General features: G+C 63.7%; 57 protein-coding genes, 1 tRNA gene and 1 pseudogene (2 of these 59 only partly in view). 11 read left to right on the top strand and 48 right to left on the bottom strand.

Translation table 11 applies throughout. The features are described from left to right. The 9 genes from HYPGJ_RS05980 to HYPGJ_RS05940 all read left to right on the top strand — a co-directional run. Positions 1–929, top strand: partial view of a DUF2232 domain-containing protein gene (locus HYPGJ_RS05980; protein WP_046846312.1) — the 3' portion only. The gene continues 25 nt to the left of window position 1, outside the view; the window shows 929 of its 954 coding nt (coding positions 26–954); the start codon falls outside the window, past its left edge; the stop codon is at positions 927–929. 47 nt (positions 930–976) lie between these two features. Then, entirely contained in the window at positions 977–1,561 is a 585-nt protein-coding gene (rplI, locus tag HYPGJ_RS05975; protein ID WP_046846311.1) for a 50S ribosomal protein L9, read from the top strand. A 164-nt stretch (positions 1,562–1,725) separates the two neighbouring features. Continuing rightward, on the top strand, positions 1,726–3,237 hold the full coding sequence (locus tag HYPGJ_RS05970) for a replicative DNA helicase (protein ID WP_046846310.1): 1,512 nt from the start codon (positions 1,726–1,728) through the stop codon (positions 3,235–3,237). Between the two features lie 21 nt (positions 3,238–3,258). Next, the gene (gene alr / locus HYPGJ_RS05965; protein WP_046846309.1) at positions 3,259–4,401 is read left to right on the top strand and encodes an alanine racemase; all 1,143 of its coding nucleotides are present in this window, start codon (positions 3,259–3,261) and stop codon (positions 4,399–4,401) included. Beyond that, entirely contained in the window at positions 4,401–5,777 is a 1,377-nt protein-coding gene (gene radA, locus HYPGJ_RS05960; RefSeq protein ID WP_046846308.1) for a DNA repair protein RadA, read from the top strand. The genes alr and radA overlap by 1 nt, the downstream gene beginning before the upstream one ends. Before the next feature lie 55 nt (positions 5,778–5,832). Beyond that, positions 5,833–6,465 carry a CvpA family protein gene (locus tag HYPGJ_RS05955; protein WP_046846307.1) on the top strand — a complete coding sequence of 211 codons (633 nt, stop codon included), beginning with the start codon at positions 5,833–5,835 and terminating at the stop codon, positions 6,463–6,465. 89 nt (positions 6,466–6,554) lie between these two features. Beyond that, positions 6,555–8,036, top strand: a complete 1,482-nt coding sequence (gene purF, locus HYPGJ_RS05950) for an amidophosphoribosyltransferase (protein ID WP_046846740.1) — start codon at positions 6,555–6,557, stop codon at positions 8,034–8,036. 39 nt (positions 8,037–8,075) lie between these two features. Then, the gene (locus HYPGJ_RS05945) at positions 8,076–8,861 is read left to right on the top strand and encodes an SDR family NAD(P)-dependent oxidoreductase (RefSeq protein ID WP_046846306.1); all 786 of its coding nucleotides are present in this window, start codon (positions 8,076–8,078) and stop codon (positions 8,859–8,861) included. A gap of 189 nt (positions 8,862–9,050) precedes the next feature. Then, the gene (locus tag HYPGJ_RS05940; protein WP_046846305.1) at positions 9,051–9,455 is read left to right on the top strand and encodes a DUF930 domain-containing protein; all 405 of its coding nucleotides are present in this window, start codon (positions 9,051–9,053) and stop codon (positions 9,453–9,455) included. A 39-nt stretch (positions 9,456–9,494) separates the two neighbouring features. Here the strand turns inward: HYPGJ_RS05940 and HYPGJ_RS05935 are convergent, their stop codons facing one another. The 7 genes from HYPGJ_RS05935 to HYPGJ_RS05905 form a co-directional block, all read right to left on the bottom strand. After that, positions 9,495–10,292 (bottom strand): MBL fold metallo-hydrolase, encoded by a 798-nt coding sequence (locus HYPGJ_RS05935; RefSeq protein WP_046846304.1) that lies wholly within the window; start codon positions 10,290–10,292, stop codon positions 9,495–9,497. Further along, on the bottom strand, positions 10,289–11,098 hold the full coding sequence (locus tag HYPGJ_RS05930; protein WP_046846303.1) for a TatD family hydrolase: 810 nt from the start codon (positions 11,096–11,098) through the stop codon (positions 10,289–10,291). Before HYPGJ_RS05930 ends, HYPGJ_RS05935 begins: the two co-directional genes overlap by 4 nt. Beyond that, entirely contained in the window at positions 11,098–12,660 is a 1,563-nt protein-coding gene (gene metG / locus HYPGJ_RS05925; protein WP_046846739.1) for a methionine--tRNA ligase, read from the bottom strand. The genes HYPGJ_RS05930 and metG overlap by 1 nt, the downstream gene beginning before the upstream one ends. A gap of 49 nt (positions 12,661–12,709) precedes the next feature. After that, the gene (locus tag HYPGJ_RS05920; RefSeq protein WP_046846302.1) at positions 12,710–13,831 is read right to left on the bottom strand and encodes a DNA polymerase III subunit delta'; all 1,122 of its coding nucleotides are present in this window, start codon (positions 13,829–13,831) and stop codon (positions 12,710–12,712) included. After that, a complete protein-coding gene (gene tmk, locus HYPGJ_RS05915; protein WP_046846301.1) occupies positions 13,831–14,460 on the bottom strand; it encodes a dTMP kinase in 630 nt (209 codons plus the stop codon). The genes HYPGJ_RS05920 and tmk overlap by 1 nt, the downstream gene beginning before the upstream one ends. Positions 14,461–14,489: 29 nt before the next feature. Continuing rightward, a complete protein-coding gene (locus HYPGJ_RS05910; RefSeq protein ID WP_046846300.1) occupies positions 14,490–15,683 on the bottom strand; it encodes a D-alanyl-D-alanine carboxypeptidase family protein in 1,194 nt (397 codons plus the stop codon). Positions 15,684–15,791: 108 nt separating this feature from the next. Further along, positions 15,792–16,928: a septal ring lytic transglycosylase RlpA family protein gene (locus HYPGJ_RS05905; RefSeq protein ID WP_046846299.1), complete on the bottom strand. Its 1,137-nt coding sequence runs from the start codon at positions 16,926–16,928 to the stop codon at positions 15,792–15,794. A 234-nt stretch (positions 16,929–17,162) separates the two neighbouring features. Here HYPGJ_RS05905 and HYPGJ_RS05900 point away from each other — a divergent pair. Next, a tRNA-Ser gene (locus HYPGJ_RS05900) sits at positions 17,163–17,252 on the top strand. A gap of 57 nt (positions 17,253–17,309) precedes the next feature. Here HYPGJ_RS05900 and HYPGJ_RS18530 read toward each other — a convergent pair. From HYPGJ_RS18530 to HYPGJ_RS05735, 33 genes and pseudogenes are all read right to left on the bottom strand, one after another. Next, positions 17,310–18,887: pseudogene (locus HYPGJ_RS18530) on the bottom strand (recombinase family protein); the annotation flags it as partial. Then, entirely contained in the window at positions 18,884–19,282 is a 399-nt protein-coding gene (locus tag HYPGJ_RS05890; RefSeq protein ID WP_046846297.1) for a winged helix DNA-binding protein, read from the bottom strand. The gene HYPGJ_RS05890 and the pseudogene HYPGJ_RS18530, both read right to left, overlap by 4 nt. Further along, positions 19,279–19,632 carry a DUF6516 family protein gene (locus tag HYPGJ_RS05885; RefSeq protein WP_046846296.1) on the bottom strand — a complete coding sequence of 118 codons (354 nt, stop codon included), beginning with the start codon at positions 19,630–19,632 and terminating at the stop codon, positions 19,279–19,281. The genes HYPGJ_RS05890 and HYPGJ_RS05885 overlap by 4 nt, the downstream gene beginning before the upstream one ends. Beyond that, positions 19,629–19,943 carry a hypothetical protein gene (locus HYPGJ_RS05880; protein WP_046846295.1) on the bottom strand — a complete coding sequence of 105 codons (315 nt, stop codon included), beginning with the start codon at positions 19,941–19,943 and terminating at the stop codon, positions 19,629–19,631. Before HYPGJ_RS05880 ends, HYPGJ_RS05885 begins: the two co-directional genes overlap by 4 nt. 147 nt (positions 19,944–20,090) lie before the next feature. Beyond that, a complete protein-coding gene (locus HYPGJ_RS05875) occupies positions 20,091–20,309 on the bottom strand; it encodes a DUF2274 domain-containing protein (protein WP_046846294.1) in 219 nt (72 codons plus the stop codon). A 2-nt stretch (positions 20,310–20,311) separates the two neighbouring features. Beyond that, positions 20,312–21,475, bottom strand: a complete 1,164-nt coding sequence (locus HYPGJ_RS05870; RefSeq protein WP_030540343.1) for a TrbI/VirB10 family protein — start codon at positions 21,473–21,475, stop codon at positions 20,312–20,314. After that, positions 21,472–22,428 (bottom strand): P-type conjugative transfer protein TrbG, encoded by a 957-nt coding sequence (gene trbG, locus HYPGJ_RS05865; protein WP_046846293.1) that lies wholly within the window; start codon positions 22,426–22,428, stop codon positions 21,472–21,474. Before trbG ends, HYPGJ_RS05870 begins: the two co-directional genes overlap by 4 nt. Continuing rightward, positions 22,425–23,114: a conjugal transfer protein TrbF gene (gene trbF, locus HYPGJ_RS05860; RefSeq protein ID WP_046846292.1), complete on the bottom strand. Its 690-nt coding sequence runs from the start codon at positions 23,112–23,114 to the stop codon at positions 22,425–22,427. Before trbF ends, trbG begins: the two co-directional genes overlap by 4 nt. Further along, positions 23,111–24,424 (bottom strand): P-type conjugative transfer protein TrbL, encoded by a 1,314-nt coding sequence (gene trbL, locus HYPGJ_RS05855; protein WP_046846291.1) that lies wholly within the window; start codon positions 24,422–24,424, stop codon positions 23,111–23,113. Before trbL ends, trbF begins: the two co-directional genes overlap by 4 nt. 3 nt (positions 24,425–24,427) lie before the next feature. Further along, positions 24,428–24,703: a putative entry exclusion protein TrbK-alt gene (gene trbK-alt / locus HYPGJ_RS05850; RefSeq protein WP_003052351.1), complete on the bottom strand. Its 276-nt coding sequence runs from the start codon at positions 24,701–24,703 to the stop codon at positions 24,428–24,430. A gap of 10 nt (positions 24,704–24,713) precedes the next feature. Next, entirely contained in the window at positions 24,714–25,487 is a 774-nt protein-coding gene (gene trbJ / locus HYPGJ_RS05845) for a P-type conjugative transfer protein TrbJ (protein ID WP_046846290.1), read from the bottom strand. After that, positions 25,484–27,940 carry a conjugal transfer protein TrbE gene (gene trbE, locus HYPGJ_RS05840; RefSeq protein ID WP_046846289.1) on the bottom strand — a complete coding sequence of 819 codons (2,457 nt, stop codon included), beginning with the start codon at positions 27,938–27,940 and terminating at the stop codon, positions 25,484–25,486. The genes trbJ and trbE overlap by 4 nt, the downstream gene beginning before the upstream one ends. Positions 27,941–27,950: 10 nt before the next feature. Further along, positions 27,951–28,232: a VirB3 family type IV secretion system protein gene (locus tag HYPGJ_RS05835; protein ID WP_003052343.1), complete on the bottom strand. Its 282-nt coding sequence runs from the start codon at positions 28,230–28,232 to the stop codon at positions 27,951–27,953. After that, the gene (locus HYPGJ_RS05830; RefSeq protein ID WP_046846288.1) at positions 28,232–28,564 is read right to left on the bottom strand and encodes a TrbC/VirB2 family protein; all 333 of its coding nucleotides are present in this window, start codon (positions 28,562–28,564) and stop codon (positions 28,232–28,234) included. The genes HYPGJ_RS05835 and HYPGJ_RS05830 overlap by 1 nt, the downstream gene beginning before the upstream one ends. Then, complete coding sequence (gene trbB / locus HYPGJ_RS05825; RefSeq protein WP_003052336.1) at positions 28,561–29,544, bottom strand: P-type conjugative transfer ATPase TrbB; 984 nt, start codon at positions 29,542–29,544, stop codon at positions 28,561–28,563. Before trbB ends, HYPGJ_RS05830 begins: the two co-directional genes overlap by 4 nt. Positions 29,545–29,689: 145 nt before the next feature. Then, complete coding sequence (locus HYPGJ_RS05820; RefSeq protein WP_003052333.1) at positions 29,690–30,151, bottom strand: CopG family transcriptional regulator; 462 nt, start codon at positions 30,149–30,151, stop codon at positions 29,690–29,692. A gap of 10 nt (positions 30,152–30,161) precedes the next feature. Further along, positions 30,162–32,150 (bottom strand): conjugal transfer protein TraG, encoded by a 1,989-nt coding sequence (locus HYPGJ_RS05815; protein ID WP_046846287.1) that lies wholly within the window; start codon positions 32,148–32,150, stop codon positions 30,162–30,164. A 185-nt stretch (positions 32,151–32,335) separates the two neighbouring features. Further along, on the bottom strand, positions 32,336–33,277 hold the full coding sequence (locus tag HYPGJ_RS05810) for a LysR family transcriptional regulator (protein WP_046846286.1): 942 nt from the start codon (positions 33,275–33,277) through the stop codon (positions 32,336–32,338). Between the two features lie 117 nt (positions 33,278–33,394). After that, on the bottom strand, positions 33,395–34,804 hold the full coding sequence (locus tag HYPGJ_RS05805) for an efflux transporter outer membrane subunit (protein WP_046846285.1): 1,410 nt from the start codon (positions 34,802–34,804) through the stop codon (positions 33,395–33,397). A gap of 3 nt (positions 34,805–34,807) precedes the next feature. Beyond that, the gene (locus tag HYPGJ_RS05800) at positions 34,808–35,932 is read right to left on the bottom strand and encodes an ABC transporter permease (protein ID WP_046846284.1); all 1,125 of its coding nucleotides are present in this window, start codon (positions 35,930–35,932) and stop codon (positions 34,808–34,810) included. Continuing rightward, on the bottom strand, positions 35,929–37,056 hold the full coding sequence (locus HYPGJ_RS05795; RefSeq protein ID WP_046846283.1) for an ABC transporter permease: 1,128 nt from the start codon (positions 37,054–37,056) through the stop codon (positions 35,929–35,931). The genes HYPGJ_RS05800 and HYPGJ_RS05795 overlap by 4 nt, the downstream gene beginning before the upstream one ends. Beyond that, entirely contained in the window at positions 37,053–38,783 is a 1,731-nt protein-coding gene (locus HYPGJ_RS05790) for an ATP-binding cassette domain-containing protein (RefSeq protein ID WP_046846282.1), read from the bottom strand. Before HYPGJ_RS05790 ends, HYPGJ_RS05795 begins: the two co-directional genes overlap by 4 nt. A 1-nt stretch (position 38,784) precedes the next feature. Next, entirely contained in the window at positions 38,785–39,792 is a 1,008-nt protein-coding gene (hlyD, locus tag HYPGJ_RS05785; protein ID WP_046846281.1) for a secretion protein HlyD, read from the bottom strand. Further along, complete coding sequence (locus HYPGJ_RS05780) at positions 39,792–40,478, bottom strand: CerR family C-terminal domain-containing protein (protein ID WP_046846738.1); 687 nt, start codon at positions 40,476–40,478, stop codon at positions 39,792–39,794. The genes hlyD and HYPGJ_RS05780 overlap by 1 nt, the downstream gene beginning before the upstream one ends. A 159-nt stretch (positions 40,479–40,637) precedes the next feature. Next, positions 40,638–41,540 (bottom strand): alpha/beta fold hydrolase, encoded by a 903-nt coding sequence (locus tag HYPGJ_RS05775; protein ID WP_159108284.1) that lies wholly within the window; start codon positions 41,538–41,540, stop codon positions 40,638–40,640. A 382-nt stretch (positions 41,541–41,922) separates the two neighbouring features. Next, entirely contained in the window at positions 41,923–43,155 is a 1,233-nt protein-coding gene (locus tag HYPGJ_RS19315; protein WP_200185695.1) for a DUF3363 domain-containing protein, read from the bottom strand. Between the two features lie 815 nt (positions 43,156–43,970). Then, positions 43,971–44,291 (bottom strand): hypothetical protein, encoded by a 321-nt coding sequence (locus HYPGJ_RS05765; RefSeq protein WP_046846278.1) that lies wholly within the window; start codon positions 44,289–44,291, stop codon positions 43,971–43,973. Continuing rightward, entirely contained in the window at positions 44,288–45,190 is a 903-nt protein-coding gene (locus tag HYPGJ_RS05760; protein WP_238335907.1) for a lytic transglycosylase domain-containing protein, read from the bottom strand. The genes HYPGJ_RS05765 and HYPGJ_RS05760 overlap by 4 nt, the downstream gene beginning before the upstream one ends. Positions 45,191–45,193: 3 nt before the next feature. Continuing rightward, positions 45,194–45,526, bottom strand: coding sequence for a DUF736 domain-containing protein (locus HYPGJ_RS05755; protein ID WP_046846276.1), 333 nt, complete (start codon positions 45,524–45,526; stop codon positions 45,194–45,196). 37 nt (positions 45,527–45,563) lie between these two features. Then, positions 45,564–46,109, bottom strand: a complete 546-nt coding sequence (locus tag HYPGJ_RS05750; RefSeq protein WP_046846275.1) for a S26 family signal peptidase — start codon at positions 46,107–46,109, stop codon at positions 45,564–45,566. Then, the gene (locus HYPGJ_RS05745) at positions 46,106–46,624 is read right to left on the bottom strand and encodes a DUF2840 domain-containing protein (protein ID WP_046846274.1); all 519 of its coding nucleotides are present in this window, start codon (positions 46,622–46,624) and stop codon (positions 46,106–46,108) included. The genes HYPGJ_RS05750 and HYPGJ_RS05745 overlap by 4 nt, the downstream gene beginning before the upstream one ends. A 58-nt stretch (positions 46,625–46,682) precedes the next feature. After that, the gene (locus HYPGJ_RS05740) at positions 46,683–47,762 is read right to left on the bottom strand and encodes a replication initiator protein A (protein ID WP_046846273.1); all 1,080 of its coding nucleotides are present in this window, start codon (positions 47,760–47,762) and stop codon (positions 46,683–46,685) included. Then, the gene (locus tag HYPGJ_RS05735; protein WP_003052294.1) at positions 47,763–48,035 is read right to left on the bottom strand and encodes a helix-turn-helix domain-containing protein; all 273 of its coding nucleotides are present in this window, start codon (positions 48,033–48,035) and stop codon (positions 47,763–47,765) included. 469 nt (positions 48,036–48,504) lie between these two features. Here HYPGJ_RS05735 and HYPGJ_RS05730 point away from each other — a divergent pair, with 469 nt between their 5' ends. After that, positions 48,505–48,792: a DUF2285 domain-containing protein gene (locus tag HYPGJ_RS05730; RefSeq protein ID WP_046846272.1), complete on the top strand. Its 288-nt coding sequence runs from the start codon at positions 48,505–48,507 to the stop codon at positions 48,790–48,792. A 13-nt stretch (positions 48,793–48,805) separates the two neighbouring features. On the opposite strand, the gene HYPGJ_RS05725 is transcribed toward HYPGJ_RS05730, so the two are convergent. The 8 genes from HYPGJ_RS05725 to HYPGJ_RS05695 form a co-directional block, all read right to left on the bottom strand. Then, the gene (locus HYPGJ_RS05725; protein ID WP_202877086.1) at positions 48,806–49,282 is read right to left on the bottom strand and encodes a DUF2285 domain-containing protein; all 477 of its coding nucleotides are present in this window, start codon (positions 49,280–49,282) and stop codon (positions 48,806–48,808) included. A 91-nt stretch (positions 49,283–49,373) separates the two neighbouring features. After that, entirely contained in the window at positions 49,374–49,589 is a 216-nt protein-coding gene (locus tag HYPGJ_RS19450; protein WP_081856739.1) for a DUF6499 domain-containing protein, read from the bottom strand. A 217-nt stretch (positions 49,590–49,806) separates the two neighbouring features. Further along, complete coding sequence (locus HYPGJ_RS05720) at positions 49,807–50,334, bottom strand: antirestriction protein ArdA (protein ID WP_046846271.1); 528 nt, start codon at positions 50,332–50,334, stop codon at positions 49,807–49,809. 414 nt (positions 50,335–50,748) lie between these two features. Continuing rightward, a complete protein-coding gene (locus HYPGJ_RS05715) occupies positions 50,749–51,174 on the bottom strand; it encodes a hypothetical protein (protein ID WP_003043905.1) in 426 nt (141 codons plus the stop codon). Between the two features lie 490 nt (positions 51,175–51,664). Continuing rightward, entirely contained in the window at positions 51,665–52,282 is a 618-nt protein-coding gene (locus tag HYPGJ_RS05710) for a nucleotidyltransferase family protein (RefSeq protein ID WP_052750806.1), read from the bottom strand. Then, a complete protein-coding gene (locus HYPGJ_RS05705) occupies positions 52,279–53,268 on the bottom strand; it encodes an XdhC family protein (protein ID WP_052750805.1) in 990 nt (329 codons plus the stop codon). Before HYPGJ_RS05705 ends, HYPGJ_RS05710 begins: the two co-directional genes overlap by 4 nt. Before the next feature lie 59 nt (positions 53,269–53,327). Next, positions 53,328–55,490, bottom strand: coding sequence for a xanthine dehydrogenase family protein molybdopterin-binding subunit (locus HYPGJ_RS05700; RefSeq protein ID WP_046846270.1), 2,163 nt, complete (start codon positions 55,488–55,490; stop codon positions 53,328–53,330). 8 nt (positions 55,491–55,498) lie between these two features. Next, positions 55,499–55,511: the final stretch of a (2Fe-2S)-binding protein gene (locus HYPGJ_RS05695; RefSeq protein WP_046846269.1), read on the bottom strand. 452 nt of this gene lie beyond the right edge of the window; the window shows 13 of its 465 coding nt (coding positions 453–465); its start codon lies beyond the right edge, outside the window; its stop codon occupies positions 55,499–55,501.

Below are 55,511 nucleotides of genomic sequence, written 5' to 3'. Positions count from 1 at the left end.
CCATTGCAGCGGGTATTGTTTCCGCGGTCGTCTTCGCTTCGGCGACGACTGGAGCGATGGTGCTGCGCGTCGTGCTGTTTCTGCTGACGCCGCTCTCCCTTTATCTCGCAGGTCTTGGACTGGGCGTGATCCCCGGCGCGATCGCCGCCATCACGGCGACGACGACGGTGATGCTGATCACCAATCCGCTGACGGCGGAAATCTATGCGATCAGCACGGCCATCCCGGCTTTCGTTTGCACGCGCTTCACGCTGATGAGCCGCGGACCGGAAGACCAGCGCGAGTGGTATCCGATCGGCCGAATCGTCGTGTTCGCGGCGCTGTTCGCAGGACTGTTCGCGATGCTGGCGCTGATCATGATGGGCGGCGGCGACATCGAAACCCTGACGAAGATGCTGCGCGGCGCCGTCCAAGCGTTTGTCAAATCCGAGCTGACGCAAATTCCCGGAGCGCCGGCGATCGGCGAGGCCGAGATCGATCAGATCACGCGTTCGACGCTCTCGACTCTGCCGTGGGCGCTGGGCCTACTGGCGATGACGACGACGTTGCTCAATCTCTGGCTCGCGGGCCGCATCACGCTCGCATCCGGACGGCTGGTGCGTCCGTGGCCGGATCTCGCGCAGTTCAAGATGCCGGCCGGGGCGACGCTCGCGCTGTTCGTTGCCATCGGCCTGACGTTCACGGGCGGACTGACGGGCTTGCTCTCGGCGGGTGTCGCGGCGCCGTTCACGCTGGCTTTCGCGCTCGTGGGACTTGGCCTCGTTCATGTGCTGACGCGCGGCTCGCCGTGGCGCAGCTTCATTCTGAGCTCGCTCTATATCGGCGCGATCCTTGTCCCACACATCGGATTGCTCCTGGCTCTCGTCGGCCTCGCCGAGACCGTTTTCAACTACCGGACCGCAGGCAAGCCGCCTCCGCCGCCAAGCTGAAATTCATCGCATTCAACAAACGCAAAAACCAAAAAGGAGTTCTTTTCATGCAAGTCATTCTGCTTCAACGCATCGGCCGTCTCGGACAGATGGGCGACGTCGTCAACGTCAAGGACGGTTACGCGCGCAACTTCCTGCTGCCGCAGAAAAAGGCGCTGCGCGCAACGGAAGACAACAAGAAGGTGTTCGAAGGCCGCCGCGCGCAGCTCGAAGCCGAAAACCTCGCTCACAAGGCGGAAGCCGAAGCGGTCTCGGCGAAGCTCGAGGGGCAGACCTTCATCATCATCCGCGCCGCCGGCGACACGGGCCAGCTCTACGGCTCCGTCTCAACGCGCGACATCGCCGAAACGATCAGCGCGGGCGGCTTCACCGTCAACCGCAACCAGATCGTTCTCGACAAGCCGATCAAGGCGCTCGGTCTCAACCCGGCGAAGGTTCAGTTGCATCCGGAAGTCGTCAGCACCGTTTCGCTGAATATCGCACGCTCGCAGGATGAAGCCGACAAGCAGGCACGCGGCGAAGACGTCGCGGTCGTCAAGGACGAAGCACTCGAACTCGAGACGTTCAATCCGGACGCCGTTTTCGAGGAAGGCCACACGACCGAAGATTCGGAAGACGCCGACAAAGCCTGATCCCTTCGCGATCAGGTTGCTCCGACAGGCTTGGCTGTTGCTCGATTCGCAACGGCCAAGCCTTTCCGATTTTTTCCGCCTCGTGGTGTTAATAACGGGGACGGAAGCGGGAAGCGTCACCGCGGGTGGCGAGGCGGGATACGGAATCTGCTAGCGTCCCGCGCATGGCAGATCCCGCAGTCCTCGCAACCGAGAAGCTCAAGCAAGCTGGCTCGGCAAATGAACCGCTGACCTTTCGTCAGCCTCCGCATAACCTGGAAGCCGAGCAGGCGCTTTTGGGCGCGATCCTCGTCAACAACGAGGCGCTCGATCGCGTTTCAGGCTTCCTGTCTCCCGATCATTTCTTCGATCCGCTGCATGGGCGCATCTACGAGACGCTCGCGGCGCTGATCCATGCCGGCAAGACCGCGACGCCGATCACGGTCAAGACGTTCTTCGAGAATGTCGAGCCGATCGATGCGACGATGACGGTGCCGCAATATCTCGGCCGTCTTGCCGCCAACGCGACGACGATCATCAACGCCGCCGAGTACGGCCGCACGATCTATGACCTCGCAACGCGCCGTTCGCTGATCCTGATCGGCGAGGACATGGTCAACACGGCATACGATGCCGCCGTCGACAACGCGCCGCGCACGCAAATCGAAGAAGCCGAAGGGCGTCTCTACTCGCTCGCCGAGCAGAACAAGTACGGCAAGGGTTTCGAGACGTTCAAGTCGGCGCTGACGACCGCGATCGAGATGGCGAACAGCGCCTTCCAGCGCTCGGGGCATCTTTCCGGCGCATCGACGGGGCTTTCGGATCTCGACAACAAGCTCGGCGGTCTGCAGCGTTCGGACCTCATCATTCTCGCGGGCCGTCCGTCGATGGGCAAAACGGCGCTCGCGACGAACATCGCCTACAACGTCGCCAAGGCTTATCGCGCCGGACAGCGTTCGGACGGGACGGCGGAAACGCTCGACGGCGGCATCGTCGGCTTCTTCTCGCTCGAAATGTCCTCGGAGCAGCTCGCGACGCGTATTCTCGCCGAGCAGGCGGAAATCAGCTCGGAGAAAATCCGGCGCGGCATGATCAACGAGGAAGAGTTCCGCAAGCTCGCCGACGTCGCCAACGAGATGTCGCGCATTCCGCTTTACATCGACCAGACGGGCGGCATCACGATCGCGCAGCTTTCGGCGCGGGCACGTAAGCTGAAGCGCCAGCACGGGCTCGATCTGCTCGTCGTCGACTACCTGCAGTTGCTCGCAGGATCGAAAGCGAGCAGCAGCGCCAACCGCGTGCAGGAAATCACGGAAATCACCACGGGCCTCAAGGCGCTCGCCAAGGAACTGGCGGTACCGATCATCGCGCTGTCGCAGCTTTCGCGTCAGGTGGAACAGCGCGAAGACAAGCGTCCGCAGCTTTCCGACCTTCGTGAATCGGGTTCGATCGAGCAGGACGCCGACGTCGTCATGTTCGTGTTCCGCGAGGAATATTACATCGAGCGCACGAAGCCCGCCGAAGGAACGCCCGAATTTGCCGATTGGATGACGAAGATGAGCGCGGCTTCGGGCAAGGCCGAGGTCATCATCGGCAAGCAGCGTCACGGTCCGGTGGGCACGGTCGAATTGTCGTTCGAAGGCCAGTTCACGCGCTTTGGCAATCTGGCGCGGGACTATATGTTGCCCTCGCATTAGGCTTGGGCTGGGAAGGATCGAATGACGGTGAACGCACGCATGTCGGGCTCGCTGGCGGGCGCCACGGGCACGATCACCGTCGATCTCGCGCAGATCGCCGCCAACTGGCAAGCGCTGGCTGCTAAAGTCGCGCCGGCGCAGTGCGCGGCCGTCGTCAAAGCCGACGCCTACGGTCTTGGCGCGGAACGCGTGATCGCAGCACTGAGCCACGCCGGTTGCACGACGTTCTTCATCGCGACGCCAGAGGAAGCGGAGACAGCGCGAAAGCTCGCGCCCGAGGCTCACATTTTTGCGCTCGATGGATTGGTCGGCGGCGCCGCGACAGCCTTCGCAAATCAAGGCGTGACGCCGGTGCTTTCGACACTTGACGATATTGCCGCCTGGGCGGCGCTGGCTCGGATGCGCGGCGAAGCGCTTCCCGCTGCGCTTCACATCGATACGGGCCTCAACCGGCTCGGTCTGCCGGTGCGCGACGTTCGCCGCCTCGCCGCCGATCCGAGCGTGCTGTCCGGCCTTCGCCTCGAACTGGTGATGAGCCATCTCGCCTCGGCCGACAATCCGCGCGATCCGAAAAACCGCGATCAGCTGCTGGCATTCGAAACGCTGACGGCGCTGTTTCCCGGCGTGCCGAGAAGTCTCGCGGCATCGGACGGGCTGATGCTCGGTCCGGCGTATCACTTCAATCTCGTCAGGCCGGGATATGCGATTTACGGCGGACAGGCTTCGCAGCTTGCGCCTGCACCGGTGAAGCCTGCGGTGCGCGTCGCGGCGCGCATTCTCGCCGTTGCCGACGTCGCGCCGGGAGAAACGGTCGGATATTCGGCGACATGGCGCGCCAAGCGTCCGAGCCGCATCGCGACGATTGCAGCAGGTTACGCCGACGGCGTGCCGCGGAATTCCAGTGCGCCCGATGGGCGGCCCGGTGGACACGTCCTGATCGACGGACATCTGGCTCCCCTCGTCGGCCGTGTGTCGATGGATCTCATTACGGTCGACGTCACCGATCTTCCCGACGGCGCCGTGAAGCCGCACGATTTCGCGACGTTGATCGGCGAAGGGCTGACAATCGAGGATGCGGGCATTGCGGCAGGAACGATCGGATACGAAATCCTGACGCGTCTCGGCCCGCGCTTCACGCGCCTTTACGTCGAGGACGCCGCCTGATGGCGAAGGCCGCGAAATCGCTTTACGTCTGTCAGGCCTGCGGGGCCACAGCAACGCGCTGGGCGGGAAAATGCTCCACCTGCGGAGAGTGGAACACGCTCGTCGAAGAGACCGACGCGGGCCCGCCTCCGGGCTCCGGCATCACGCGACAATCGAAAGGCCGTGTGATCAAGCTCGAGACGCTCATCGGATCGGCCGAGGAAGCGCCGCGCTTTTCGACCGGCATCATGGAACTCGACCGGGTGACCGGCGGCGGCGTCGTGCCCGGCTCAGCCATTCTGATCGGCGGCGAGCCCGGCATCGGGAAGTCGACGCTGCTGCTGCAGGTCGCGGCGCATCTCGCGCGGCGCGGCGGGCGTTCGATTTATTTTTCTGGCGAAGAAGCCATCGCGCAGGTCCGGTTGCGCGCCGGAAGGCTGGGGCTTGCGGACGCGCAGGTCGGCCTCGCGTCGGAGACCAATCTCTCGAACATTCTGGCGACGCTCAGCGACGACCGGCCGCCGGACCTCGTCATCATCGATTCCATCCAGACGCTCTGGGCCGACACGCTCGACGCGGCTCCCGGCACCGTCAGCCAAGTACGCGCCGCCGCGCTGGCTCTGATCCGCTACGCCAAGATGGCAGGCGCCGCCCTGCTCCTCGTCGGGCACGTCACCAAGGATGGCCAGATCGCCGGGCCGAAGGTCATCGAGCACATGGTCGATACTGTGTTGTACTTCGAAGGCGACCGGGGGCTCCCCTATCGCATCCTGCGGGCGGTCAAGAACCGCTTCGGGCCGAGCGACGAAATCGGCGTGTTCGAGATGGTGACCGGGGGGCTGAAGGAAGTCGCCAACCCGTCGGAGTTGTTCCTGGGAGATCGCGACAGCCAAAGCCCTGGCGCAGCCGTCTTCGCCGGGATCGAAGGTACGCGCCCCTTGCTCGTCGAAATCCAGGCGCTGGTGGCGCCGTCGGGACTCGGGACGCCCCGCCGGGCCGTCGTCGGCTGGGACAACAATCGGCTGGCGATGCTACTCGCGGTGCTCGACGCCCGCTGCGGCGTCTCCTTCGCGGGCCACGATGTCTATCTGAACGTCGCCGGCGGCCTCAAAATCGCGGAGCCCGCGGCCGATCTCGCGGCTGCCGCGGCCCTGCTCTCAGCCATGACCGGCGTACCCCTGCCCCACGACGCCGTGTTTTTCGGGGAGGTGTCGCTTTCGGGTGCCGTCCGCGCCGCCGCCATGATGACGCCGCGCCTCAAAGAAGCCTCCAAGCTCGGGTTTTCACAAGCTTTTCTGCCCGAGAGCGGCGAGGTCGACACGGCGGGACTGAAAGTCTCGCTGTCCCGTATCGCACATCTCAAGTCACTTGCAGCGGCGGCGGCGCCATGCAACTGAACGTGCGGGCGAATCTCGGCCCTGGGGGGTGCTGGATCATAGAGGGATTTCGGCCATGGTTGGTCCGTTGACATACTTGGACCTCGCATTGATCGCGGTCGCGTTCATATCAGGGCTTCTGGCCATGTATCGCGGCTTTGCGCGCGAGCTGCTCTCGATCCTGTCGTGGATCGCAGCCGCCGGTGTCGGGTACTGGATTTTCTCGACCAAAAAAGACATGACCGCGGAAATCGCCGCTCAGACGAGCCTGCCGCCGCAGATCGCCACCGTCGCCGTGGCTCTGGTCGTGGCGCTGATCGTCCTCATCATCGTTCACCTTATTACGGCACGCATTTCGGACGCCATTCTCGATAGCCAGGTCGGGATGGTCGATCGTGTCCTGGGTTTCGTCTTTGGCGTCCTGCGCGGGTTTCTGCTGTTCGTCATCCCCTACATGGCCTACGAGGCGTTCATCTCGCCCGATAAGGAAAAGCAGCATCCGCTCGTCCGCGACGCCTACTTTCGCGACTATGTGAAGTCGACGGGCGAAGCGATCCGTACGGTGCTTCTGGAGATCATTCCCCAGCCGTCGGCCAATCCGCCGCCGCCCACCGAGCAGCCCGGCGGGCAGCAGGGCTTTCTTGACCAAAAAGGGCGTTCCGTCGCGCTGGTCATCGACGGCAAGCGGTACTATATGACGGTCGCGTGACGCGGCGGGCGTCAAGCCGCCACGGCGCGCTCGTTTGGAACTACCCGGCGTAATCGGACATTGCGGCGGTTCAAACGCGGGAGATGCTCATGGCACAGCAGGGCGGCGTGACTGTCGACGGTTTGACGATCACGCGATACGACGACGACCGGCTGCGCGAAGAGTGCGGCGTCTTCGGTATTTTCGATCACCCCGACGCTGCGGCCATGACCGCGCTGGGTCTTCACGCACTCCAGCACCGCGGCCAAGAAGCATCCGGAATATGCTCCTACGACGGCCGCAACTTCCATTCCGAACGCCGCATGGGTCTGGTCGGCGACAGCTTCTCGAAAGCCGACGTCCTCACCCGCCTCAAAGGCCGTATGGCCATCGGACATGATCGCTACTCGACGACCGGCGATCCGCTCATCCGAAACGTCCAGCCACTCTTCGCAGATATCGATACCGGCGGCTTCGCCGTTGCGCACAATGGCAATCTCACGAACGCGTTGACGCTCCGCCGCGAGCTCATCTCGTCCGGCGCCATCTGCCAGTCCACCTCCGACACCGAAGTCATCCTGCATCTGCTGTCGCGCTCCAAGAAGCGCCGCATCGTCGAGCGCTTCATCGACGCGATCCGACAGATCGAAGGTTCATATGCGCTCGTCTGCCTGACCAACGACATGATGATCGGTGCGCGCGATCCCATCGGCATTCGTCCGCTCGTCATCGGACGCCTCGGCACGTCCTATGTTCTCGCATCTGAAACCTGCGCACTCGATATCGTCGGCGCCGAGTTCCTGCGCGAAGTCGAGAACGGCGAGGTCGTCGTCATCACCGACGAGGGTCTCGAAAGCCATCGTCCCTTCCCGATGCGACCGGCTCGTCCGTGCATCTTCGAGTACATTTATTTCGCCCGTCCGGATTCGATCGTCGGCGGGCAGACGGTCTATGACATCCGCAAGCGCATGGGCGTCGAGCTTGCGCGCGAGGCGCCGGTCAACGCCGATGTCGTCGTGCCGATCCCTGACTCCGGTGTTCCGGCGGCGATCGGTTTCAGTCAGCAGAGCGCGGTCCCGTTCGAGCTTGGCATCATCCGCAATCACTACGTCGGCCGCACGTTCATCGAGCCGGAACAGCGCATCCGCCAGCTTGGCGTCAAGCTCAAGCACTCCGCCAATTCCGGCGTCATTCGCGGCCAGAGCGTCGTTCTGATCGACGACAGTGTGGTGCGCGGCACGACTTCGAAAAAAATCGTCCAGCTCATCCGCGACGCGGGCGCACGCGAAGTTCACATGCGCATCTCGTCGCCGCCGATCACGCATCCCGATTATTACGGCATCGATACGCCGAGCAAAAAGGATCTGCTGGCCGCGAACATGTCTCTGGAAGAGATGCGGGCTTTCATGGGGGCAGACAGCCTCGCCTTCCTGTCCGTCAACGGCATCTATCGCGCCATCGGGCTCGATCAACGCGACGAGCGGGCGCCGCAGTTCACCGACCATTGCTTTACCGGCGATTATCCGACAAACCTCACCGATCACGATGGGGCCATCCCCCGCCAGCTGTCGCTTCTCGCAGAGGTCGGCTGACATCGCATCGCGGCCGAACCCGCAGCCCGAGTATTTTTCATGACGCAAAGCTTCGATGATGCGCCGCTCAAGGGACGCATCGCCCTCGTCACAGGCGCATCGCGCGGCATCGGACGAGCGGTCGCTCTCGGTCTTGCGAAAGCCGGTGCTCATGTCGTCATCACGGCGCGGTCGCTTGGCGCTCTCGAATCCCTCGACGACGATATTCGCGCGGCGGGCGGTGCGGCGACGCTTCTGCAGCTCGATCTCAGCAAGGGCGATCGCGTCGATCAGCTCGGACCGACGATTTATCAGCGCTGGCAGCATCTCGACATTCTCGTCGCCAACGCCGGAATTCTCGGCCCGCTTTCTCCTCTCGGGCACACGACGGAAGAAGGCTTCCTCGCAACGATCGACATCAATCTCAACGCCAACTGGCGTTTGATCCGCACGCTCGATCCGCTGATGAAGCGCTCCGACGCGGGGCGCGCGATCTTCGTCACGTCGGGAGCTGCGAGCGGGAAATACGCGTACTGGGGGCCTTACGCCGCCTCCAAGGCAGGCCTCGAAGCGCTTGCGAAATCGTGGGCTGCGGAACTCGTCAACACGAATGTGCGCGTGAACCTGATCAACCCCGGCGCGACGCGGACGAACATGCGCGCGAAAGCTTTCCCCGGCGAAGATCCGGCGAGCCTGCCGGCGCCCGAAGAGATCGTGCCGCTGTTTCTCGAACTCGCATCGCCGCACTGCACGCTCAACGGCGATCTCGTGAATTTCCGCGAGTGGCGGAGCTCGGCGCGTCCCGGCGTTCGCTTGGATGGCAACGTCATCGACGCCGACGTTTGAGTTAGGCGACGCAGCGACGACGGTTGCGACGGATCGAGCCGCCAACCCTCGTTTGATCTGCCATGCAGCTTAGCGAAGCGAAGCGTTCTGCCTCATTCCCGACACAACTTCGCGCGTTTTGAGGCCGTCGTCGGGGGACGGCGCGCAGAGCGATCTGCGACTGCACGGGACGTGGGGACACCGCTTGAAATGCGAATAATCAGCTATTTCTTTATGATGCTCGTCGCCGCCGGAGCTGCGATCGGCGCAACCAATGACGCATTCGCCGACGCTTCGATGGATCGCGTGCTGCAAAAACTCGATCCGGAGGAACGCGCACATCAGGCGTGCAGCCTGCGCGGCCTCGAAGCGATCCGGAAAGGCACGCATCTCAAAGCGATCGACCGTTTGAAGACCAGCAGCAGGACCTTGGCGACGTTCAAGGATAACGTCGTAATGGCCAATGGCGCAGCACTTCGCGCGGGCAAGCATTGGTACGCGCTGACGTATAAGTGCACGGTGTCCGACGACCAGATGAAAGCGAAAACTTTCGATTTCAAACTCGGCGCGGAAATTCCCGAGGACAAGTGGGAAGACTTCGGACTGTGGAAGTAGCGTCGTCGTGCGAGCGGCGGCGGAGTTCGCCGACCGTGATCAGGTGAACGTCACGACCATGCCGTCATAAGCCGGCTCGACGCCTTCCGGCAGTTCGTTCGCAAGCTTCTGATAGTCTAGTTCGCTGGTCATGTGCGTCAGGATCGTGCGCTTCGGCTTCAGGCGCGCTGCCCACGACAGCGCCTGCTTGACGCTGAAATGGCTTTCATGCGGCGTGTAGCGCAGCGCGTCGACGATCCAGACGTCGAGGCCCTGCAGCAGAGAAATCGACGCTTCCGGCAAATCGTTGATGTCCGGCGAGTAGGCCAGATTGCCGATCCGGTATCCAAGCGACGGCATCGTTCCATGTGCCTGCAGGATCGGCTGCGCCGTGATCATGCCGCCGCCGCCGCGGATCGGAATAGGCGACACGCCGTCGATCTCGTGTCCGTTGAGGATGGGCATATAGGCCGATCCGGCAGGCGTTTCGAAGCAATAGCCAAATCGCGATTTGAGGCTCGCGCCGGTCGCGGCGTCGAAATAGACGTCGATGCGCTTCTTCATTGAAAAAGCGATCATGCGGAGGTCGTCGATGCCGTGCGTGTGATCGGCGTGATCGTGCGTATAGAGAACGGCGTCGAGGCCGGTCAGGCGCGTCGCCAGGATCTGTGCGCGAAAATCCGGCGACGTGTCGATCAGCACCGCCGTCTGTCCGCCGGGGCCTTTACGTTCGACGAGCGCGGAGCATCGCAGCCGGTTGTTTTTCGGGTTTTGCGGATCGCACGCGCCCCAGTTCATGCCGACGCGGGGGACACCGCCGGAAGAGCCGCATCCGAGGATCGTGAACCTGTAAGTCATGCGGCAGCCGATCCGCGCGATCCGGCGGAGGGACGCTTGGCCTTTTGATAAAGGCGGAAGAAGTTGTCCGTCGTCGCGTCCGCGAGTTCTCCGTTCGAGATGCCTTTGACGGACGCCAGCGTCGCGGCGGTGCGCACGACGTAGGAAGGTTCGTTGCGTTTTCCGCGGAAGGGATCGGGCGCGAGGAACGGCGCGTCCGTCTCGACGAGCAAGCGATCGAGCGGGACTTCGCGGGCGATGTCCCGCAACGCGTCGTTCTTCTTGAACGTGATGACGCCGCTGAAGGAGACGTAGAGACCAAGCTCGAGCGCGCGCATCGCAAGTTCGCGACCGCCGGTGAAGCAATGCAGCACGGCCGGAAACGCGCCCTTCGCATGCTCGTCTTCGAGAATGGCGATGGTGTCGGCATCGGCGTCGCGCGTGTGGATTTCGAGCGGCAGGCCCGTTTCGCGCGCCGCCGCGATGTGGCGGCGGAAACCCTCGGCCTGCGCTTCCGGCGTCGAATGCTTGTAATAATAGTCGAGCCCGGCCTCGCCGACCGCAACGACTTTGGGATGCGCGGTAAGCTCGATGAGCTTTTCGAGCGGGATGTCGAGTTCCTCATGCGCGTTGTGCGGATGCGTTCCGACCGAACAATAAACGTCGTCGAAGCGCTCCGCGACCGCACGCACTTTGTCGAACTGGCGGATGCGCGTCGAGATCGTCACCATCGTCCCGACGCCCGCCTCGCGGGCGCGCGCAACGACCTGATCGAGTTCGGGTGCGAACTCGGGAAAGTCGAGATGGCAATGATGGTCGACAAGCATCACGATTTCTTGCCCTTGGGCTCCTCCGGATCGACGTAGCGCGGGAACACGCCCTGCGGTTCCGGAATAGCGGTGCCGGCCTTGAGGCGTCCCGCCGATCCCAGACTTGCAAATGTGCGCGCTTCCGCCGGAACCGCAAGGAGGTCGAGCAGCTTTGCCGCGCTCTCGGGCATCACCGGCTGCGCGAGGATGGCGAACTGGCGCACACACTCGGCCGTGACGTAAAGGATCGTCGCCATGCGCGCCGGGTCGGTCTTCTTTTTCGCCCACGGCTCTTCGGCGGCGAAATAGCGGTTGGCCTCCGCGACGACGGCCCAGACGGCATCGAGATACTTCGTGATCGCCTGACGATCCATCTCGCCCCGCGCGGCCTCATAAAGCGCGTCGGTCGCATTGAGGATGGCGGCGTCTTCGGCGCTGAATGCGCCGGGCTGCGGAATGGCGCCGTCGCAGTTCTTGAAAATCATCGACAGCGAGCGCTGTGCGAGATTGCCGAGATTGTTCGCGAGATCGGCATTGATGCGGTTCGCGATCGCTTCGGCCGAATAGTTGCCGTCCTGCCCGAACATCACTTCGCGCAGGAAGAAGTAGCGCAACGCATCGCGGCCGTAGGCTTTGACGAGATCGAACGGGTCGACGACGTTGCCGACCGACTTCGACATCTTCTCTCCCTTGTTCAGCACGAACCCGTGGCTGAAGACGCGCTTCGGCAGAGGCAGCCCCGCGCTCATCAGGAAGGCCGGCCAATAGACGGCGTGAAAGCGCACGATATCCTTGCCGATGACGTGCACGTCGGCGGGCCAGTAATGCGCGCGAGGGCCCTCCGGATCGGTCAATAGCCCGGTCGCGGTCACGTAGTTGTTCAGCGCGTCGATCCAGACGTACATCACGTGTCCCGGCGCGTCGGGCACCGGAATGCCCCAGTCGAGCGTCGTGCGCGAGATCGACAGATCCTCGAGCCCCATCTTGACGAAGCTGACGACCTCGTTGCGCCGCTCCGCCGGCAGGATGAAGTCGGGATTGGCCTCGTAATGCGCGAGAAGCTTGTCCTGGTATGCCGACAGGCGGAAGAAGTAGGTTTCTTCCTCATTCCACTCGACGGGCGTTCCGGTTGCGGTCGCGAAGCGCTGGCCGTCGCGGACCTCGGTCTCGGATTCCTTGTAATAGGTTTCGTCGCGAACGGAGTACCAGCCGCCATACGGACGCTTGAAGATGTCGCCCGCCTTCTCCATGCGGCGCCAGAGTTCGGCGCAGGCATCGTAGTGGCGCTGTTCGGTCGTGCGGATGAAATCGTCGTTCGAGAGACCGAGCGTCTTCACCATTTCGATGAAGCGCGCCGAATTGCGGTCGGCGAGTTCGCGCGGCGTGACGCCTTCGCGCTCGGCCGTCTGCTTCATCTTGAGGCCGTGCTCGTCGGTGCCCGTCAGGAAGAAGACATCCTTGCCGTCGAGGCGTTCGAAGCGTGCGATGACGTCGGTTGCGATGGCCTCGTAGGCGTGGCCGATGTGCGGCACGCCGTTGGGGTAGGAAATGGCCGTCGTGATGTAGAATTTTTCGCGCAACGGGTGAGCTTCCTTGTCGATCGTCTTTGGGCGCGGCAAAGGCTTCCGCTCAGCCGCGGCTCGCGGCCTCAAGACGCGCGAAACTTCCGAGAATGAGCGATTTGCGGTCAAGGTTCAGGGCAGACGTATCCGCCTTGTCGCGGGCCGTTGTTTCCCATAGCTCGGCGAATGTGGCAAGGCGTGCGGGTCCGATCAACCGGCCTGCGAGGGCGATGTCGCGCTCCGGCCCCTTCCCCGTCGCCTGAACGGAGATGAGCCGGGCGATGGTCGCCTGGTAAAGCTCGAAGAATAGCTCGAATTTGCGCTCCTGGGCGGCTGCCTGCAGGTCGTCGCCGAGGGCGTGCACGGCTTTGGCGTCGAGCTTCGGCAGGCCGTTCAGGATGGCGTCAATGCGGGCCTGGAGCGCCAATCCGCCGCCGCCGAGCAGCGTCAGGGCGCGACCGACGCTGCCCTGGGCCAGCGGCAGCAACGGCTCCCAATCGTGGGCCTCGGGGACCGGCTTGCCGGCGCTCGTCAGAGCCTGCGCCGCGGCGCGCTTCAGATCGGCTTCCGAGAGCGGTGACAAGATCGCGATCCGGCATCTCGACCGTATCGTCGGCAGCAGCCGTCCCGGCGCCGATGTGACGACGAGAAAGATCGTGCGCGGCGGCGGCTCTTCGAGCGACTTCAGCAGCGCGTTGGCCGCGTTCGCATTCATGTCGTCGGCGCTGTCGACGATGACGACGCGCCAGCCTTGCGATTCCGCGCTCAGCGCGAGGAAGGTTTTGAGGCGGCGCACCTCGTCGACGGGGATCGTTTGCGAGAACCGCTTCGTCTTCGGATCGTAGGTGCGGCGGATGACGAGCAGTCCCGGATGCGACAGCGCGCGGATCTGCCGGTCGGTCGGCGAATTGGGCTCGATGCTCATGCCCTGTCCGAAGAGATCACGCTCCTCGGGTCGCGCCAACGCGATCTTCGCGAACTGATACGCGAGCGTCGCCTTGCCGATGCCTTTGGGCCCTGCGAGCAGCCAAGCGTGGTGCATGCGCCCGCCTGCGAGCGTATCGGTCAGCATCGACAGCGCCGCGTCATGACCGATGAGCGAAAGCGTCTCGCGCGGATGCGGAAAATCGTCGAGCCGGTCGGCCTCTGGCAGCGGTTCGGCGTCGGCGATCAATGCCGCGCGCGCCATCAGCGCGCCTCGACGAGCAGGTGCGCGGATACAGCTTGCCAGACGGCGGTCTCGACGCTCGAAACCGGCAGGCTCGCATCGATCAGCACGCAGCGCTTCGGTTCGCTGGTCGCGATTTCGAGAAAGCCCTTGCGCAGAACTTCATGCGTTTCGATGCGCTCGGCGTCATAGCGCGAGAGCGTGCCGCGGTTCTGCGCGCGCTCGACGCCCTCGGTCGCAGGCAGATCGAGGATCAGGGTCAGATCGGGGAAATCGGGCGAGACCGTGTATCGCTCGAGAAGAGCGATCAGCTCGGGCTCGAGGCCGTAGCGCTTGCCTTGATAGACACGTGTTGAATCGATGAAGCGATCGGAAATGACCCACGTGCCATCGTCGAGCGCGGGACGGATCACGGACGTGACATGCTCGGCGCGTGCTGCCGCGAACAGCAGAAGCTCGGTCATGGGATCGGTCGGGCGATCCTTCATGATGAGGTCGCGCACATCCTCGCCGACCGGCGTGCCGCCCGGCTCACGCGTTATGATGACCGGCACGCCCGCACGCTCAAGGCGTTCGGCCAAGCGCTTTGCCTGGGTGGATTTGCCGACGCCCTCGCCGCCTTCGAACGTGATGAATTTTCCGCGCTTCATGGGCCTCGCCTCACTGCCTCGCGCGTACTCTAGAACGCCAAACGGCGCAATGCCATCAGAACGAGGGAATCGAGTCCTTCGCGCACGATGCCGCCTTTTTGGACATCCTCCGTGGCATAGAGCGGCAGTTCGGTTGACGCGCTCGTCGAACTCGACAGTTTCAGCGTCGCGACCTGATCGCCCTTCTTCACCGGCGGTTTCAGCGGCGCCTTATAGACAATCTCGGCTGAGATCTTCTGATTGGCGGGGAATTTCGGCACGGTGAAAGTCACGTCGGCATTGGCCGCGAGCGGCACATACCAGACCTTGCCGCCCCAGACACGCGCCTGCCCGATGACTTCATTCGCATCGTAGAGACGCACGGTATTGAACGAATTGAAACCCCAGTTCAGAAGCTTGACGGCTTCCTCCTTGCGCTGGTCCGCTTTTTCCAAACCGCTGACGACGACGATCAGGCGCTTGCCGTCCTGTACCGCCGATCCGACGAGGCCGAAGCCCGCGGCCGCCGTGTGTCCCGTCTTCAATCCGTCGGCGCCGATGTTTTGAAACAGCAGCGGATTGCGATTGATGAAGCGGTGCTTGCGGTAGAGAAATTCCTTCTGCGCGAACACCGGATAGTAGTCCGGATACTCATCGATGATGTAACGCGCCAGGACAGCGAGATCGCGCGCGCTCATCAGCTGCTGCGGATCGGGCAATCCGCTGGCGTTCGTGAATGTCGATTTCGTCAGGCCGATGCGTTTCGCTTCGTCGTTCATCATGCGCGCAAACGCGGGTATCGAGCCCGCCATGCCTTCGGCGACGCACATGGCCGCGTCATTGCCCGACTGTATGACGATGCCCTGAATGAGCTCGTCGACCGTGACCTTGGTATTGACCGGGACCATCATCGCCGAGGTTCCGGACGGCGCGCCGCCGTTCCGCCAGGCGTTGACGCTCATCGTGAATTCGTCGGTCTTCTGAATGCGCCCTTCCTTCATCGCGCGGAACAGCACGGCAACCGTCATCAGCTTGCTCATGCTGGCGGGCGGCGCGGGCTCATCGGCGTGCTGCTGAAACAGCGTCGCGCCCGTCGCGGCATCGATCAGAATGGCGCGCGGAGCTTTCGACGTGAAAGCAGCCTCGGCGGCGAGCGCCGGATTCGCTTCTGGACCTACCGCCGTCAAGACAGAGATCGCGATGAGCGCCGAGACAAGAAGCCGGGCGCAGGCTTGGGTCAACATCGGTCTGCCAACTCGCTTTCGGCTGCTCTTCTCCAAGCAGCATTTTGCGACGAGCTTCAGTATCCAATCCGTGGACGTCCTGGTCAACGCCAGCGGCCGCTCTGCCCACTAATCCGTGACGATTGCGCTGTTCGTGACACCGTAGGCCGCAATCTGATTTTGCGTCCGGCCCGCAGCGTCCGGCGAGAACGGTCCCATGCGCACGCGATAGACCTGCATTCCGTCTGCGGTTTGCACGGGCGCGACTTCAACCGGCCCGAGCGTTCCAAGCTCACGGCGCAGACGTTCCGCATTCGAACGATCGCTGAAAAGTCCGACTTGCACGTACGTCCGTGCCGGCGCGAACGGCCGGGCGGCGGTGGGTGGTGCCATCAGCGACATGCGCTGATCTTCGAAACTCGCCGTTTCAAGCGGTCGGTTCGCATAGTCGCGCCGTGCCGGCTGCGACGGCTTTCCCGTCAGCCCGTTTCTGTAGCCAATCGGCGACCATTGCGCAGGTGCAGGCGGCGGCGAGGTGGAGGCATAAGCTGGACGAGCGTTCCCGTACTCCGGTGGCGCGTTTCTGTATGACGGAGGCGCGTCGTAACGGTTCGATGCCAGCGCGCCGGGCGGGAAAGAATTCCCGCGCCCGGATTGCTGCTCAGCGAGATATTGGCGCTCGCGGCTGTCGTTGCCATTCAGCGGCGCACGTCCGGCATACTGGACTCTGACGCGGGCGCGGCCGTGATTGAGGTAGCCTAATTCCTTCGCCGAGGCATAGGACAGATCGATAATACGGTCGTTGACGTAAGGTCCGCGATCGTTGACGCGGACTAGCACGCGTTTGCCATTGTCCAGATTGGTCACGAGCGCATAGCTCGGCAGCGGCATCGTCGGATGCGCGGCGGTCAAGGCGTGGGCGTCGAAGACTTCGCCGTTCGCCGTCTTGCGGCCGTGAAAGTCGTCGCCGTACCACGAGGCAACGCCGCTCTCGACATAATTGGGATTTTCGTGCGGCACATACCAGCGGCCGGCGACCTTGTAGGGCGAGCCAAGCTTGTATCTGCCGCCGCCTTTCGGGACGTTGCGGCTGGCGGTCACGCGAGGGCTCGAGCTGACGCCGTAGTCGTCTTCGGAAAAGACCGAGCGCGAAACGCCGCCGACGGTTCGGACCGGCGGATTGCTCGAACAGGCGGATACGAGCGCCGCCGCTGTCGTCACCAGCATGGCGCGAGCGGCCAGCCGGCCTGAGAGGCCCCTGCTCATTTACGCATACTCAACTCGATACGCTACGCCCGCCCAGCGCACCCTCGATGCCCAGGAAAGCATGCGAGGTTGGCCGAAGCTTGCCGGAATGATGACAAAAGCGGCTTAGGATCAGGTTAAGCGCCCGTGGGGCGTCACGCCGCTTGAGGCGGGAAACCGAAACGGATAGGAGGGACGTTCCGGAACGCGACACGCGCTAGATCCGCGTTCGCTGATGCGTTGTAGAGGCGCTTCGGAAGGGTGGCCGAGTGGTTTAAGGCAGCGGTCTTGAAAACCGCCGTGGGCGCAAGTCCACCGTGGGTTCGAATCCCACCCCTTCCGCCACTTTGGAACCCCTCTGGGCACGCCAGCCACCGCCGATTGCCGCACTTGGCCAGCAATAAGCGTCCTTAGCAGCTCCGTCTTCGATCCCATGATGCGAATTGCGTCGTCGGCGACCTCGACACGCTGCGCCAGTGAGCGCAGATGATCCCGCCGATAGCCGCCCTCGCTGCCCCGGATGCGCTCGCGTGCGCGACGCGCAAATCCCCGGATCATGGTCGGGGTGATGGCGCTGTGGCCGGGGCTGTCGAGCAAGGCTTGCGCCCGGTCGGCGTCGGCCCTGGCCTGATCGCGGATGACCTTGAGGCCGGCGATGCGCTCCTTGAGCGCCGGGTCGTCAAGATCGGCGACGCCCGCCTCGATGGCGTCGTAGAGGCGCTTGAGGCGCAATTCCGATTCGGTCGAGCGCCGCTCCAGTTCGGCGATGTGCTGCCGGCGACGCTCGGCCTGATCGTCGCGACGGCCGAGCACGGTGCCAAGCAAGTCCTCCAGCCGGTCGGCATCAAGCAAGCGTTCCTCGATATGCCCGACCACCATGCGGTCGAGCTTATCCATCGGGATCGCGCGGCCCTTGCAGCCGGTTTCGCCCTGCCGGGCCTTGATCGAGCACGCATAGTAGCGATAGCGCCCGCCCTTGCCGGTGCGGATCGTCATAGCGCCTCCGCAATTGCCGCAATAGCAGATGCCCGTTAGCAGCGTCGGCCCGATCACGACGCGCGCGGGCAGCTCGGTCTTGGGATTGCGGGCCTGCAATAGCTTCTGCACCGCGTCGAACGTCTCCCGCTCGATAAGCGCCGGCACCTGAACGGTGATAACCTCATCCTCGAGCTTCACCTCTCCCTTGTTGGAACGGCGATTGAACCGATGCTCGCCGATATAGGTGCGCCGGGTCAGGATGCGGTGAACCTGACCGATGCCCCAACGCCCGCCGTCGCGCGTGAAAATGCCCTTGCCATTGAGATACTTGACGATGGCCTTCACGCCCATCTGGCCGGATGAACCTTCACCCTCCAGCGCAAGGCGATAGATGAGCCGGATCGTCTCGGCGTGCAGCGGGTCGATTTCCAGCTTCTTCTTGACCTTCGCGCCGCGCTGCTCGGCCGCGACGACGCGGTAGCCGATGGGCGGCAGCGAGCCGTTCCAGAAGCCTTGCCGGGCGTTTTCCTTCAAGGCGCGCAGGACGTGCTTGGCGTTCTCCTTGGACTGGTATTCGTCGAATAGCGACATGATCCGTCGCATCATGTCGTGGATCGGATCATCGCCAAGCTCCTGCGTGATCGAAACCAGCTTCACACCGTTCTTCGCCAGCTTGCGGTAATAGAACTCCATTTCAAATTCGTCGCGGAAGAAGCGTGAGAAGCTGTGAACCACGACGACATCGAACGATGCCGGCTTAGCGGTGGCAGCCTCTATCATCCGCTGGAACTCCGGGCGGCGGTCGTTGGTCGCGCTGTTGCCCGGCTCCACGAATGTTTCGACAAGCTGATAGCCGCGCGCCTCGCAATAGGCTTCGCCCTGGCGCTTCTGGTCGGGGATCGACACGTCATGCTCGGCCTGCCGCGTCGTCGAGACGCGCAGATAGAGGGCGGCGCGCAGCGTGACGTTGGGATTGTGGACGGTGGGACTATGGACGTTCATTGCCGGCCTCCTGCCGCCTTGCGCGGCCCTGCGCGCTCGGTCAGCGGCAGGTCTAGTTCTACTCGGTCGTGGATGACCTTGGGCGTGAGCTTGCGGCCTTCGCCCTTCTCCATGCGGACAAGGCCGTAACTGGCCATCCGTTTCAGAGTGCGGGACAGGTTGGACTTGGCCCGGCCGGTGATCTCGGCCAGTTCCTCCAGCGAACCCGGCGCTTGCTGGTCGATGACGCGCAGCAATTCGCGATTGCCCGCCGACAGCACCTTGGCGAAGGATTCCATGGATGTGAACCACACCTTCGGATCGCCGGGCGCGGGCTTTTCCTCGCCCTTGGCAATCCGCATGGTGCGGGCCTTCATTTCGTCGTAGCCGGCAATCCCGACTTTCAATGTGGTCATGTTACGCCTCGCTCCTTCAACACCGCGTCCACCGCCTGCCAGAAGTCGGCCAGCAGCGTGGCCGCACCCTCGTAGGCGTAGGGCTTCACGGTCTGGAGGCGGTGCCGATGGTCCATCGGCTCGCCGCGCCTGCCTCGGCCGACTGGATGGGCGTTGTCGAAGCCGACCAGCCGTTCGCCCGAAGGCCCGTGAAGCGTGAGCGAGTAATCGAGGCCGTGCGGCTTCTCCGGCGATGCCGGAACGCGGGTGACGATGAACTTCACCCAATGGCCGCCCTCGGGATCGACAACGAGCACCTGGCCGTCGAGGTCCAGAAGCGTGTCGAGGTTCGGATCACGATCCTCGCTCATGGCTTTTTGTTATCAGATGAAGATAACTTAGTCAAGCCCGGCACGGTTGGAAGTGGGCCGAACATCTCGTCGAAGACATCGGCAAACCATCGCTCGAACACCTGAATCTCTGCCTCGGTGATCGGCACTTTCTCCGGCCAGTCGTCGATGACGGGCAGCTTCTCCACGTCGAAGGCATCGGGCGGGCTTCCGCGCGCCGGGCTGATACGCGGCGCGGGATCGTCGTCATAGTCGTAAAGGTCATCGGGAAGCGTCTGCGGAGCCGGCTGTCGTGGGCGGCCCCTTTGGGTATGGCGGCGTCTCGCGCACATGGAATCCTCCGTGGTTCGTTGCTGGATTCCGGGTGGCTGGAAGCCCCGGAATTAGGCGAAGCATGGAGGGGGATCGGCGGCCTGTAGCGTGCCGCATTTGCGCTCACGCGCTGGCGGCACCCCTGCTGTCGGGTGCCGCCAACTAGGTTAGCTGGCCGCGCGGCGGGCCTTCTGAAACTCTCGATCCGTGGCGAGGAAGCGTTCCAGCATCGGCACAATCAGCTTTTCCGGCTCTATTGGCGGCTGCCCTGGCTGCGCCAGCAATCGGCCATAAAGTTGCAAGTCCCGAAAGAGTGTCGCGGGAAACTCGCGCGACACCTTGACGGGCTTGTCGTCGGCGAGCGTGCCGAGTTTCAGCTTGCTCATGGTCAACCTCTGTATGGTTCGAGCACAAGGTCGCGGGTGACAATCACGCGGACGGGGAAGCCCGGCCTGATCGTGAGCGTCGGCGCAACCTGCAACTGGCGGCGGATGATCTGCTGGCCGGCGTCGTTGATGGTGTCCTGCGCCCCGTCGCGGATGGCGCGCACAAGGCGGTCCTCGTCGCTGACGGCCAGCTCCGTGCCGACCGCAAGCAACGTCGAAAGGCCGGCGGCCTTCGCCAAATCCCACCAATGATAATCGACGCCATCCTCAAGACCGGCGTAGCCCTGGCTATCCGCGCCCGGCTGGCGCTCCAGAACGATAGAGCGGCCATTGGGGAGGATCAGCCGATTCCAGACGAGCAGCACGCGGCGCTGGCCGAACTGAACGCTATTGTCATACTGCCCGATGATCCGCGTCCCCTGCGGGATCAGGAGCAGGCTGCCGGTCGGGCTGTCATAGATGTGCTGCGTCACCTGGGCGGTGATCTGGCCCGGAAGATCGGAACGGATGCCGGTAATGAGCGCAGCCGGGATCACGGCCCCGGCCTGGAGCACGAAGGGCGAGGCTGGAGCCATGACGCGATCCGACGACGTGGTGCGGCGATCGACGGGTGCATTGAGGAACGCAAGCTGCTTGTCCTGCGCGGTCTGCTGGCCGGGCTGCCCTGTCAGGCCGGCAAGGTCGAGGCCGGGAAGTCCCGGCGTGGTCGCGCCGCCCGGCGTTGCGGCCGGGCTGCCGGTGCGGGCCTCGGTCTGGAAGAACACGCGGCTGACGCGCGCGGCTTCTTCCTCGGCAAGCCGGCGTTCCTCGGCGCGATCCACGGGCGGCGTGGTGATCGTCGGCGGCACGACGGGCTGGCCCCTGTTCTGCGCGTCCAAGATGGGTCTGCCGAGGTCGCCCGGCAGCGGCGGCCCCAGGACCGGGCCGGTATAGTCGCGCGGCAGGCCGGCAAGCCCATCGGCAGGCTGGCGGTTGTTGGTGGAAAACAGTTCTTCGCCGCCCGTGCCGCCGTCACGGGTCTGGAGCGCGTAGATCAGCGCGCCGCCGACGCCGACCAGGGCGACGGCCGCCACGCTGGCGAGCACCTTGCGGGACAGGCGGGTGACGCGCGGGGCTTCCGCGCGAAGCCGCATTGGCGTGGCGGTATTGGTGTCATTCTCACTCATGACGATGGCCTCCCGTCCGTGCGGACAATCCTGACGGTCTGTTGGCGGTCGCCGCTGCCAAGGCGCAGCTCGGCCGCGCCGAACAGGCGGTCCACGATCAGGATGTGTTGATGGATGCGGCTGTTGACGATCTGCGCCTCGCCGTCCGCGCCGAGCACGAAGATCGGCGGCATTTCGCCTTGAACGATGCCGCGCGGAAACTCGACATAGACGCGCCTGCCGTCGTCATAGACGGCGACGGGCTTCCAAGCTGGATTGTCGCCTGTCAGTCCATAGCGATAGTTGCGCGCGGCGACGGCCGGGATGACCGGCGTGGCCGGCACCGCCTGCCGCTGCCCGGCCGGCTGCTGCGGATAGGCCCAGGCAACAGCCGGCATATAGGGCTTCTCGCCCGAGCGCAGCTCGAGCATGTAAACGCGCCGGTCGGTCGTCACGACAAGGTTCGTGGTGATGTCCGGCCGGCTTGGCTTCACGAGGATATGGACGCGGCGCATGACGCCCGAACCGGATTCCGTATCGCCGATAATCCAGCGTGCCGTGTCGCCGGCCGCTATCGGCCCCGCGCCGGTCAGGCTTTCGCCTGGCTCCAGGGCGATGTTCGTGATCTGGCCCGGCGCGGCATAGACCTGATAGAGCGCGCCGTCGCTCCACGGGTAAATCTGGATGGAGTTGTAATAGCCCTCGCGGCGCGGCTGCACGCGGGCGGCGGCATTGGCGTTCTCGACGCGCGCGGTCGGTGTGCCAGCGGCGGTGCCGCCGCGTGCGACGGTCCAGGCGGGCGGGATATGGATCGGCCGCGGCCGGTCGTCGGTGACGGCCGCGGGGACGGCCGGCAACGGCGGCACGCTCGCATCGTAGCTGATCTGCGGCGGTTTGTAGGTCGCGCAGCCGGCAAGCATGGTTGCGGAAAGTAGGACGGCGGGAATCGCCGGGGTGCGGATGATCGTCCTCATTGGCTCATCTCCCGCGACCACGAAATTGCATTGACGTAGATTCCCAACGGATTGGCGCGCAGCCGTTCGGTATCGCGCGGCGGCTGGATTGCGATGGTCAGGATCGCGGTCCATCGCTCGGTTGTTGAAAGCTGGCCGGATTCGTAGTGGCGTTCGGTCCAGGCGACGCGGAAGGAATCCGGCGAGGCGCGAATAACGCTCGACACCTCGACCGCGACCTGTTGCTTTCCGACTTTGGTGAACGGGTCGTTGGCGCGGGCATAGTCGTTGAGCGCCGCCGCGCCCCTGTCAGTCGTCCACTCGTAAGCGCGTAGCCAGTTCTGGCGGACGATGATGGGATCGGCGGGGATGCTCCTGACCTGTTCGATAAAGCGCCCAAGGTGCCATGCCACTTGCGGATCGGTCGGGCGATAGTCGGCCGTGGCAGGCGCGACGGCCTGCGCCTGGCCGAGCCGATCAACTTGGACTACCCAGGGCACAACGGTCCCGCGCGCCGATTGCCAGACAAGCGCGGCGGCGAAGCCGGCCGAAAGGATCAGGCTGCCGAACGCCATGTAGCGCCAGTTCCTCGCCTGCACGCGGGCCGAGCCTATGCGCTCGTCCCAAACCTGCGCGGCGCGCTGATAAGGCGTTTCGGGTTGTGGGGTCTTGCCGTAATGCACGGCGGGTCGCTTGAAGATGCTCATGTGCGGTCGCTTTCAGAGAGGTTGACGGAAGAACCAGAGGCGTGGCTGTCGCCAGAGCGGACGGCGTGCGCGGCCGTCTGGACGGCATGGCCGGTGTGGCCGGATTGGCGCATCCGCTGCGCCCAGCCGGGCGATGTGCCAGCGGCCGGCGCGGATGCGGATGTGCTGCCGGCCGATCCCATGGAGGATGTGCCGCCGGTCGCGCCGAACCCGGCTTTCACGCCATCGGAAAAGCTGGATTTGACGCTTGCCGCCGCGCGGCGCAGCGGCGATGTGGCTGTGCTGCCTGCCGCCCGCGCCACGCCGCCCAGGCCGGACGCGACGCCCGCCGCGCCGGACTGGCCGAGCGAGCCAAGGCTATAGGCGGCGGATGCTGCGCCGGCTGCGGTCGCGCCTCCGCGCACGGCGGCAGCGCCTCCCTTTGCGGCAAGCCCGGCTGCACCGCCTGCGGCCAGCGCCGCGCCACCAACGGCAAGGCCGGTGCCGACCGCCGCGCCCGCGCCGAGCTGCGGGCCGCCGCTGACAAGGCCGGAAGCGATGCCGGGTCCGAAGATGCCCAGCCCGACGAGCGAAAGCGCCGCGAGCACGATGGCCATGGCGTCGTCGATGCTAGGAGTCTGACCGCCGAAGCCTTGCGTGAATTGCGAAAACAGCGTCGAGCCGATGCCGACGATGACGGCGAGCACCAGCACTTTGATGCCGCTGGAAATCACATTGCCAAGCACGCGCTCGGCCATGAAGGCGGTCTTGCCGAACAGGCCGAACGGGATCAGCACGAAGCCTGCCAGCGTGCTCAATTTGAACTCGATCAGCGTCACGAAAAGCTGGATGGCGAGGATGAAGAAGGCTAGGATGACGAGCGCCCAGGCGAACAGCAGGCACGCGATCTGAATGAAGTTCTCGAAGAAGGCGACCCAGCCCATAAGGTTGGAAATGGAGTCGAGCAGCGGACGCGCTGCGTCGAGGCCGGTTTGCGCCACCTTGCCGGGCCGCATCAAATCCTGCGCGGTGAAGCCCGTGCCGGATGCTTTCAGGCCCAGGCCGGCGAAACTGTCGAAGACGATCTTCGCGAGGTTGTTCCAGTTGCCAATAAGATAGGCGAAGACGCCGACGAACAGCGTCTTCTTCACCAGCCGCGCAATGATGTCGTCGTCTGCGCTCCAGCTCCAGAACAGCGCTGCGAGCGTCACGTCGATGACGATGAGCGTGGTGGCGATGAACGCCACCTCGCCACCCAACAGGCCGAAGCCGGAGTCGATGTATTGCGTGAACGTGCCGAGAAAATTGTCGATGACGCCTGCGCCGCCCATGCGTCACCGCCCTTCCGGTGCGGCCGGCGCGCGCGTCCGGCCGAGAAAGCGGTCACGGGTTTCGGCCCATACACGTAGGCATTCCGCGTCGTCGGCGGCTTGCTGGCCAAGCTGCTGGCACCGGCGCTGCCCTTCGCGCAGCGGGTCACGTTCGGGCTGGAGAAGACGCGGCGGTGATGCCGGCGCGTCTTCCTTGCGGGTCATTTCGATGGCTGTCGCCGTGATGGCGATGGCCACGAATACGATTGCGCCCAGCCGGGCCAGCATCTTGCCGTCCATGGCCGCGCCCTCAATTGCCGTTGTTGAACATTTGCGCGTTGCCGGGCTGGTAGCCGTTGCCGGGCGTGAGGAAGCGGCGGCGCTGCTCGCGCCCCTGTTCTGCTGCCGCTGCGCGTTCGGCCTCGGTCAGCGCGCCCGCCCGGCCGTTGGCTGCGAGCAACGCAACAAGGTCGGAAAGCTGCTGCGACTGGAGGGCTAGAAGCTGGTTGCCGGCTTGCGTCGCCTGGAGTGCGCCGGTCGCGTTCTGGCTCTGGCCGACCAGCTCCGACATCTGCGTGCGGTTGCTGTCGATGTTGCCGACGACGCCGGCCTGAACGCGCATAGCGTCCTGCAAGCCGCCTACGGTGTTCTGCCAGCGCGTGCGAGCGTTGGCGACGAGCTGCTGATCCGTCGCCGACATCGACACGTTGCCGTATTGCTGCTGGAACGCCTGGTCGATGCGCTGCACGTCGAAGGCGATGTTCTGCGCCTGGCTCAAAAGCTGCTGCGTGCGCTGGACGTTCTGTTGAAGCTGCTGGAGCGACGAGAACGGCAGGCTCGCCAGATTGCGCGCCTGGTTCATCAACATGGTCGCCTCGTTCTGGAGCGAGGTGATCTGATGATTGATCTGCTCCAGCGTGCGCGCGGCCGTGAGGATGTTTTGCGCATAGTTCGACGGGTCGAAGACGATCCTTCCGAATTGCGCATGTGCCGGCGTTGCCAGCATGGACGAAACGGCCAGCGGGGCGGCGAGCATCGTTGCGGCCATGACGATGGCGCGCGAGCGGAAAACACGAATGGTCATGGTTGGGACTCCTTTTCGGTTTGGGGGATCAGCGTCGGGAAGTTCGGAAGAAGATCGACGGCCCAGCCGACATCGCGGGTCGTGAGCCAGGCCGCGAGAAAGCCGTCGCGGCCGTGTTCGGCGACAATCTGCGCAATGAGCGTCTGATCGGATTTGGCGGATGCGGCGCAGAGCGCGAGGCCGATTTCGGACAGGCCCAGCTCGAACAGGCGATTGCCGCGCCGCGACTGGCAGTAGTAATCCCGCTTCGGCGTAGCGCGGGCGATCAACTCTATCTGGCGGTCATTGAGTCCGAAGCGCCGATAGATGGCGGTGATCTGCGGCTCGATGGCCCGCTCGTTCGGCAAAAGCAGCCGCGTCGGGCAGCTCTCGATGATCGCAGGCGCAATATTGCTGCCGTCGATGTCGGACAGGCTTTGCGTGGCGAAGATGACGCTGGCGTTCTTCTTGCGCAGCGTTTTAAGCCACTCGCGGAGCTGGCCGGCAAAGCCTTCATCGTCGAGCGCAAGCCAACCCTCGTCGATGATGAGCAGCGTCGGCCGTCCGTCCAACCTGTCGCCGATGCGGTGAAACAGGTAGGCTAGAACGGCGGGCGCGGCTCCCGTGCCGACAAGCCCCTCGATCTCGAACGCCTGCACGTCGGCCGAGCCGAGATGTTCGGCTTCGGCGTCGAGCAGCCGGCCATAGGGACCGCCGACGCAATACGGCCGAAGGGCTTGTTTGAGGTCGTTGGATTGCAGCAGCACCGCGAGGCCGGTGATGGTGCGTTCCCCGACTGGCGCGGAGGCAAGCGAGGTCAGCGCCGTCCAGATATGTTCCTTCACCTCCGGCGTGATCGCCATGCCTTCGCGCATGAGGATGGCCACGATCCAGTCGGCGGCCCAGGCGCGTTCATAGGTGTCGTGAATGCGGGCAAGTGGCTGGAGCGATACGGAAGCGTCGGAACCTTCGGTCAGGCCGCCGCCCAGGTCGTGCCAGTCGCCGCCCATTGCGAGCGACGCGGCGCGGATGCTGCCGCCGAAGTCGAACGCGAAGACTTGGCTGCGGACGTAGCGCCGGAACTGTAAGGCCATGAGCGCGAGCAGCACTGACTTGCCCGCGCCGGTCGGGCCGACGACGAGCGTATGGCCGACATCGCCAACGTGAAGGGAAAACCGGAACGGGGTGGAGCCTTCGGTCTTTGCATAAAGCAGAGGGGGCGCACCGAAATGCTCGTCCCGTTCCGGCCCCGCCCACACCGCTGAAAGCGGGATCATGTGGGCGAGATTCAAAGTGCTGATGGGCGGCTGCCGGACGTTCGCGTAGGCGTGGCCGGGCAAGCTGCCGAGCCATGCGTCAACCGCGTTGACCGTCTCCACCATGGCGGTGAAGTCGCGGCCCTGGATGACCTTTTCGGCCAGCCGCAATTTTTCGTCGGCAATCCTGGGGTCCGCGTCCCATACGGTGATGGTGGCGGTGACGTAGGCCATGCCGGCGACATCGGCCCCAAGCTCCTGCAAGGCCATGTCGGCGTCGGCGGCCTTGTTGGCGGCGTCCGTATCGACGAGAACGGATGCCTCGTTGGTCATCACCTCTTTCAAGATCGCGGCGATGCTTTTGCGCTTCGCGAACCATTGCCGCCTGATCCTGGTGAGCAGCTTCGTCGCGTCGGTCTTGTCGAGCAGGACCGCGCGCGTGCTCCAGCGATACGGGAAGGCGAGCCGGTTCAAGTCGTCGAGCAGGCCGGGCGTTGTCGCGGTGGGAAAGCCGGTGACGGTCAGGACGCGGAGATGCTGGTCGCCAAGGCGCGGCTCCAGCCCGCCGGTCAACGGCTGGTCGGCGAGCAGCGCGTCGAGATAGATCGGCGTTTCGGGAACGCGGACGCGATGCCGGTTGGTCGAGACGGTGGAATGGAGGTAGGTCAGCGTTTCGCTGTCGTCGAGCCACCGGCAGGACGGCATGAAGCCGTCGAGCAATGCGAGCACGCGGTCGGTGCGGTCGATGAAACCGCGCAACACTTCATAGGGATCGACGCCGGATTGCTCGCGGCCTTCATAGAGCCAGGTTTCGGCGCGGGCGGCTTCCTCGGCCGGCGGCATATAGAGGAAGGTCAGGAAATAGCCCGACACGAAATGCGCGCCAGCTTCCTCGAAGGCGGCCTTGCGCTCGGCGTCGAGCAAGGCCGACGCGGGATCGGGAAAGGTGCTGTCGGGATAAGTCGCGGCTTCGCTGCGCTGCGCCTCGACGAAAATCGCCCAGCCCGATCCGAGACGGCGGAAGGCGTTGTTGATGCGACCGGCGACGGCAACCAGCTCGGCCGCAACGGCGGAATCCAAATCGGGACCGCGAAACCTGGCCGTGCGCTGGAACGAGCCGTCCTTGTTCAAGACGACGCCAGAGCCGACCAGCGCGGCCCAGGGCAGAAAGTCGGCAAGGCGACTGGCGGTGCGGCGATATTCGGCGAGGTTCATCATGGCCACGCCCTCACGCTGCAAGGTTTGCGGGGATGCGCAGATGCCGCCGCCCCACCTCGACAAAGAGCGGGTCGCGCTTCGCCGCCCATACGGCCGCGAAATGGCCGATGGCCCATATGGCGAGGCCCACAAGCCAGAGGCGCAGGCCAAGGCCCACGGCCCCGGCGAGAGTGCCGTTCATGATGGCGATGGAGCGAGGTGCGCCGCCGAGCATGATGTGCTCGGTCAGCGCCCGATGGACCGGGACCGAAAATCCCGGCACGGCGTCGAGTTGTTCGAGGACGGCGGCCATCAAACGAGCGCCCCGCCGCCGAACGAGAAGAACGACAGGAAGAAGCTCGATGCCGCGAACGCGATGGACAGACCGAATACGATCTGGATCAGGCGACGGAAGCCGCCCGACGTATCGCCGAACGCCAGGGTCAGGCCGGTTGCGATGATGATGATAACGGCCACCACCTTGGCAACCGGCCCTTCGATGGATTGAAGGACTTGTTGAAGCGGTTGCTCCCACGGCATTGACGAGCCGGACGCATGAGCGGCCGGGGCGAGGATCATGCTGATGAAAACAGCGGCGGTTGCGGTCGCCATGGTGCGGTAGCCGCGCGAAAGCGTGCGGATCATTTGGGTTCTCCTGTGCTGTTGGGGATTGCGGGGGTGATGCGGTAATCGCCGTCCGGCCCCAGCCCTTCGACGTGGGCGAGTTCGGCCAGCCGGCGCGCGGAACCGCGCCCGGAAAGGACGGCAACAAGGTCGATGGTTTCCGCGATCAGAGCGCGCGGGACCGTGACGACAGCCTCTTGAATGAGCTGTTCAAGGCGACGGAGCGCGCCGATGCCGGTGCCGGCATGGATGGTGCCGATGCCGCCCGGATGGCCCGTGCCCCAGGCTTTGAGTAGGTCGAGGGCTTCCGCGCCGCGCACCTCGCCGATGGGGATGCGGTCGGGGCGCAGGCGAAGCGAGGACCGCACAAGATCGGATAGCGTCGCCACGCCGTCTTTCGTCCGCATGGCGACAAGGTTGGGCGCGGCGCATTGCAGCTCGCGCGTATCCTCGATGATGACGACGCGATCCGCGCCCTTCGCCACCTCGGCGAGCAGCGCATTGGTCAGCGTCGTTTTGCCGGTGCTCGTGCCGCCCGCGACAAGGATGTTCGCACGCGATGCGACGGCGGTGCGCAACGTCACGGCCTGGTCGGCGGACATGATGCCGGCAGCTACATAGTCGTCGAGGCTGAACACCGCGACGGCGGGCTTCCTGATCGCAAATGCCGGTGCAGCGACGACGGGCGGCAAAAGTCCCTCGAACCGCTCGCCGGTTTCGGGAAGCTCTGCCGAGACGCGCGGGGATCGCGCGTGAACCTCTGCGCCGACGTGGTGAGCGACAAGACGGACGATGCGTTCGCCATCGGCCGGCGACATCGTTTCGCCCGTGTCGGCCAGCCCTTCGGAAAGTCGGTCGATCCAGATTCGCCCGTCTGGATTCAGCATGACCTCAACCACGGCCGGGTCTTCCAGAAACCGGGCGATGGCCGCGCCGAGCGCGGTGCGCAACATGCGCGCGCCGCGCTGTATCGCTTCCGGCTTATGGTGTGTGGATGTCATATCGGCCCCGATTCCTGACGGGGCGCGACAGACCGTCCCCGCAACGGGGTCGATTAAAGGAGCCTGAAATCAGGCTGATTCAACAAGTATCGAAGAGGATGCGGTGATCGGCGGCTATCGGCGGCGAATAGGACGGGTTGGAAATTCAGGTTACGCTGCCATCGGCCTCGAACTGATCTTGCGATGGACTATCGGGAAGCGAATCGACATCGCGCGACAACTCTTTGAGGAACCTGTCGCCGGTCGCAAGACGCCGGCCGAGCGTCTGCATGAAACCCTCGAACCGTTCGGCACCTTTCGCGCGGGCGGCGGCCTGCGCGCTCTCCGGCAGCGGCGGCGTGGCGGAAAGCCAGATGTTGACGAACAGCGAGACGGTTTCGCCGAGCACGGCAAGATCCTCGTCGAGCGCGTGGATCTCGCGGCCGAGCTTGTCGAGGCGGCGCGACATGGCCGCCTCCAGCCGATCCGAACTGTCGCCGGACAGGAAGGAAGCGACGGCTGCCTCGACGATGGCGGATTTCGACACTTGGCGGCGCAGCGCCAGCGCCTCGACCTGGGCGAGCAAGTCCGGGGCGAAATAGACGTTCATGCGGGTTCGGGTGGTCATGGGCGTATCCTCAAAGCTCGATGCCGTCGCCGGGGTCCAGCGACGCTTGCCGCGCGACCATCCGCATACGCTGGCGCAGCGCGCGGGCTTTGGCGGCGTCAACGTCCGGTTCATCGTCCAGAATGTCGAACTCCTGTTCGGGCGGACGTGGCGGCGCGACGATTTCCTCATGCTCCGGCAATTCCGGCTCGCGGCGGATACCGGCATTGGCCGGATCGCCTTCGGTCCCGCCGGCCGTGGCCGGGGCCGCTGCTTTCGTCGCCGCGACGATGCGGCTCGACCAATCGTCGGATGACGGGTTCGCGGCGGCGGGATCGGCTGCCGGATCGGGCGGGGTCAGGATGCGTTCCATGAACCGCGCATCCTCGAAATAGCGAGCCTTGGTCGCGCGGATGGGCGGCGTGCCGGCGACCATCACGATTTCGTCGCTCGGCGGAAGCTGCATCACCTCTCCAGGCGTGAGCAGCGGCCGTGCCGTCTCCTGCCGCGAAACCATCAAATGCCCTAGCCACGGCGCAAGCCGGTGGCCGGCATAGTTGGTAGAATCGCGCAGCTCGGTCGCGGTGCCGAGCGCATCGCTGATCCTTTTCGCCGTCCGCTCGTCGTTCGTCGCGAAGGCGACGCGGACGTGACAATTATCCAATACGCTGTTGTTCGCCCCGTAAGCCTTTTCGATCTGGTTGAGGCTCTGCGCGATCAAAAAGCTTTTGAGGCCATATCCGGCCATGAAGGCGAGCGCGGATTCAAAAAAATCGAGCCGGCCGAGCGCAGGAAACTCGTCGAGCATCAAGAGCAGCCGATGCCGCTTGCCGGACGTGTGCAATTCCTCCGTCAACCGCCTGCCAATCTGATTGAGGATCAGGCGAATGAGCGGCTTGGTGCGGTTGATGTCGGACGGCGGCACGACAAGGTAGAGGCTGACCGGCTTCTTGCTGCCAACAAGATCGGCAATGCGCCAGTCGCACCGCGCCGTGACGCGCGCCACGACGGGATCGCGATACAAACCCAGGAACGACATGGCGGTGGACAACACGCCGCTGCGCTCGTTCTCGCTCTTGTTCAACAGCTCGCGGGCCGATGACGCGATGACGGGGTGAACGCCGGCTTCGCCCAGGTGCGGCGTATCCATCATCGCGCGCAAGGTCGCCTCGACGGGGCGCTTCGGATCGGAAAGGAAGCTGGCGACGCCGGCCAGCGTCTTGTCGGGTTCGGCATAGAGGACGTGCAGGATTGCGCCGACAAGCAGGCTGTGGCTCGTCTTCTCCCAATGGTTTCTTCGATCCAAGCTCCCTTCGGGATCGACGAGAATATCCGCGATGTTCTGCACGTCGCGGACTTCCCATTCGCCTTGCCGGACTTCCAGCAGCGGATTGTAGGCAGAGGATTTCGCGTTCGTAGGGTCGAACAGCAGGACGCGACCGTGCTTCGCGCGGAAGCCGGCTGTCAGCGTCCAATTCTCCCCTTTTATGTCATGAACGATGCAGCTTCCCGGCCAGGTTAGCAGCGTCGGCACCACGAGGCCGACGCCTTTGCCTGACCGCGTAGGTGCGAAGCAAAGCACATGCTCCGGCCCATCATGGCGCAGATAGTCGCCGTCGTGCCGGCCGAGCACGACGCCGTCGGGACCGAGCAGACCAGCGGCGCGGATTTCCTTGTCCTCGGCCCATCGTGCCGATCCATAGGTGGCGACGTTGCGCGCCTCCCGCGCCCGGATGATCGACATCATGATTGCGGCGGCGATGGCCATAAGCCCGCCCGACGCTGCGATGACGCCACCCTCGACAAAAATCGAAGGCGCATAGGCGTCGAAGGCATACCACCACCAGAACAGCGCGGGTGGGTAGTAGATCGGCCAGCCAGCCAGCTCGAACCATGGATTGCCGAGTTGCGCCTGAAAGCCGAGACGCCATGCGGTCCATTGCGTCGCCGCCCAGGTCATCACCAGAACGATGGTGAAGACGACGGCGATCTGACCCCAAAGGATTCGGCCTCCGCGCATACGGGCTCCAGTCGGAAAAAGAGACGGAGCCGATCAGAGAGTAGGCAATTATGGGACAGGCAACAGTAAAGGTGGAGCGGGAGGGCTGTCGGATACTATCGGCGGCAAATAGGACGGGTTGCGTCCACTCATTTATCTGCGCGGATGTCTGTCGCGGGAAGACAGTAACGAATCGCGGACGAGACTCAATCCGCCGGGGTAGTTCGCCCCATTTCTCTTGCGAGGGTGAGCAAATTGCGAAGCGCCGCGCTACAGTTGAATGGCGACCAGACGGCCGAGAAAGGAACCGGCTCCGGTTCGTCCGCGACCGGAAGGAAAGTAACGTCGGAAGTTCGTAGCAGCGACGTAGCCGCGCCGACGATGGTGACGCCGAAGCCCTGTCCGACCATGGAAAGCAGCGTGCCGCGCTCGACATCGAAGCGTTGGATGGATGATGCCGGCCAGCGTCCGGCAAGGCGCAGCACGATATGGTCATGGACTTGTGGGCCGGTGCCGCCGTGCCGGGCAAGGAACGTCTCGCCCGCTAGATCGGCCCAGGTGACGGCGGCTTGCTTGGCGAGCCGATGCCTATCCGGCAGCGCGGCGACCAGCGGTTCGGTCCATATCCGCCGCGTGTGGCAGTCGGGTAGCTCGGGCGTGCCTGCCATGAATACGATGTCCAGACGGTCGGCGCGCAATTGCATAACCGCATCGCGTGCCGTGCCTTCCGTGATCTCGACTTCGATGCCGGGATAGTCTGCGCGATACTGTCCGATCAGTCCTGCGAGGAAGCTGCGAGGGATCAGGGCATGGACGCCGATGCGCAGGCGTCCGCACTCTCCTGACGCCGCCATGCCGGCGGTCTTCACGGCATGGTCGAGTTGATCGACGCCGGCAGAAACATGCTCGACGAACTGGCGACCGGCCTCTGTCAGCCGGACGCCTCGCGCATGGCGCTCGAACAGCAAAACGCCAAGGTCTTGCTCCAGCGTCTTCACGCGAGCACTGACGCTCGACAGGCTGACGCCGAGTGCGTTCGCAGCGTGCCGGAAGTTCAGATATTCGGCGACGGCGAGCGTTTGAATGAGGGACGCGAGGGGAATGCGTGAACCCAACGAGGTCGGCACTCCCCATTTGCGGTCGATCATGGGTGTTGAACGCCGCCGCCGCACCGTTTCACCTGTGCTCGGTCAATCGACGGCGACCGTCGCGCCGGACACCGGGAACATTGTGAATGTCTGACCGGAAAATCAGTGGCAGACCGATCATGAGACGGCGGCCTCCCATCCGCCCCCTAGTGCCTTGTAGAGAGCGACAACGGCCATCAGTTCGCCGACGCGAGCATCAAGGCTCGCACGCTCCGCAGCGCTGTATGCGGATTGCGCGTCCAGCAATATCGTTAGGTCGTCCTCGCCAGCTTGGTAGCGCTGGCGGGCAAGATCGACCGCAGCGGCCGCCTGCGTTGTCGCCCCCTCCGCTTTCCGGCGCATGATCTGTGCGGCGGCATATCGGTTAAGCGCCGTCTCACTGTCAGTAAGCGCGCCCGTTACGCTCCGCTCGTAGCGGATCATGGCTGCATCGGCTCGGGCATCCGCCGCCCGAATCTGCGCTCGGATGCGCCCCATGGAGAATATGGGCCAATGGAAGCTCGGCCCAACTTGCAATCGTGTGCTCGCCCCCGATGCCAGATCGCCCGCGCTCTGAGCTTGCTGACCAATCGACCCAATGAGCGATAGTCGCGGAAAGAGGTGAGCCGTGGCCACGCCAACGTCAGCGGTGAACGCCGCCAATTCGCGCTCTGCCTGACGTATATCCGGGCGTCGCCTTAACAGTTCGGATGGAAGCCCAGCCGTAATCTGCGATGGAGCAACCGGAAGCGACCCAGGGTTCAACAGCCGAAGTGAAGTGGCCCCCGGTGCTTGGCCAGTTAGCAAGGATAAGCGATAGGCTGCCGCGCGCGCGTCGGCCTCAATCCCATCAAGGCTTACGCTGGCTGCCCGAGCCTGTGTGTCGGCACGAGCAAAGTCGAAGCGCGACGCCTCGCCGGACCTAAACCGTCTTTCGACCAGGCTGGCGATGGCCTGCTGTGCGTTGGCGTCTGCGCGAGCAACCAACAGCCTAGTTTGGGAGCCGCGTAGATCGACATAGCTTCGGACAACCTCTGCGATCACCTGTAAGATGACATTGCGCCGGGCTTCCTGCATTGCCTCTGCACGGGCGTCCGCCGCTTCGATGCTACGCCGTGTTCGGCCCCATAGGTCGATTTCCCACGACGCATCGAATCCGAAATCGAAAAGGGAAAATTGAGGATCGAACCCCGGAACATTGGCAACCGGCAATTGACCGTTTCCGCTGACGCGGTTCGCCGTGGCCGCGCCGGATAGTGCTGCATCTGGACCGGCGCGACCGCGTGCGGCGTCGCGTAGCGCCCGCGCTTCGCGTAGGCGCGCTTCCGCCTCCCGAACGTCGTGGTTGCTGGTTACAGCCAATTCCACAAGTTCAACGAGTTGTGGATCATTGAACGAGCGCCACCAATCTTCATCAATCGGATGTGGAGTGGCAGCGGAAATCCAGCCGGGCGCCACCGCCGGGCTGGATTCGACATAGCTTGGTCCGACCGTGCAGGCCGCAACGCTAAGAGAGGCTAGTAGTGCCGGGAACGGGGGATGACGCATGGGCTACTCCATCCGAGCGCGGAAAAGAATTGCCGAAACGGTCAGCGTGACGGACGCGATAGCCGCCAGCGGCCATGTGTTCGCGAGAATGACCGCCGCAGGCATGTCTTTCAGGAAGACGCCTTCGGAGACGACGAGGAAATGCCGACAGGGATTGGCGAAAGCGATCACCTGTAGCCAGCCGGGCATGTTATCGACTGGAGTGGCGAAGCCGGACAGCAGGATTAGCGGCACCGTCACCAGAAACATGCCGAGAAAGGCTTGTTGCTGGGTTTGCGACAACGTGGATACCAGCATTCCGACGCCGATCAGCGACACTACATAGAAGAACAGAGAGAAGTAGAACGACGCCACGGAGCCGGTAAGCGGCACTCCGAAGACCGTGGGGATAAGGATCACATAGAGCGTGGCATTGAAGAATCCGATCAGCAAAGGCGGTGCCATCTTGCCAATGAGGATTTCGTGGACCCTCAACGGCGAAACCATAAGCTGATCGAAGGTGCCTAGCTCCCGCTCGCGGGCAACGGATTGAGCCGTAATCGACAAGGTGCCGGTTGCGCCCAGGGTCACAAGCAACGCCGGCATCACGAACCAAAGGTATATCAGCGCGGGATTGAACCAGTTGGTGACGACGGTTCGGGTAGTGGGCTGCCCTGGAGTTGCGGCGGGGCGCGCTTCGGCTGCGACCTGGCCAATGATCTGTTGCAGGTATGAGGAAACGATCTGCGATGCGTTCGAGCGTCGCCCGTCTAGGACGATCTGAACCTCGCCAATCTGCCCGCCCTCGATAGCCGCGCTGAATCGCGAATCGAAACTGAGAACGGCGATGACCTGCTGATTGTTGATTGCCTCCCGCATGTCGTCGGGCGAGGCGAGCGGCACCATGCGGCCGACGTTGGGGCTGCCTGCCACCCGCGAAACAATTTCATGGCTCCAGATGCCGGAATCGCGGTCTAGCACGCCAACGTCGAAGTTGCGCACTTCCAGCGTCGCCGCGAATCCGAACAGGACGAGTTGAAGTAACGGAGGCGCAATAAGGGTGATGCGAGCCCTGGGGTCGCGAAAGACCGCCCATAGCTCTTTCACGATGATCGCAGATAGTCGCGCGAAGCTGGCGGAACTCATCATGCGATCCTCCGGCGCGTCACTCGGAAGGCGAGGCCGAAGAACAGGAGGCCGAAACCCAGCATCGCCAGGATGCTGCGAACGAACATCGGCCAAAGATCGCCCACCACGAAAACGCTGGTCAGGGGCGGGATGAAGTAGCGGGCTGGAACCGCATAGGTCATCCCCTGAATGAATTTCGGCATCGAGCCGATCTCGAACAGAAATCCAGACAGCAGCAGGCCCGGCAAAAATGCCGTTAGCAACGCAACCTGGCTGGCCACGAACTGATTCTTCGTCGCCGCCGAAATCAGCAAGCCTTGGCCCAATGCTGGCATGAGGAAGGCCGCGCCAACCGCATACAGCGCGAGGATCGACCCTCTAAAGGGCACGCCGAACAGGAAGACGGCGACGATGACGCAGAGCGTCATCGAACCGAGCCCGAGCACAAAATAGGGAATGATTTTCGTGGCCAGGAACTCGCCCATGCTGACGGGCGTAGCCATCAACGCTTCGAGCGTGCCGCGCTCCCATTCCCGCGCGACGACGAGCGCGGTCAGAAGCGTCCCGATCATCGTCATGACAATGCTGATCGAGCCGGGAATGAGAGCGAACCGACTTTCGAGGCCCGGATTGAACCAGAAGCGGGGCAGCGGGGCGATTGCGGGAGCTAGTCGCACGCCACGATCCAATGCACGGCCTTCCGCCCAGGTGGCCCGCACACCTTCGGCATAGGCGGCGACAAAGGATGCCGTGTTCGGCAGCGAGCCATCGGTAATCACCTGGATCGGCGCGTCGATCCCGGCTGCGACCCTCTGGCCGAAATCACTCGGAATGACCACGATGCCCCGGATATGCCCAGCGATCAGTTCATCCTTGAGCGAAGTCACGTCGCGCCGGGATTGAACCTCAAACCACCGGGATGATCGGTAGGCCCCCGCCAGGCTGGCCGCCGCTTCGCTGGAATCTTGAACCGCCAAGCCGATCCGCGTCCTCGCCGTATCGAGAGACACGCCGTATCCAAACAGGAAAAGCAGGAGCAGCGGCAGCACAAAGGCGATCAGCATCGTCGAGGGGTCGCGGAGAATCTGTAGCGACTCCTTGACGAGCAGGGCCATGAAGCGTCGAGGATAGAAGCGGTCGTTCATGCGGCCTCCCGCTTTCGATCCGTTTCCTCGATCAGCGCAATGAAAGCGTCCTCCATCGTAAGGTCTGTGCCGCCACTGATTTCAGCCGCGCGGATTTTGAGGTCTTCGGGCGTGCCTTGGGCGATTTCCTGTGCGCGATAGATCAGCGCTATGCGGTCGCAATATTCCGCTTCTTCCATAAAGTGGGTGGTGACGAGCACCGTCACGCCGCGTTGCACGAGGCCGTTGATGTGCAACCAGAACTCGCGGCGGGTGATAGGGTCCACGCCCGATGTCGGCTCATCCAAGAAAAGCACGGGCGGTTGATGGAGCACGGCGCAGGCAAGCGAGAGCCGTTGCTTGAAGCCTAGCGGCAATGTTCCGCTGTTCACCGGCAGATGACGTTCAAGCTGGAAAATGTCGATGACGCGCGCAACGGCCTCGGCCCGCTGGCGTCGATTCAAGCCATAGGCTCCGGCGAAGAAGTCCAGATTTTGTTTGACGCTAAGATCGCCATACAAGGAAAATTTCTGCGCCATGTAGCCGAGAGACTGACGCGCCTCCGCGCTGGCGGTGCGAAGATCATGGCCGGCAACGCGGCCTTCGCCCGCTGTCGGCGTGAGAAGCCCGCAAAGCATCTTGAAGGTCGTGGATTTGCCCGCGCCGTTCGGCCCGAGAAGGCCGAATATCCGGCCTTGCGGCACGGAGAATGTGATGTCGCCTGCCGCCGTGAACGTCCCAAACACCTTGGTAAGCCCTCGCGCCTCGATGGCCGGCGCGTCGGACTTTTCGATGGGCTTGTAGCTCGCGGCGAGTTGGCTGACGCCTTTCGGTCCTCCACCAAGGATGTCAATGAACGCATCCTCAAATCGCGGCTGCACGGCTTCGATTCGGTCGCCCTGCGACATTCCGAATCGTTCTGTGGTCGGCGCAGCAGCGCCTTCGTCCATGAGGACGCGAACGGAAGCGCCCTGAATGGTGGCGTCCTTTACATCGTCGCGAAGGACAAGGCTGGCGAGTAAAGACCGCCGGCTTTCGGAAGGACCAAACAGACGATAGGTCCGACCTTCGACACGGGATGTCAGCCGCTTCGGCGGTCCACTGAACAGCAGCTTGCCTTCGTTCAGCAGGAATACCGTATCGCACTTCTCGGCCTCGTCGAGATAGGCGGTGGACCAGACGACGCCCATGCCCTCCGTCGTGAGCTGGCGGACCATCGCCCATAGTTCCCGTCTGGCCACGGGATCGACGCCAACGCCAGGCTCATCAAGCAGCAGCACGCGAGGGGGCCGCACCAGTGCGCAGGCCAGGCCCAGCTTTTGCTTCATGCCGCCCGATAGACGGCCAGCCAACCGGGGGCGGAATCGCTCAAGGTCCGTGAAAGACAGGAGTTGGGAAAAGCGCTCCGTGCGTTCTTTCCCTGGGGGTAAACCGCGAAGATCAGCGTAGAGTGAAAGGTTCTCGATAACCGACAGGTCTTCGTAGAGTCCGAAGCGTTGCGGCATGTAGCCTAGTGCCGATCTATCGGCCGCGATGGCGGGCTCGCCGAGAAGGGTAACTTCCCCTTCATCCGGGTCGAGCAATCCAGCGAGCAAACGGATCAGGGTTGTCTTGCCCGCGCCATCAGGGCCGACCAAGCCCGTCATCACGCCGCCCATCACCTCCATGCTCACGGCATCAAGTGCCGGGGCTGCATTGGGCGCGAAGCGTTTGGTGACATCTACAGCGTGGGCAACTGCCTCTGTCATTTCACTGGCCCGCCCCTGGGTCCGGGCTCTGCTGGAGCCTCACGGTCACGGGCTGACCTTGACGGAGACGGTCATCGGGATCGGTGACGTTGATCCTCAAACGATAAACGAGGTCGGCGCGCAGTTGTTCGGTCTGAACCGTCCTCGGCGTAAATTCGGCGGTTGGTGAAATGAAGCCGATGACACCACGATAGACTTTGGGGTTGCCGTCAGTGGTTACGAACACGGTCATGCCGGGCGCGATCCGCCCAAGGTCGGGTTCGGCAACATAGGCGCGCACCCGGATCGGCCGATTGATGGTGAGCGTGAAGATAGTTGCGCCGGATTGGACGATGGCACCGGGCTCGGCCGCTCGCGTGAGGATCGTGCCAGCGTCCGGTGCTTTAAGCGTCGTGTCGGCCAGATTGGTTTTCACCCTATCGCGTTCCGCTATCGCGGCCGCGAGTTGCGCCTCCGCAGCCGCGATGTCTTCGACGCGAGAGCCGGCGCGCAGCAGCGCCAAGGCTTCCTCCGCCGCGCGAAGCTGCGCTTCGGCGGCGCGGTATTCAGCCTCGGCGGCCTCGAAAACCGATTGGGATACAGCGCCGGTAGCAACCAGCGCCCGGCGACGCTGGAAGGCTTTTCGGGTTCGCACCATGTCCGCCCTTCGGACGGCGACCGCAGCCTCCGCCTGGGCAATTTCCTGGGGTCGATTCCCGTTGCGCCGTTTTTCGAGTTCGGCGCGAGCGGTCGCAACCTGCGCTTCCGCACCCGCCAGCGCGTCGATGAATGGCTGTTGGTCAAGCTGCGCCAGAGTTGCCCCAGCCTCGACCGAAGCACCTTCATCAATCGGCATTTCGGCGATACGACCCGCAACGCGAAACCCGAGATTCACCTGACGAATATCGACATTCCCATAAAGGACCAGCCCCTCGTTGGGCTTGTCCAAGAAGCCGAAGCCGCGAGTGTAGTATCCCGCCGCTGCGACGCCCGCGATGATGACTGCCAGGATGATGATGCGGCGGGACACTATGCGCCCCCCACATTCGGGGAGGCAGGCGCAATGGACCCGACGAGTTCAACCACCAAAGCCTCAATGGCTGCGAGGCCCTTGTCGTCTATCGTCTCCCAATCGAGCGCGGCGAGGACCGAAGCGCGCCCCACCCTGAACATGAGGACGCTTCCAACCAATGCGAGGGTTCTGAGGCGCACATGCTCGGAAGCAGAGTCTTCGTCGAGCAAGGTTCCAATTAGATGGTCACATATATTGAGCAGCGGTCCCATCAAGTCGTCGTAGAGGCAACGAAAGGCCGTAGTCGGCTGCATCTGCTCGCGGATAATGAAGCGCGCCCAAGGCTCGGAACGGCTGCTCACGAATAGCGCCGCCATCCGCTGAATGATCTCGGTCAGCAGGCGGCGTGCCTCATCCGTGCCAAGCGGCGTTCCCGAGCGCGCTTCTTCGACACGGGCAAAGACGAGGCTTCGCAGCGGGGCGATATGATCCTTGATGCCATCCCCGATGGAGGTGGCCGCAGCGAGGTAAAGGCCCTCCTTGTTCCCGAAGTAGTAGGCGATTGCCTGCTGGTTTGCCCCGGCCTTCTCGCAAAGCATCCGGGTCGTCGCGCCGTCGAAACCGACACGCCCGAAAACATCCACGGCTGCGATAAGCAGCTTCTCGCGAGTTTGATCGCCGCGTTCGATCTTTCGTCCCGACATGACGCCCGTGCTCCATCCTTCATCTTGGGAACCGAAAGCCGCCCTGCGCTCCCTCGCGGCGAGTCGGCTCCATCCCACGATCAAACCTAGCGTGGACCAGAGACTAAATCAATCATCTGATTTAGTTAAGGCTTGATGGATAGACGGCTGCGAGAACTGTCATTGCGATCCAGCGATAATTCGCGCCGTCTGGTTGAACGGCCCTGACAGGAGGCGGCCTGTGGTGTCGAGCAGATAGACGCCAGCCTGTCGGACGCCGCTAGCAACATGACCATCTTGGGCAGCCGCGAAATAGCGTGCCGCGAAGGTGGCGAAGCGGTCATGGTTGAAGGCATTGCCTGCTGGTAGGGTCGTGATGTCGATGATCCGTATGCCACCCCGGCGAGAAATCTCCTGTATCTCCGGGTCATCGACGCGGGCCGCACCAAGGCGGGGCCTGCCATTGGCAAGCCGACTCGACGCGGCAAGTGCCCGGTCGTCTTCGGATACAAGGACAGTTAGCGGCGGTGACAGTCGGCCGACCAAAGCAGCCTGTGTGCGGAAGACATCCACATCAATATCAGGGGCGGCAAGCCCGACCTGTAGGCGAGAGATAACACCGTCCCGTCCCTGGAGGCGAAGCTGTCGAAGCGCTTCCATGACCAGCCATGCGCCCAAGCTATGGCCGATCATGATCACGCGCCGCTCTGTGCGTGAACGGCTCAACGTGGCGAGCAAATGAACTAGATCGTCCCGCGCATAGGTGGCGGAGTCCCGGTCGGCGACGTAGCCTCTAACGCTGGCCTGCGAAGGCCAAGAAAAGAGGATTGGCACAACTCGCCCATCGACCTCGGCGCTCAACTGCGCAAGGCGGAAAACCGCCTCCTGATAACTGTAGTTATAGCCATGGACGAACACCGCGACCGTGCCGCCAGCATCTTTCTGCATACGGTTGACGCTATCCTCGAACGCTTTTTCATCGAGTTCGCGCCGTCCGACTGTGATAAAGTCTTTTGAGGGATCGCTGCTGCGAGCGTTGACAACCGCGCCCGCTCTGCCGCCGTCCGCTGATGCCGCCTGCATTGTGAACTGTTCGTAGCGCAGGATGCCGCGCCCGCTTCCTAAGACGGGGCGCACCAAATCTGTCGAAGAACGATCTGTCGCCGTGAGGACCGTGATGCTGCTAGTGTTCCCTGCTGCGCGCCGGCCAGCGGGATCAAGCGTCTCTGGTCCGGGCCGCGCTGCGCACCCTGCAAGCGCAGTCGCGAGGACCAGAACCAACGGGATGAAAGCCGCTCGTGCTCGTGGCATCGTTCTGGTTCCGCACAAAGGTCAATGAGAGGGACAAGCCAGGCGCTTCCTGCCAGCGTCCAACAATCAGTCTAGCGTGACGTAAAAACTAAATCAATCATATGATTTAGTGCCTATCCGGTTCCTGCGTTGCCAGCGCCTCGGTTGGACAGCGCTACAGCCCCAAACCCTTCTGCCGGCCCAATTGCCACGACACCGAACCGCCCTGCACGACGCCCGCGATTTCACGGCCGAGCTGGCGGTCGATGACAGGTCGCCATGGGACAAGGGTAAACTCGTGCGCTTTCTCGACGATGGCGAACTTGCCGCTGGTTAGCTGCACGGTGCCAGTGAACTTGCCGCTGACGGTTTCGCCATCGGCGACGGCGCGGAACGGCAGCGACTTGTTCGCCGCCATCGCCGTGCCGAAGCTGGCAACCTCGCGCTCGCGCAGCGTCGCGAGAAGATTGCGCCGATAGAAGATTCGGCCGTCCCGGCTGCGCGTGGCGTCGCCATGCTCGACGTGATGCTCGCGGCGCTGGTCCATCGCCTCGCGCACCTGCTGGCCGAAGCCGGCCGATGCAAGGTCGGTTGCGTCGGGCGTAACCAAGCGCCGGTCGAGCCAGGTCGCGCCGTCCGCGCCGATCTGCTTTTCAAGGTCGAGCACCGAAAGGACGCGAACGCTGGCTTGCCGGTTGCGGCCGGCGTCGTAGGCAGTGGCGCGGCTCTCGAAATCCTCGGGGATGCGCCATTGGTCGGCGTCGATCCGCGCGACAATGCCGGCCCGGCGCAATGCCTCCAGCCGGCGCACATGAGCATCGACATATCCCTCATAGTCGCCGCCCGGAACGCGGCCCTCGAACTTCGCCTGTTCCAGATGGCGGCTCGGCCGATAGACGCCATCCTCGGCGATGGCGGCAATGGTCCGGTCGGACGGACGGCTTGCCGTTTCGGCCGGGCCGATCTCGACGACGCTGCCTATCCGCGCGTCCTCAACGCGGGCCGGGTCGATGCCGGCGACATGGTGGGTCCGGCCGTCGATCCCGTCCACCACGACGGTCAGGTTCTCGCCCAGCTCGTCGGACAGATACTTATCGACGACGCGGCCGACGATGGGCTTTTCGGGCGGCCCGTCATGGACTTGGAAGGTCAGCGGGTCGCGCTCCAGGCCATCGGCCTTCAACGCCTTGTGCATGTTGCGGATGATGTCGCCGCGCTCGCCCATCTCGCGCAAGGTCGGCTCCATGCGCTCGCTCATTTCCCAAACGCCCGGCGCGTGCTCGGTCGCCAACCCCATCTTGTCTAGCTTGGCGAGACGGCGCAGGCGCAGGGCGCGATTGAACTGGCGGCGCGGCTCGGCCGGCTCTTGGCGAAGGTCGAGGAACCTGTCGTCGGCTTCCTCGACCATCGCCCGGTCGATGCGGGTGAAACGGTCCTGGTCGATCTCGGCCGACAGCTTACGGGTCTGCTCGATCTCGGAGACGGGGCCAAGCTCCAGCGTGGTCAATTCGCTTGCCCGCTCGCGTATGCCGTTGGCGAGATAGTCGCCGTTGATGACAAGGTTCTCGCCCAGGTCGTCCTTGCCGCGCACGATGACATGCACATGGGGATGGCCGGTGTTGTGGTGATTGACCGCAACCCAATCCAGTTTCGTGCCAAGGTCGGCTTCCATCTGGCGCATGAGGTCGCGGGTATAGGCTGTCAGGTCCGACAGGTCCGCGCCGTCCTCCGGCGAGACGATGAATCTGAATTGGTGGCGATCCTCCTGGCCGCGCTCAAGGAATGCAGCGCCATCGGCGCGGTCCTCGGTCGCCGAATAGAGCTGCCCGCGCTCGCCGTCGCGCGATGTGCCGTCGCGCTGGATGTAGCGCAGATGGGCGGCCGCCCTTCCGTTCCTGCCCGCCTCCTTGACGTAGCGGGTCTTGACGACGACGCGGCGCATTCCGGGCGCGCTGTGACGCCAGCCGCCCGACAGGGTGCGAGCGCGCACGAAGGCCGCGCCGCGTCCGCGCCGGACGCCCGGTCCTCCTGACGAACGCGCGCCCTTGCCGCCCTTGGCGGTCGGGGTCTTGCCTGGGCGCGGCGACGATCTGGATGACGTGGTGCTGTGCTGCCGCGCGATCTTCTTCGCCTGCGTGAGAAAGCTCTTGGTCTTGCCGCCCTTCGGCGCGTCGGATCGGATGCGACCGGGCTTCGGGCGGAAGCGGGTTTCGTCGTCGGCGCTCATGGACGCGCCTCCGGCCAAAATCCAAGGAAATCGGGCACTCGGCGGTCATGGTGCCGGTCGAAACCCAGCAAAGCCAAGGCTTTGCGCAACATCGCGGCACGCGGGATTAAAAAGCATGGTGCCGCTCGCGGCTCCCCTAACCAGTGTGCAGACAACAACAATTTCAGAAATCCGGCCGACCTAGTGCCGGTTTCCTTTATCTTGCCCTCCGCTCTTTCGTCCTTCTCTGCCTCTCCGGCCCGGTATGCTGCCAGACGCGAACCCGCCTGACTGCACACCGGATCGTCCGCCGCCGAGCGCGGGAATGCCACCTTCATGGCGTATCTCCGACGCTCGCGCGGGCTACAAAAATGCTGCCGTCTTGCGGTTCCATAGCGGCGGGATCGCGCACCGGAACGGTCGCGCGAGCGTCGCCGGATTGCGCGTCGGACGGCTGCGCGGCGATTGCCCGGCTGTCATTCGGCCGCATGATAAAGAGCGGTGCGTCGCGCCAGTCGGGCGGCGGTGGCGGTGCCGATGACGGCGCTTCCGATGCAGCCGCACCGCCAAGGATCGGCGCGAGCGCGGCGACATAGGCGCGTGTCTCGGCCGGTAGCGGACGGCCGGTCGAACGGTGCTCGTCGTAGCGGCCGGGGCCGGCATTGTAGGCCGCGAGCATCGCGCCGACATTGCCGTAGCGATCCCACATCTCGCGCAGATAGGCCGTGCCTGCGAGGATGTTGTCGCGGGGCTGATAGGGATCGCGGCCGAGCCGGTGACGGGCACGCAGGCCCGCCCAGGTGTCGGGCATAACCTGCATCAATCCCATCGCGCCGGCCGACGAAATCGCGCGCACGTCGCCCGCGCTCTCGGCGCGCAGGACGGCGCGAATCCAGTGTTCGGGGATGCCGAACCGCTGCGACGCCTCGGTGATGTGCGCGGCATAGGGATCGACGGCAACCGGGCGCACGACCGACGCGGATTGCGCGACCGCGACGCCCGATCCGGCGCTGACTGATAGTGCGCCGGCCAGCAACAGGACGGCATAGCGCCATGGCTTCCTGTCGCCGCTATGACGCCAGCCTGCCAGCGTGCTCGCTACGGTAAAGGGTGCGCGCAAAGCGCCGGCCGGTGGCCGCCCTTGACCTTCGCTGCGCGCGCCGGCCGTCTTGTCGCCGAGCGGGACGAAGGGATGCGAGTGCGTTCCCGCGAACAAAGGGATGATCGGAACGCGCACCAATTAGCTCCGATCCTCGCGCGCCTTCGGCCGCTTCCACGCGAGCCGGAAGGTGCGTGCCTCGTCGTCGGCCTGGAACAGCGCCGGGCGAAACAGCGCAGGGAAAAGCGGGCTGTCGATCTCCAGGGCGATGTAATCCCCCGCGCGTTCGCCGACACGTTTCCAAGCCCCGCCGATCTCGGGGCCGTCCTCGTCGTCAAGGTGGATGCGATAGGCCGGCGTGTTCTCGCCGTCGCCCGGCTCGATGGCGACGAGCACGATTGCCTCGTCAATGCCGAACAGCCGGACGCGGCCGGCGTAACCGTTGGCGGTGGGTTCAAAGATATTGGCGGGCATTGTAAGTCTCCTTGCGATTGGTTGGGGAAGCGCGAAGTCAGTGCGTCGGCGCGCGCCACTCGAAGCGGCCGACGCCTTCCTCATCGGTCCAGAGCGGGACCGCTCGGCCGATGACGGAGCTTGCGGGGATGGGTCCGAAGTAACGGCCGTCTAGGCTGTCGCGGACATCCCAATTCATGAGGAAGATTTCGCCGGGCGCGATGACGCGGCAGCCCTGCCAGGCAGGCAGTTCACGGCCGATCCGGTCGCGCTCCAGCGCCTCGCCCATCTCGATCCCGTCAACCGTGATCGTGCGGCCGGCGCGGCAAACCCACTGCCCTGGAAGGCCGACGACGCGCTTCAACAGCGGCACGCCGCGTCCGACATAGCCGCGCTGCACCATGAAGGCGGCGAGCGGTTCGGGCGGCATGACCGCGACCAGCTCGGGCACCTCGATCCGGTCGGCCGGCTCGACGGTGTAGAAGCCTACCGGCGCGCTGGCCGTGGCGTTCCAAATGAGTTTCGTCGGCGTCTCGATGGCGCTTGCGACGGCAACGCCCATCGCGGCCAGCGCCGTGACGGCGAGATAGCGGCGGCGCGTCACGGGTCGATCCTCCGACGCCCAATCCACGCCGCATGTCGTTCCGGCGTGTAGTCGCTCGGCTCCAGATTGGCGGCTAGGCGGTTGTGCGCGTGTCGCCAGTAGTCCGGTGACACGTCGGCCGGGTCGAGTCCCAGCGCCTCCACGGCGTCGATGACGGCAAGTGCGCGCTGCACTTTCGGCCAGCCGTCCAGGCGTAAAAGGATGTCGCCCCCAGGCCGGACGAAGGGCAATGTCTGGAACGGCTCGCCCCGACCGATGGCCCGCGCGATGTCGATGCGTGAAATGATCGTGCCGTGCTCGCCGGCCGCCCAACGGACGAAGGCGAAGATGTTGTTCGGCGCGAAGCCGACGACGCTTCGGCGACGGTCGATGATCTGTTCGTAGCTCTTGCGGCCGAAGCGTATCCAGTGCTCGACCTTGCGTTTCTCGAAAGTCAATTCGACAAGCGTGGTGAAGGGCGCGGGTCCGTCCGGCAGCGGACGGCCGTGCGCGCTGCGATGGGCGCGACGGGTCATTGTTCGTCTCCGGTGATGGCTTGGGGGTTGCGCGGGCGCACCGCGTCGAGCGCGGGCGTCATGGTTCGCCTCGCTCGGCGGCACCGGCACCACGCCTCGCGTGTGCGCGCGTCAAAGAAGAAAAGTTAGATTCTCTGTTAGACTCTAAGTTAGCGGTCGGATTGCGCGTTTCAGGCCAAAGCGTTAGCTGGGGTTCGTGCGCCTGATCTGCCGATAGGGTTGCGCCTGATGTGCCGATACCCCGTGCGCCTGATGTGCCGATGGCATTCACACCGTTATCAACAGGCACTGTGGACAGGTTTACCGGGCAGATGCGAAGCAGCTCACGGCCGTCTTCCCGCTCGATCTGGAGTCGATAGCCAGGAAGCGGCTGGCGGGCCGCGATGCGGCGCAAGTCGAGCGCAAAATCGGACAGCCGTGCGAGGCTGCCGGATTTCTGATGAAGGTGCGCAAACTCGAACAGCCAGCCATGGCGCTGGCGGCCGGCGTGCTTACGGGCGACGCGGTAAAGCCAACGCTCGATGCCGCCTGTCAGCCGGAAATAGGCCGGGTCGATGGTCAGGACCAACGAGCGGTCGATGACGCTGTTGTAGAACCATTCGGGCAAGACAAATTCCATGCCCTCGACGCGGCCGGCGCGCGTCGTCATTTCCTCCCACTCGTTGATCCATGAGAATTGCCGGCGACGCCAATGCGGGCCGTTGCGGATGGTGGTGGCGATGACGGTCGATTGCAGTCGCGCCAGCGCGGCTTTCAGCAGCAGGTATTGATGGTTGCCGGTCGGCCGCCCGATGGCGCGCAGCAGATGGTAAGGCGTGAAGCGGACGAAGCGTGACGTGGTGAGGCCGTTGTTTTCGGCCGCGACGATCTGCGAGGCCGCCCATATCAGCACGTCGGCGTCCCATATCGTCGCCATGCCGTGCTCGGGCATCCCGAACACCTGCACCTCGACATCGGCGGCCTTGTAGAAAATAGGCTTGGTGCGCGGCGTCTTCGCCAGGGAGAAGAACGGCCGCTCCATCAAATCGCGCTGGTCGCGCGGTGCGGCGTCGCCGGTCGCGACCACGAAGGGGTCGAGTCGGCTGCGTTCGCTGGCGTCGGCCGGCTGCGCGGGGCTATGGTCGTCCTCGCGTAGCATTCAGCAATCGCCCAGCTCTTTGGGCGTGAGCGGACGCGCGGGAAAAACCGTGCCGGCGTTCTTGTCGCGCGTGGATTTGCGGGTGCCGACCGCGCTCCAGGCTTCAAGGTCGCGGACGGTATAGAGGACGCGCCCGCCGATCTTGCGATAGGTCGGGCCGGTGCCGTATGTGCGATGCTTCTCAAGGGTGCGGACGGACAGGCCGAGAAAGCGCGCGGCTTCCTGTGTGCGAAGCAGGCGCGGCGGCAGGTCCGCGTTGCGGCGGATGGCCATAAGATCACCTCTGGTTCGTCGGTTGATGTGGCCGCCGAAAACTTCGGCGGGCTGTGGCGAACCATGGCGAGGGATCGGCGGCGCGTAGCGTGCCGCATTTGCGCCTATGCGCTGGCGGCACCCCTTGGGGAGCGTCGGCAAGCTGAAAAGACGAAGAAAATCCGTGCGTCATGCCTGCCGCACCGAATTGGCGAAGACATTCGCGTGCGGGTCGGCTAAGACTGAACGCGGAGCAGACGCGCTGCTCCGGGGCGTAGTAACCCCTGGTTAGCGGTTGGTGCCGGCCGTGACGGCATCAAACTCCTTGACCTTATGGTCGGGGAGCCTGTGGCGTATACAACAGGCTCTCCGAGCTAAAGGCCATAGGGCCGTCTAACCACGGTTACTAACTCCCCGATCACCAGAGTCAGAGAGCATCGTTTGCGGGGGCGCACCGCGAACAAACCCTCTCGGATACGGGGAAACGGCCATGCAAGTGCCCGTCGAACTCGATCCCGATGTGGACGACGAAGCCCCAACGGGAAACGACATAACGCCTTATGACGAACGGCATTACGTCACCTATCTGCGCCTTCTCGACGCGAAGGCCGAAGGGGCGGACTGGATGGAAGTCGCGCGAATCGTGCTGCATCGCGATCCGGTCGGCGATGAAGCGCGGACCCGGCGATGCTGGGAAAGTCACCTTGCCCGCGCCCAATGGCTTTCACGCGAAGGCTATCGGCGAATCTTGGAACAGGCGGTCGCGGCCGGGCGCTGATCGTTGCCGGTTTTCACTCGGCAGGCGATTTGATCGGATAGTGCAGCAATAGGCGGTAGCCGCCCCTCATCATCTTCAGGCCGTGCGCGACCAATCGGCGGGCCTGGTTCTTGCGCGGGTCGGCTTCCCAATCCTCCTTGGTCCCGCGAAAGCCAAGCAGGACTTCCGCGATGGTGCGATAGCTTTCGCCTCGCAAGCGGGCGTCGAGCGCGCGCAGGGACAGGATATGAAACTTGCGGAGCTGCGCCGGCAGGGTGCGGAAGTCCGCGCCGGGCGCTCGCCCATTGAGGGACCGCCAAAGTCGGCGGGCGGCATGGGCGCGAAGCTCCATGAAAGAATCCATCGGAAGGGATACGGCATAGAAGGCCGCTGCGTCGGGCACGGCCTGGGGCAGCCAGAATTGATGCGCGACGCCATCCACATTCCAGATGCCATGCCACCCATCCGCTGCGTGCCGTAGGTCGAGGCCGGACAGGTGCGCCAGCGTCACTATAGGTTCCGTCGCCCCGTCGCGATGCTGCACCGGGGACAAGAGAACCGCTTGCGGCTGGAGACTTGGAATCCAGAACAGGGATTGCCGATCAGGCGGCGTTTCGGGATCGCACGGGAAATCGCAAACCCCAACGCTGCGAGAATCCGTCAAGCTGGTCGCCAGCCGGCTCCTTCACCTGGGATATTGTTTGGAAGTCGCGATGATAGTCCTCATGGCGACGAAGATACTCCCAGGCGAAACCGGCGGGGGGAATAGCTTTCGCGTGCCCGTAAGCCGCCGGCGCACGCCAATCAATGCTAAGCATGGCGTCACCTCCCTATACCGGACGGCGCAGGGCAACGCCCGGATAGAGAGTTTCCGGAATCGCCAACACTGGATATAGCTGGAGTTATACGGAATGTTGTTCGTGAAGGCCGCACATTTATAGTTATTTTCTTCTTAACAACATTTCTGTGATTTTACTAGTCTGCGAGGTCGTGCGTGTTGCCTTGCCCGCTGGCGCAGGCAAGGCAACCCAAGTCTCACCTGTTGGAAAAGACATGCACCTCGTCGCGTGCTGTTTCTATCGTGAAGAACTCGCCGCCCATTTCAGCGTCGCGGGCCATTGCCTCCCAATCGACATAGTAGCGCAGGGCTTCGGGGATCGTGACGCTCTCGGCGGTCAGCTCCTCCATGTAGTCCGCAAGGCTCGCGTGCTGTCCATGATAGCAATCCTGCAAGGCACTTTCGGCCTGGTCGATGTCACCGACGAACTGCTCCAGCAAACCCGCGCCTAGTGCGCCGTGCTCGGCGATGAAAGCGCCCATCCGCGCCACGCCCTCGATGCTGGCGTATTCCCTGACGGTGACGCCCTCGAAGCCTTCATAGTCATGGATGGCATATTCTTCCGCGCCCTTGATCGGGGAACGCGCAAGCATCGCGGCAATCTCGTCTCTGATGTCGTCGGCGTCCTGATCCGCGTCGATCCAGGCACCATGCAGATAGCCGTTGTTATAGGCTGCAAGGCAGGCAACATAGATGCGGGGATTGGTGTCGGTTGCGCTGGTCATGTCTCTGTTCCTTCGGGTGTTGGGTTCAGAGCAGCGAAGCGCCGCTCCTGAACCCCTGCCCGTCGGCGAGACTGGGGTAGTAAGGTGCCAGACAAGTCTTTGGCACCGTGGAATAAATGGAGGGGACCCGCTTGCGGGGAGCGGGCCGTTTATGCCGCGAAAGGGCAAAGAGTTTTCTTGCGCCGCGCGAGGGCAACGCCCTTAGCAATCTCTCGAACAAGAAAATCAGCAGGCCGGACTACCATGCGCCCGGTTCTCCATATTTCCAGGCGGTAGGTGTCGAACGACGCGGCGACAGCCGCGCCGACCCGGAGGCGAACGCGCTTCCAAATTGCGCCGTAGTGAGCCGGAGGGTCGCCAGTGACAAAGCCCCGGCGCTTTAGCGCCGGGTCAATTTGATATTACGCCGTTGGATTAGCGAACGGGCGTGGGTCCGCTGGCCGAAGGTGCTGCCAGTCGCAGCAAGGCCGAAATCCCGACAAAGCCGCCGCCGATGATGCAGAAGATTTGCCGCCAGATTTCGGATGGGACCGATTCCTTGGTGACGCCGTGGACCAGCGCATAGCCGGCCACGGCAGCGGGTGCAGCGAAGATCAGCGCCACGGCGAGGCGCAGGATCGGGGAGCGTAGCGAGTCAAAGAGAAGCGCCAGGACGCCGAAGGCTGCGCCGGCCGCGACCAAGCCGACCAAGCCCGCGCCGATCAAGCCGGAGCCGGTCTGATAGGCGAACTGCGCGGCCGTCAATCCGAGCATGAAGGGCAGCGCATAGACCGCGAGCGTATAGGCCGCGACGCAAAGCATTGCGATCAATACAACGCTCATTATCATTACGACGGCCATGGCTCTGCTCCTTTACGACTGGCGCGGTTCGCTCTTTCTTGCTCCTTCGCGTGGCGATGCGCCTATGATGACGGTCCTCGTTTATTCTGTCGACCGTGAACATGGCTTTCTCGCGCAAGCCTGCGAAACAAGCGTGATTAAACAGAAGCGGCCGGAAACCTGCTGAGATTTCAGCAGATTCCGGCCGATTTTCATGGTTCATTTTGGAGGGCTATGGAGTAAACGTAGTGCTCATCGGTATCCCGCACGTCCCGCCAGAAGCCGATGAATTCTGCATGCATTTCATTTCCGCTGCCTGAGCGCATCGGTGGTCACCTTCAAGGCAAATAAATGCCGACGCATTCTCGGGAATTGATGAATGTGAAAATGCCCATTGAAGCACGGTGACTAATGATCCGACACTGATCAGTGCGCTTGAACTGATGTGGCAGCGGCGATGTTCTCCGGCCCGCGTCCAAAAAGAAGAAAAATTTCAGGTTGCGATCCGGCACTAAAGTGTGCGCGGTTCACGACGGATGCCAGCAAGGTCAGCTAACGTGTCAATGTCGGCTGCTTCCTCATCGGATCCGAGCGGGACGCTATGGCTCTGTGCGGCGTGCTTTAACAGAAGCGTCTTGGCACCGGTTGCGCCGGACAAGGACCTAAGGTCAGGGAAATAGGCCTGCGGCCACAAGACTGGATTACGCTGTTCTCCGGCAGACGTGACCGGAAAGACGACGTCGCTCCCGCCGGATGCATCGAATGCCGCCCACAGGCGCGCGAAGAGGGCCGATGTGAGATTCGGCATGTCGGTGGGTACGATGAACGCACCCTTACAGTCTGGGTGAAGCGCGTCGATACCCGCCGCGATCGTTGTACCCATGCCGTGCGGCCAAGCGGAATTATGGACAAACCGGACGGCAAGCCCTTCGAGGGCTCCACGGCAGCACCCCTGTTGATGGCCGGTGACGACGACAACGTCCGAGAGTCCGGCGGCGATAACCGCGCGCGCGACGCGGCGCAGTAAAGGTTCGCCGCCGATTTCTGCCAGAAGCTTGTTCTCGCGGCCGAACCTCTCCGAGCTTCCGGCTGCCAAGAGGACGGCGGCGACTTGGATTGCCGTTGTCACGCCACGAGATTTCCGATCTTGGCCTTGGTGAGGATCTCCGCCAGCACGCCCGCCGCCAGCGTAGCCTTGCTTTTGGCGGCAGGGATTGTTCCGACAGGAGCGTGAAGGCGAGTGCGGGCAATGGCTGTGAAGCCCTTGGCCTGCAGCGTCTCGAGCCGCCGCCTGTGGACGGCGTGGTTGCCAAGGACGCCGATGTAGAAGGACTCCGTCTCGATGACGCGCGCCAGGATATCGGGTTCCGCCTCGTGATCGTGAAAGACGAGAACTGCCGCCGAGGCGTGGTCGAGCGCCTCGATCGAGCGGTGGAGCGCATCGGCGCCGTCGAACGCCATCAGTCCGTGCCGTCTCGCCTGCTCCCGTGTTGCCGCGTCGGGCGACCAGATTGCGATCTCAAGTCCGCTCACCTTGGCCATTGCAGCGATGGCATTGACCAGCGGTCCGCTGCCGAGCAGCAAGAGGCGCACCGACGGCGGATAATGGCGAGTGAAGTATTGTCCTTGCCGCACGCTCTTCGGCAGAGTGCCACTAGAACCGCTCGTGACGATGCTTGTGCCATCGACTAGCGAGGTTCTCAACGAAGATGCACGGCGCGTTGCGCGGCAATGCAGGAGTTCCCGCACCTGCGCCGCACCGAGCCCCTGATCAAAATAAAGGTCGAGGCCGCTGCCGCAAGAGAGCCTGACGTCGAAATAGGGCGAGCCTTTACCGTAGCGAATGAGGCGGTTCTCTCCGGCGCGGATCACAGCCTGCGCTTCGAGCACCACGGCGGCCTCGAGGCAGCCACCGGAAAGATATCCGGCGAACCTGCCGTCCTCGGCCACCGCCATTTGTGCGCCAGGCTCGCGCGGCGCGCCGCCCTCCACGCCGACTAGAGTTACGAGCGCGGTGCGCTGGCCTTCGCTTTGCCAGCGATCGAGGTGAGGCAGCACGTCCTCATCAGCGAGCAGCCCGGCATCGGTATCGAAGCGTTGAAAGACGAAAGTCATGTCGAGCCTCTGGAGCAAGCGGTAATCGCGGAGCACAGCACGCGGTTATTCTGCGCCGGTCACGAGGCCTCCTTCAGTTGCTTGCTGTCGATTGGTGTCTTCCGCAAACGAACGCCTGTGGCTGCATAGACCGCATTCAGCACCGCCGGCGCGAGCCCCGACGTGCCTGGCTCTCCAATGCCGCCTGGATCCGCTTCGCTTTTGACGATTTCGATTACGATCTTCGGCGCCTCGTCAATGCGCATCACGCGATAGTCATCGAAATTGGATTGCTGCACGCGGCCTTTGTCGAGGGTGATCTCTCCCCATAACACTGCCGACAGCCCGAATATGACGCCGCTTTGCATCTGCGCGGCGACCGTGTTCGGGTTGACGACCACGCCGGTGTCGAGGACGACATAGACCCGGTCGACGTGCACCTCGCCGGTCTTGCTGACGGTCACCTCAGCGACCTGGCACATGTACGTCCCGAAGGCCTGCTGCACCGATACGCCACGGCCTTGCCGCGGACCAAGCGGCTTGCCCCAGTTTGAAAGCTCGGCGGCGCGATTGAGAACGTGCAAGGCCCGAGGGTTCTTCTGGAGCAGCGCGCGGCGGAATTCGACCGGATCCTTCTTCGCGGCCGCAGCCAGTTCGTCGATGAAGCTCTCGATCACGTACACGTTGTGCGTCGGCCCGACACCCCGCCAGAATGCGGTTTGGATGCCGGGCGGTTCCTCGCGAACGTATTCAACCCGGAAGTTCTCGATGGTGTAAGGCATATCCGCCGCGCCATCGATGGCGTCAGGATCGATTCCATCCTTAAATAGCGGCGGCGCCCACCGCGCCATGATGGACGACCCCACGATGCGATGCGACCAGGCGATGGGCATGCCAGCGTCATCGAGGGCGGCCGCCAAGCGGTCATAGTAGTAGGGCCGGTACATGTCGTGCTGGATATCTTCTTCCCGGCTCCAGATGACCTTGATGGGGTAGGTGAGGTCCTTCGCGATAAGGGCGGCCTGCTGAGCGAAGTCGACCTCGAGACGGCGGCCGAAACCTCCACCCAGCAAGTGGCAGTGAACGCGGACCTTTTGGATATCGAGGCCGAGAGCCTTCGCGACAACCTGCTGGCAGACGACAGGAACTTGCGTGCCGACCCAGACGTCACACCCCTCCTTGGTCACCGAGATGGTGCAGTTCATCGGCTCCATCGTCGCGTGCGCAAGGAATGGAGCTTCGTACGCCGCCTCCACCTTGCGTTGGGAAGTGTTCAGCACCTTTACTGCGTCACCGTCATTTTTTGCGATCGCCCCGGAGCGCTCCGATGCCTTGACGAGCGCGGCAGCGACGTCTGCTGTGGTGACGTGGGCGTTGGGCCCGTGCTCGAACACCGGAGCGGCGGCCTCAAGGCCTTTCTTCGCGGCCCAGTAATGATCAGCGATGACGGCGAGCGCGTTGTCGAGCTTCACGAGTTGAACGACACCGGGAATCTTCTTTGCTGCCGCCTCATCGAAGGATGCCAGCTTTCCTCCGAATTCGGGAGACGCGGACACCGTCGCGACCTTCATGTTCGGCACCTTGGCATCGATGCCGTACTGTGCGGTGCCATTGACTTTCCCACTCACGTCTAGGCGCCTGGCCGGCGTGCCGATAATGCGAAACTGGCTGGCGTCTTTGAGTTTGACTTCAGTCGGGACAGGGATCTTCGCGGCTCGGTCGGCCAGCTCCCCGTACGACAGACGACGGTTGGCGGAACCATCGACGACGAACCCCGGCTCAGTTCGCAGAGAATCTGGATCAACGCCCCACGTTTCGGCGGCTGCGGCGATCAACATCACCCTTGCCGCAGCGCCCGTTTTGCGAAGGGGCAGATAAAAGGCACGGATGGACGTCGAACCGCCTGTCACCTGGGTGTTACCCAATAGCCGATTTCCGTAAAGTTTGTCGCTTGGCGGCGCAATCGCCACGGACACGTTTGCCATGTCAACGTCGAGCTCTTCTGCGACGAGCATGGGAAGTGACGTGTAGGTGCCTTGCCCCATCTCGATCATTGGTGAGACGATGGTCACATGTCCTTGGCCGTCGATGCGGATGTAGGCTTCGGGAATGGCGGGAGGGTCTTTTTCGACGCCTGATTTCGCAGCTGGAACCCAGCCGATCATCATGCCCCCGCCGGCGGCGGCACCGGCGACAAGGAAGTTCCGTCGTGACAGTTCAGGATTGGTATGACGGGCGAGCATGTGGAGCCTCACTTCGCTGCG

Origin of the sequence: Hyphomicrobium sp. GJ21 (assembly GCF_001006785.1) — a bacterium.
GTDB lineage: Bacteria > Pseudomonadota > Alphaproteobacteria > Rhizobiales > Hyphomicrobiaceae > Hyphomicrobium_B.
The sequence above is the reverse complement of the archived record's forward strand: the minus strand, read 5'-3'. Positions and strand labels throughout refer to the sequence as shown.

What these genes read in the sequence shown, in the direction of transcription:
- HYPGJ_RS05740 (WP_046846273.1), bottom strand. Translation starts at nt 47,762, where the DNA reads ATGCTACGCGAGGACGACCATAGCCCCGCGCAGCCGGCCGACGCCAGC.
- HYPGJ_RS19315 (WP_200185695.1), bottom strand. Translation starts at nt 43,155, where the DNA reads ATGGTCGAGGAAGCCGACGACAGGTTCCTCGACCTTCGCCAAGAGCCG.
- HYPGJ_RS05815 (WP_046846287.1), bottom strand. Translation starts at nt 32,150, where the DNA reads ATGCGCGGAGGCCGAATCCTTTGGGGTCAGATCGCCGTCGTCTTCACC.
- HYPGJ_RS05935 (WP_046846304.1), bottom strand. Translation starts at nt 10,292, where the DNA reads ATGACTTACAGGTTCACGATCCTCGGATGCGGCTCTTCCGGCGGTGTC.
- alr (WP_046846309.1), top strand. Translation starts at nt 3,259, where the DNA reads ATGACGGTGAACGCACGCATGTCGGGCTCGCTGGCGGGCGCCACGGGC.
- HYPGJ_RS05720 (WP_046846271.1), bottom strand. Translation starts at nt 50,334, where the DNA reads ATGACCAGCGCAACCGACACCAATCCCCGCATCTATGTTGCCTGCCTT.
- HYPGJ_RS05795 (WP_046846283.1), bottom strand. Translation starts at nt 37,056, where the DNA reads ATGAACGACCGCTTCTATCCTCGACGCTTCATGGCCCTGCTCGTCAAG.
- tmk (WP_046846301.1), bottom strand. Translation starts at nt 14,460, where the DNA reads ATGAAGCGCGGAAAATTCATCACGTTCGAAGGCGGCGAGGGCGTCGGC.
- HYPGJ_RS05820 (WP_003052333.1), bottom strand. Translation starts at nt 30,151, where the DNA reads ATGACCACCCGAACCCGCATGAACGTCTATTTCGCCCCGGACTTGCTC.
- HYPGJ_RS05835 (WP_003052343.1), bottom strand. Translation starts at nt 28,232, where the DNA reads ATGGCCGCCGTCCTCGAACAACTCGACGCCGTGCCGGGATTTTCGGTC.
- radA (WP_046846308.1), top strand. Translation starts at nt 4,401, where the DNA reads ATGGCGAAGGCCGCGAAATCGCTTTACGTCTGTCAGGCCTGCGGGGCC.
- HYPGJ_RS05875 (WP_046846294.1), bottom strand. Translation starts at nt 20,309, where the DNA reads ATGAGCAAGCTGAAACTCGGCACGCTCGCCGACGACAAGCCCGTCAAG.
- HYPGJ_RS05800 (WP_046846284.1), bottom strand. Translation starts at nt 35,932, where the DNA reads ATGATGAGTTCCGCCAGCTTCGCGCGACTATCTGCGATCATCGTGAAA.
- HYPGJ_RS05735 (WP_003052294.1), bottom strand. Translation starts at nt 48,035, where the DNA reads ATGGCCATCCGCCGCAACGCGGACCTGCCGCCGCGCCTGCTTCGCACA.
- HYPGJ_RS05790 (WP_046846282.1), bottom strand. Translation starts at nt 38,783, where the DNA reads ATGACAGAGGCAGTTGCCCACGCTGTAGATGTCACCAAACGCTTCGCG.
- HYPGJ_RS05930 (WP_046846303.1), bottom strand. Translation starts at nt 11,098, where the DNA reads ATGCTTGTCGACCATCATTGCCATCTCGACTTTCCCGAGTTCGCACCC.
- HYPGJ_RS05910 (WP_046846300.1), bottom strand. Translation starts at nt 15,683, where the DNA reads ATGTTGACCCAAGCCTGCGCCCGGCTTCTTGTCTCGGCGCTCATCGCG.
- HYPGJ_RS19450 (WP_081856739.1), bottom strand. Translation starts at nt 49,589, where the DNA reads ATGCTTAGCATTGATTGGCGTGCGCCGGCGGCTTACGGGCACGCGAAA.
- HYPGJ_RS05830 (WP_046846288.1), bottom strand. Translation starts at nt 28,564, where the DNA reads ATGATCCGCACGCTTTCGCGCGGCTACCGCACCATGGCGACCGCAACC.
- HYPGJ_RS05715 (WP_003043905.1), bottom strand. Translation starts at nt 51,174, where the DNA reads ATGGCCGTCGTAATGATAATGAGCGTTGTATTGATCGCAATGCTTTGC.
- HYPGJ_RS05765 (WP_046846278.1), bottom strand. Translation starts at nt 44,291, where the DNA reads ATGAAGGTGGCATTCCCGCGCTCGGCGGCGGACGATCCGGTGTGCAGT.
- HYPGJ_RS05705 (WP_052750805.1), bottom strand. Translation starts at nt 53,268, where the DNA reads ATGACTTTCGTCTTTCAACGCTTCGATACCGATGCCGGGCTGCTCGCT.
- HYPGJ_RS05885 (WP_046846296.1), bottom strand. Translation starts at nt 19,632, where the DNA reads ATGAGCGAGGATCGTGATCCGAACCTCGACACGCTTCTGGACCTCGAC.
- HYPGJ_RS05805 (WP_046846285.1), bottom strand. Translation starts at nt 34,804, where the DNA reads ATGCGTCATCCCCCGTTCCCGGCACTACTAGCCTCTCTTAGCGTTGCG.
- HYPGJ_RS05745 (WP_046846274.1), bottom strand. Translation starts at nt 46,624, where the DNA reads ATGACCCGTCGCGCCCATCGCAGCGCGCACGGCCGTCCGCTGCCGGAC.
- HYPGJ_RS05970 (WP_046846310.1), top strand. Translation starts at nt 1,726, where the DNA reads ATGGCAGATCCCGCAGTCCTCGCAACCGAGAAGCTCAAGCAAGCTGGC.
- HYPGJ_RS05755 (WP_046846276.1), bottom strand. Translation starts at nt 45,526, where the DNA reads ATGCCCGCCAATATCTTTGAACCCACCGCCAACGGTTACGCCGGCCGC.
- HYPGJ_RS05940 (WP_046846305.1), top strand. Translation starts at nt 9,051, where the DNA reads ATGCGAATAATCAGCTATTTCTTTATGATGCTCGTCGCCGCCGGAGCT.
- trbF (WP_046846292.1), bottom strand. Translation starts at nt 23,114, where the DNA reads ATGAGCATCTTCAAGCGACCCGCCGTGCATTACGGCAAGACCCCACAA.
- HYPGJ_RS05955 (WP_046846307.1), top strand. Translation starts at nt 5,833, where the DNA reads ATGGTTGGTCCGTTGACATACTTGGACCTCGCATTGATCGCGGTCGCG.
- trbB (WP_003052336.1), bottom strand. Translation starts at nt 29,544, where the DNA reads ATGACATCCACACACCATAAGCCGGAAGCGATACAGCGCGGCGCGCGC.
- HYPGJ_RS05890 (WP_046846297.1), bottom strand. Translation starts at nt 19,282, where the DNA reads ATGACCACATTGAAAGTCGGGATTGCCGGCTACGACGAAATGAAGGCC.
- trbE (WP_046846289.1), bottom strand. Translation starts at nt 27,940, where the DNA reads ATGATGAACCTCGCCGAATATCGCCGCACCGCCAGTCGCCTTGCCGAC.
- trbL (WP_046846291.1), bottom strand. Translation starts at nt 24,424, where the DNA reads ATGGGCGGCGCAGGCGTCATCGACAATTTTCTCGGCACGTTCACGCAA.
- HYPGJ_RS05730 (WP_046846272.1), top strand. Translation starts at nt 48,505, where the DNA reads ATGCAAGTGCCCGTCGAACTCGATCCCGATGTGGACGACGAAGCCCCA.
- trbJ (WP_046846290.1), bottom strand. Translation starts at nt 25,487, where the DNA reads ATGACCATTCGTGTTTTCCGCTCGCGCGCCATCGTCATGGCCGCAACG.
- HYPGJ_RS05700 (WP_046846270.1), bottom strand. Translation starts at nt 55,490, where the DNA reads ATGCTCGCCCGTCATACCAATCCTGAACTGTCACGACGGAACTTCCTT.
- HYPGJ_RS05905 (WP_046846299.1), bottom strand. Translation starts at nt 16,928, where the DNA reads ATGAGCAGGGGCCTCTCAGGCCGGCTGGCCGCTCGCGCCATGCTGGTG.
- HYPGJ_RS05870 (WP_030540343.1), bottom strand. Translation starts at nt 21,475, where the DNA reads ATGAGTGAGAATGACACCAATACCGCCACGCCAATGCGGCTTCGCGCG.
- HYPGJ_RS05945 (WP_046846306.1), top strand. Translation starts at nt 8,076, where the DNA reads ATGACGCAAAGCTTCGATGATGCGCCGCTCAAGGGACGCATCGCCCTC.
- HYPGJ_RS05810 (WP_046846286.1), bottom strand. Translation starts at nt 33,277, where the DNA reads ATGATCGACCGCAAATGGGGAGTGCCGACCTCGTTGGGTTCACGCATT.
- purF (WP_046846740.1), top strand. Translation starts at nt 6,555, where the DNA reads ATGGCACAGCAGGGCGGCGTGACTGTCGACGGTTTGACGATCACGCGA.
- HYPGJ_RS05780 (WP_046846738.1), bottom strand. Translation starts at nt 40,478, where the DNA reads ATGTCGGGACGAAAGATCGAACGCGGCGATCAAACTCGCGAGAAGCTG.
- HYPGJ_RS05920 (WP_046846302.1), bottom strand. Translation starts at nt 13,831, where the DNA reads ATGGCGCGCGCGGCATTGATCGCCGACGCCGAACCGCTGCCAGAGGCC.
- rplI (WP_046846311.1), top strand. Translation starts at nt 977, where the DNA reads ATGCAAGTCATTCTGCTTCAACGCATCGGCCGTCTCGGACAGATGGGC.
- HYPGJ_RS05775 (WP_159108284.1), bottom strand. Translation starts at nt 41,540, where the DNA reads ATGCAGGCGGCATCAGCGGACGGCGGCAGAGCGGGCGCGGTTGTCAAC.
- trbG (WP_046846293.1), bottom strand. Translation starts at nt 22,428, where the DNA reads ATGAGGACGATCATCCGCACCCCGGCGATTCCCGCCGTCCTACTTTCC.
- trbK-alt (WP_003052351.1), bottom strand. Translation starts at nt 24,703, where the DNA reads ATGGACGGCAAGATGCTGGCCCGGCTGGGCGCAATCGTATTCGTGGCC.
- HYPGJ_RS05880 (WP_046846295.1), bottom strand. Translation starts at nt 19,943, where the DNA reads ATGTGCGCGAGACGCCGCCATACCCAAAGGGGCCGCCCACGACAGCCG.